General features: G+C 61.3%; 53 protein-coding genes and 2 tRNA genes (2 of these 55 only partly in view). 30 read left to right on the forward strand and 25 right to left on the reverse strand.

Annotation, left to right across the window (positions count from 1 at the left end; all coding sequences use genetic code 11):
* Positions 1-209, reverse strand: partial view of a SelT/SelW/SelH family protein gene (locus MHM88_RS10470; RefSeq protein WP_239364126.1) — the 5' portion only. Its footprint begins 106 nt before the window's first position; only the first 209 of its 315 coding nucleotides appear in the window; the start codon lies at positions 207-209; its stop codon lies beyond the left edge, outside the window.
* A 2-nt stretch (positions 210-211) separates the two neighbouring features.
* Positions 212-1,375 (reverse strand): acyl-CoA dehydrogenase family protein, encoded by a 1,164-nt coding sequence (locus MHM88_RS10475; protein WP_239364129.1) that lies wholly within the window; start codon positions 1,373-1,375, stop codon positions 212-214.
* 84 nt (positions 1,376-1,459) lie between these two features.
* Between MHM88_RS10475 and MHM88_RS10480 the strand changes: the two genes are divergently transcribed.
* The 7 genes from MHM88_RS10480 to msrA all read left to right on the forward strand — a co-directional run bounded on the left by MHM88_RS10480 (position 1,460) and on the right by msrA (position 8,426).
* Positions 1,460-2,419, forward strand: coding sequence for a GlxA family transcriptional regulator (locus tag MHM88_RS10480; RefSeq protein ID WP_239364132.1), 960 nt, complete (start codon positions 1,460-1,462; stop codon positions 2,417-2,419).
* Between the two features lie 142 nt (positions 2,420-2,561).
* On the forward strand, positions 2,562-4,367 hold the full coding sequence (ade, locus tag MHM88_RS10485; RefSeq protein ID WP_239364135.1) for an adenine deaminase: 1,806 nt from the start codon (positions 2,562-2,564) through the stop codon (positions 4,365-4,367).
* A complete protein-coding gene (locus MHM88_RS10490) occupies positions 4,360-5,826 on the forward strand; it encodes an AMP nucleosidase (RefSeq protein WP_239322227.1) in 1,467 nt (488 codons plus the stop codon). Before ade ends, MHM88_RS10490 begins: the two co-directional genes overlap by 8 nt.
* Positions 5,827-5,969: 143 nt before the next feature.
* Complete coding sequence (locus MHM88_RS10495; RefSeq protein WP_005618395.1) at positions 5,970-6,263, forward strand: HU family DNA-binding protein; 294 nt, start codon at positions 5,970-5,972, stop codon at positions 6,261-6,263.
* 142 nt (positions 6,264-6,405) lie between these two features.
* On the forward strand, positions 6,406-7,317 hold the full coding sequence (locus tag MHM88_RS10500) for a DMT family transporter (protein WP_239364138.1): 912 nt from the start codon (positions 6,406-6,408) through the stop codon (positions 7,315-7,317).
* A 147-nt stretch (positions 7,318-7,464) separates the two neighbouring features.
* Entirely contained in the window at positions 7,465-7,914 is a 450-nt protein-coding gene (msrB, locus tag MHM88_RS10505; protein ID WP_239322229.1) for a peptide-methionine (R)-S-oxide reductase MsrB, read from the forward strand.
* Positions 7,911-8,426 carry a peptide-methionine (S)-S-oxide reductase MsrA gene (msrA, locus tag MHM88_RS10510; RefSeq protein ID WP_239364141.1) on the forward strand — a complete coding sequence of 172 codons (516 nt, stop codon included), beginning with the start codon at positions 7,911-7,913 and terminating at the stop codon, positions 8,424-8,426. Before msrB ends, msrA begins: the two co-directional genes overlap by 4 nt.
* A 78-nt stretch (positions 8,427-8,504) precedes the next feature.
* Here the strand turns inward: msrA and MHM88_RS10515 are convergent, their stop codons facing one another.
* From MHM88_RS10515 to MHM88_RS10540, 6 genes are all read right to left on the reverse strand, one after another.
* Positions 8,505-10,511, reverse strand: coding sequence for a hydantoinase/oxoprolinase family protein (locus MHM88_RS10515; protein ID WP_239364144.1), 2,007 nt, complete (start codon positions 10,509-10,511; stop codon positions 8,505-8,507).
* Between the two features lie 70 nt (positions 10,512-10,581).
* Complete coding sequence (gene queG / locus MHM88_RS10520; RefSeq protein WP_239364146.1) at positions 10,582-11,628, reverse strand: tRNA epoxyqueuosine(34) reductase QueG; 1,047 nt, start codon at positions 11,626-11,628, stop codon at positions 10,582-10,584.
* A gap of 71 nt (positions 11,629-11,699) precedes the next feature.
* Positions 11,700-12,365 (reverse strand): glutathione S-transferase family protein, encoded by a 666-nt coding sequence (locus MHM88_RS10525; RefSeq protein ID WP_239322232.1) that lies wholly within the window; start codon positions 12,363-12,365, stop codon positions 11,700-11,702.
* Between the two features lie 69 nt (positions 12,366-12,434).
* A complete protein-coding gene (mtgA, locus tag MHM88_RS10530; protein ID WP_239364148.1) occupies positions 12,435-13,175 on the reverse strand; it encodes a monofunctional biosynthetic peptidoglycan transglycosylase in 741 nt (246 codons plus the stop codon).
* A 165-nt stretch (positions 13,176-13,340) separates the two neighbouring features.
* Positions 13,341-17,873, reverse strand: a complete 4,533-nt coding sequence (gene gltB, locus MHM88_RS10535; RefSeq protein WP_239364161.1) for a glutamate synthase large subunit — start codon at positions 17,871-17,873, stop codon at positions 13,341-13,343.
* 75 nt (positions 17,874-17,948) lie between these two features.
* Positions 17,949-19,391 (reverse strand): NAD(P)-dependent oxidoreductase, encoded by a 1,443-nt coding sequence (locus tag MHM88_RS10540; protein WP_239364164.1) that lies wholly within the window; start codon positions 19,389-19,391, stop codon positions 17,949-17,951.
* Between the two features lie 238 nt (positions 19,392-19,629).
* Here MHM88_RS10540 and MHM88_RS10545 point away from each other — a divergent pair, with 238 nt between their 5' ends.
* Positions 19,630-20,433 (forward strand): undecaprenyl-diphosphate phosphatase, encoded by an 804-nt coding sequence (locus MHM88_RS10545; protein ID WP_239364167.1) that lies wholly within the window; start codon positions 19,630-19,632, stop codon positions 20,431-20,433.
* A 51-nt stretch (positions 20,434-20,484) separates the two neighbouring features.
* On the opposite strand, the gene MHM88_RS10550 is transcribed toward MHM88_RS10545, so the two are convergent.
* Entirely contained in the window at positions 20,485-21,474 is a 990-nt protein-coding gene (locus MHM88_RS10550; protein ID WP_239364169.1) for a complex I NDUFA9 subunit family protein, read from the reverse strand.
* Positions 21,475-21,664: 190 nt separating this feature from the next.
* Between MHM88_RS10550 and MHM88_RS10555 the strand changes: the two genes are divergently transcribed.
* Both MHM88_RS10555 and MHM88_RS10560 read left to right on the forward strand, forming a co-directional pair.
* Positions 21,665-21,751: transfer RNA gene (locus MHM88_RS10555), tRNA-Leu, on the forward strand.
* 144 nt (positions 21,752-21,895) lie between these two features.
* Positions 21,896-21,982 (forward strand) — tRNA-Leu (locus MHM88_RS10560).
* Positions 21,983-22,220: 238 nt separating this feature from the next.
* Here the strand turns inward: MHM88_RS10560 and MHM88_RS10565 are convergent.
* Genes MHM88_RS10565 through MHM88_RS10575 form a run of 3 tightly spaced genes read right to left on the reverse strand, consistent with a single transcriptional unit; the run spans position 22,221 to position 25,778 of the window.
* Entirely contained in the window at positions 22,221-23,741 is a 1,521-nt protein-coding gene (locus MHM88_RS10565; protein ID WP_239364181.1) for a heme biosynthesis protein HemY, read from the reverse strand.
* Between the two features lie 10 nt (positions 23,742-23,751).
* Complete coding sequence (locus MHM88_RS10570) at positions 23,752-25,050, reverse strand: COG4223 family protein (protein ID WP_239364184.1); 1,299 nt, start codon at positions 25,048-25,050, stop codon at positions 23,752-23,754.
* 50 nt (positions 25,051-25,100) lie between these two features.
* Positions 25,101-25,778 carry a uroporphyrinogen-III synthase gene (locus MHM88_RS10575; protein ID WP_370687477.1) on the reverse strand — a complete coding sequence of 226 codons (678 nt, stop codon included), beginning with the start codon at positions 25,776-25,778 and terminating at the stop codon, positions 25,101-25,103.
* A gap of 134 nt (positions 25,779-25,912) precedes the next feature.
* Between MHM88_RS10575 and tsaD the strand changes: the two genes are divergently transcribed.
* Genes tsaD through MHM88_RS10600 form a run of 5 tightly spaced genes read left to right on the forward strand, consistent with a single transcriptional unit; the run spans position 25,913 to position 29,118 of the window.
* Positions 25,913-27,010, forward strand: a complete 1,098-nt coding sequence (gene tsaD, locus MHM88_RS10580) for a tRNA (adenosine(37)-N6)-threonylcarbamoyltransferase complex transferase subunit TsaD (protein WP_239364192.1) — start codon at positions 25,913-25,915, stop codon at positions 27,008-27,010.
* Positions 27,007-27,969, forward strand: coding sequence for an NAD(P)H-dependent glycerol-3-phosphate dehydrogenase (locus tag MHM88_RS10585; protein ID WP_239364194.1), 963 nt, complete (start codon positions 27,007-27,009; stop codon positions 27,967-27,969). The genes tsaD and MHM88_RS10585 overlap by 4 nt, the downstream gene beginning before the upstream one ends.
* 1 nt (position 27,970) lies before the next feature.
* Entirely contained in the window at positions 27,971-28,243 is a 273-nt protein-coding gene (locus tag MHM88_RS10590; protein ID WP_239364197.1) for a YciI family protein, read from the forward strand.
* Positions 28,243-28,665 (forward strand): EVE domain-containing protein, encoded by a 423-nt coding sequence (locus tag MHM88_RS10595; RefSeq protein WP_239364200.1) that lies wholly within the window; start codon positions 28,243-28,245, stop codon positions 28,663-28,665. Before MHM88_RS10590 ends, MHM88_RS10595 begins: the two co-directional genes overlap by 1 nt.
* A gap of 57 nt (positions 28,666-28,722) precedes the next feature.
* On the forward strand, positions 28,723-29,118 hold the full coding sequence (locus tag MHM88_RS10600) for a DUF1761 domain-containing protein (protein WP_239364203.1): 396 nt from the start codon (positions 28,723-28,725) through the stop codon (positions 29,116-29,118).
* A gap of 232 nt (positions 29,119-29,350) precedes the next feature.
* Here MHM88_RS10600 and MHM88_RS10605 read toward each other — a convergent pair whose 3' ends face one another.
* The 3 genes from MHM88_RS10605 to MHM88_RS10615 all read right to left on the reverse strand — a co-directional run bounded on the left by MHM88_RS10605 (position 29,351) and on the right by MHM88_RS10615 (position 31,747).
* Positions 29,351-29,692 carry a DUF2853 family protein gene (locus MHM88_RS10605; RefSeq protein WP_239364212.1) on the reverse strand — a complete coding sequence of 114 codons (342 nt, stop codon included), beginning with the start codon at positions 29,690-29,692 and terminating at the stop codon, positions 29,351-29,353.
* 228 nt (positions 29,693-29,920) lie between these two features.
* Positions 29,921-31,306: an adenosylhomocysteinase gene (ahcY, locus tag MHM88_RS10610; protein WP_239322247.1), complete on the reverse strand. Its 1,386-nt coding sequence runs from the start codon at positions 31,304-31,306 to the stop codon at positions 29,921-29,923.
* Between the two features lie 126 nt (positions 31,307-31,432).
* Positions 31,433-31,747, reverse strand: a complete 315-nt coding sequence (locus tag MHM88_RS10615) for a hypothetical protein (protein WP_239364215.1) — start codon at positions 31,745-31,747, stop codon at positions 31,433-31,435.
* Between the two features lie 240 nt (positions 31,748-31,987).
* Between MHM88_RS10615 and MHM88_RS10620 the strand changes: the two genes are divergently transcribed.
* The gene (locus tag MHM88_RS10620; protein ID WP_239322249.1) at positions 31,988-32,584 is read left to right on the forward strand and encodes an HD family hydrolase; all 597 of its coding nucleotides are present in this window, start codon (positions 31,988-31,990) and stop codon (positions 32,582-32,584) included.
* A gap of 3 nt (positions 32,585-32,587) precedes the next feature.
* Here the strand turns inward: MHM88_RS10620 and MHM88_RS10625 are convergent, their stop codons facing one another.
* The 3 genes from MHM88_RS10625 to MHM88_RS10635 all read right to left on the reverse strand — a co-directional run bounded on the left by MHM88_RS10625 (position 32,588) and on the right by MHM88_RS10635 (position 35,070).
* Positions 32,588-33,805: a glycosyltransferase 61 family protein gene (locus MHM88_RS10625; protein ID WP_239364217.1), complete on the reverse strand. Its 1,218-nt coding sequence runs from the start codon at positions 33,803-33,805 to the stop codon at positions 32,588-32,590.
* A gap of 9 nt (positions 33,806-33,814) precedes the next feature.
* Positions 33,815-34,369: an ActR/PrrA/RegA family redox response regulator transcription factor gene (locus MHM88_RS10630; RefSeq protein WP_239322251.1), complete on the reverse strand. Its 555-nt coding sequence runs from the start codon at positions 34,367-34,369 to the stop codon at positions 33,815-33,817.
* Between the two features lie 80 nt (positions 34,370-34,449).
* Positions 34,450-35,070 carry an SCO family protein gene (locus tag MHM88_RS10635; protein WP_239364219.1) on the reverse strand — a complete coding sequence of 207 codons (621 nt, stop codon included), beginning with the start codon at positions 35,068-35,070 and terminating at the stop codon, positions 34,450-34,452.
* A gap of 119 nt (positions 35,071-35,189) precedes the next feature.
* Between MHM88_RS10635 and regB the strand changes: the two genes are divergently transcribed.
* The 8 genes from regB to trxA all read left to right on the forward strand — a co-directional run bounded on the left by regB (position 35,190) and on the right by trxA (position 47,093).
* Positions 35,190-36,587, forward strand: a complete 1,398-nt coding sequence (regB, locus tag MHM88_RS10640) for a sensor histidine kinase RegB (protein ID WP_239364236.1) — start codon at positions 35,190-35,192, stop codon at positions 36,585-36,587.
* Between the two features lie 85 nt (positions 36,588-36,672).
* The gene (locus tag MHM88_RS10645; RefSeq protein ID WP_239364243.1) at positions 36,673-38,223 is read left to right on the forward strand and encodes a PAS-domain containing protein; all 1,551 of its coding nucleotides are present in this window, start codon (positions 36,673-36,675) and stop codon (positions 38,221-38,223) included.
* 41 nt (positions 38,224-38,264) lie between these two features.
* The gene (gene tsaE / locus MHM88_RS10650) at positions 38,265-38,741 is read left to right on the forward strand and encodes a tRNA (adenosine(37)-N6)-threonylcarbamoyltransferase complex ATPase subunit type 1 TsaE (protein WP_239364251.1); all 477 of its coding nucleotides are present in this window, start codon (positions 38,265-38,267) and stop codon (positions 38,739-38,741) included.
* A complete protein-coding gene (locus tag MHM88_RS10655; protein ID WP_239364254.1) occupies positions 38,738-39,736 on the forward strand; it encodes an aminoglycoside phosphotransferase family protein in 999 nt (332 codons plus the stop codon). The genes tsaE and MHM88_RS10655 overlap by 4 nt, the downstream gene beginning before the upstream one ends.
* A complete protein-coding gene (locus tag MHM88_RS10660; protein ID WP_239364257.1) occupies positions 39,733-40,422 on the forward strand; it encodes a nucleotidyltransferase family protein in 690 nt (229 codons plus the stop codon). Before MHM88_RS10655 ends, MHM88_RS10660 begins: the two co-directional genes overlap by 4 nt.
* The gene (gene addB, locus MHM88_RS10665; protein WP_239364274.1) at positions 40,415-43,348 is read left to right on the forward strand and encodes a double-strand break repair protein AddB; all 2,934 of its coding nucleotides are present in this window, start codon (positions 40,415-40,417) and stop codon (positions 43,346-43,348) included. Before MHM88_RS10660 ends, addB begins: the two co-directional genes overlap by 8 nt.
* Positions 43,345-46,710: a double-strand break repair helicase AddA gene (addA, locus tag MHM88_RS10670; protein WP_239364281.1), complete on the forward strand. Its 3,366-nt coding sequence runs from the start codon at positions 43,345-43,347 to the stop codon at positions 46,708-46,710. Before addB ends, addA begins: the two co-directional genes overlap by 4 nt.
* Before the next feature lie 35 nt (positions 46,711-46,745).
* Positions 46,746-47,093, forward strand: coding sequence for a thioredoxin (gene trxA, locus MHM88_RS10675; RefSeq protein ID WP_227512115.1), 348 nt, complete (start codon positions 46,746-46,748; stop codon positions 47,091-47,093).
* A 142-nt stretch (positions 47,094-47,235) separates the two neighbouring features.
* On the opposite strand, the gene MHM88_RS10680 is transcribed toward trxA, so the two are convergent.
* Positions 47,236-47,430 (reverse strand): DUF1127 domain-containing protein, encoded by a 195-nt coding sequence (locus tag MHM88_RS10680; RefSeq protein WP_239322260.1) that lies wholly within the window; start codon positions 47,428-47,430, stop codon positions 47,236-47,238.
* Positions 47,431-47,666: 236 nt separating this feature from the next.
* Between MHM88_RS10680 and hslV the strand changes: the two genes are divergently transcribed.
* From hslV to MHM88_RS10700, 4 genes are all read left to right on the forward strand, one after another.
* Complete coding sequence (gene hslV, locus MHM88_RS10685) at positions 47,667-48,224, forward strand: ATP-dependent protease subunit HslV (RefSeq protein WP_239322261.1); 558 nt, start codon at positions 47,667-47,669, stop codon at positions 48,222-48,224.
* Positions 48,221-49,276, forward strand: a complete 1,056-nt coding sequence (locus MHM88_RS10690) for a hypothetical protein (RefSeq protein WP_239364282.1) — start codon at positions 48,221-48,223, stop codon at positions 49,274-49,276. The genes hslV and MHM88_RS10690 overlap by 4 nt, the downstream gene beginning before the upstream one ends.
* A gap of 15 nt (positions 49,277-49,291) precedes the next feature.
* Positions 49,292-50,602 carry an ATP-dependent protease ATPase subunit HslU gene (gene hslU / locus MHM88_RS10695; RefSeq protein WP_239322263.1) on the forward strand — a complete coding sequence of 437 codons (1,311 nt, stop codon included), beginning with the start codon at positions 49,292-49,294 and terminating at the stop codon, positions 50,600-50,602.
* A 169-nt stretch (positions 50,603-50,771) separates the two neighbouring features.
* Entirely contained in the window at positions 50,772-51,893 is a 1,122-nt protein-coding gene (locus MHM88_RS10700) for an alpha/beta hydrolase (RefSeq protein WP_239364284.1), read from the forward strand.
* Between the two features lie 7 nt (positions 51,894-51,900).
* Here the strand turns inward: MHM88_RS10700 and MHM88_RS10705 are convergent, their stop codons facing one another.
* Genes MHM88_RS10705 through MHM88_RS10715 form a run of 3 tightly spaced genes read right to left on the reverse strand, consistent with a single transcriptional unit; the run spans position 51,901 to position 54,214 of the window.
* The gene (locus MHM88_RS10705; RefSeq protein ID WP_239322265.1) at positions 51,901-52,503 is read right to left on the reverse strand and encodes a Smr/MutS family protein; all 603 of its coding nucleotides are present in this window, start codon (positions 52,501-52,503) and stop codon (positions 51,901-51,903) included.
* Entirely contained in the window at positions 52,503-53,561 is a 1,059-nt protein-coding gene (locus tag MHM88_RS10710) for a murein transglycosylase A (RefSeq protein WP_239364286.1), read from the reverse strand. The genes MHM88_RS10705 and MHM88_RS10710 overlap by 1 nt, the downstream gene beginning before the upstream one ends.
* On the reverse strand, positions 53,558-54,214 hold the full coding sequence (locus tag MHM88_RS10715; protein ID WP_239322267.1) for a Tim44/TimA family putative adaptor protein: 657 nt from the start codon (positions 54,212-54,214) through the stop codon (positions 53,558-53,560). Before MHM88_RS10715 ends, MHM88_RS10710 begins: the two co-directional genes overlap by 4 nt.
* 114 nt (positions 54,215-54,328) lie before the next feature.
* Here MHM88_RS10715 and MHM88_RS10720 point away from each other — a divergent pair, with 114 nt between their 5' ends.
* Positions 54,329-54,829 carry an FxsA family protein gene (locus MHM88_RS10720; RefSeq protein WP_239322268.1) on the forward strand — a complete coding sequence of 167 codons (501 nt, stop codon included), beginning with the start codon at positions 54,329-54,331 and terminating at the stop codon, positions 54,827-54,829.
* 64 nt (positions 54,830-54,893) lie between these two features.
* Entirely contained in the window at positions 54,894-55,391 is a 498-nt protein-coding gene (gene secB / locus MHM88_RS10725; RefSeq protein WP_239322269.1) for a protein-export chaperone SecB, read from the forward strand.
* A gap of 60 nt (positions 55,392-55,451) precedes the next feature.
* Here secB and dnaQ read toward each other — a convergent pair whose 3' ends face one another.
* The 3 genes in view from dnaQ to MHM88_RS10740 are tightly spaced (each overlapping or abutting the next) and all read right to left on the reverse strand, a layout consistent with a single transcriptional unit that may run on beyond the window.
* Entirely contained in the window at positions 55,452-56,186 is a 735-nt protein-coding gene (gene dnaQ, locus MHM88_RS10730) for a DNA polymerase III subunit epsilon (RefSeq protein WP_239322270.1), read from the reverse strand.
* Positions 56,179-56,772, reverse strand: a complete 594-nt coding sequence (coaE, locus tag MHM88_RS10735) for a dephospho-CoA kinase (RefSeq protein WP_239364288.1) — start codon at positions 56,770-56,772, stop codon at positions 56,179-56,181. Before coaE ends, dnaQ begins: the two co-directional genes overlap by 8 nt.
* Positions 56,769-56,973, reverse strand: the 3' portion of a protein-coding gene (locus MHM88_RS10740) for a shikimate dehydrogenase (protein ID WP_239364291.1). It continues 629 nt past the right edge of the window; only the last 205 of its 834 coding nucleotides appear in the window; its start codon lies beyond the right edge, outside the window; it ends in the stop codon at positions 56,769-56,771. Before MHM88_RS10740 ends, coaE begins: the two co-directional genes overlap by 4 nt.

Below are 56,973 nucleotides of genomic sequence, written 5' to 3' on the forward strand. Positions count from 1 at the left end.
CGTTTGCGCTCCCAGATCACCTCTCCGTCGAGAGTGATCTCAAAAGTTCCGCCGATCTCGCCCGGCACCAGAGTGACACCACCCAGCTGTTCCTGAAAGGTCGACAGCAGTTCCTGGCTCATCCAGGCGGCGCGCAACAGCCAGTTGCAGCCAATGCAATAAGTAATGGTCACAACAGGTTTCCGAGCGGTTTCAGTGGGATCGGACAAGGTCAGCCTCCAAGCGGTCTCAGCACCTCGCGGCTGATGATGTGCCGCTGGATTTCACTGGTGCCCTCCCAGATACGCTCCACACGCGCGTCGCGCCAGATGCGTTCGAGGGGAAGTTCGTCCATCAGTCCCATGCCGCCGTGGATCTGGATCGCTTCATCCGCAACCATGGCGAGCATCTCGGTCGCCTTCAGCTTGGCCATCGACATGTCGCTCTCGGTGACGGTGCCCTGATCAAACTTCCAGCCGGCTTCCCAGGTCAGCAGATTCGCGGCCTTCAACTCGGTGGCCATATCGGCGAGCTTGAACGAAACCCCCTGAAACTTGCCGATTTGCTGGCCGAACTGCTTGCGCTCAGCGCTGTATTCGACGGCGTGTTGCAGCGCCCGTTCGGCGCGGCCCAGACAGGTTGCGGCCACTTGCAGGCGGGTGGCGCCCAGCCAAGTGTTGGCGACCTCGAAGCCCTTGTCGACCTCGCCCAGAACGGCGGAGGACGGCAGGCGGCAATCGTCGAATTCCAGCACCGCGTTGGTGTAGCCCCGGTGCGAGACATTGCGATACCCGTCACGGACCGAGAATCCGGGTGTGCCCTTGTCGACGAAGAATGCCGTGATCTTTTTCTTCTTGCCGCGTGGGGTGTCCTCTTCCCCCGTGGCCATGAAGACGATTGCGAAATCGGCCACATCCGCGTGGGAGATGAAATGCTTGGTGCCGTTCAGGATCCAGTCGTCGCCATCCTTGCGGGCCGAAGCGGCCATGCCGCGCAAGTCGGACCCCGCGCCCGGTTCCGTCATCGCCAGGCAGTCCCATTTCTCACCGCGGATACAGGGAAAGAGATATTTCTCCTTCTGCTCCTCCGTGCCCGCCAACAGGATGTTGGAGGGACGCGCGACGCTGGTCCAATGCAGCGCGTAATTGGCGCGACCGAGTTCCTTTTCATAGAGCAGCCAGGACAGCGTATCGAGACCAGCACCGCCCACCTCTTCGGGCATATTGGCAGCATAAAGCCCGGCTTCCATCGCCTTCTTCTGGATGTCCCTTACCAGATCCATGTCGAGATGGCCGTTGCGCTCGATCTCCAGCTCATGCGGATAGAGCTCTTTTTCCACAAAGGCGCGCGTGGTTTCGACGATCATCGCCTGTTCTTCTGTCATGCCGAATTGCACCGGGCGTCTCCTTGTTGATGTGGTTGCTTGCACTTGAGGCTAGAGGTCGCCTAGCGTGTGTATCGTGCAGAGGTGACCAAAATCATGCAGAAATGGACAAATGAATTCGCGGCAGCGCAGCAAGTGGATGTCCTCTTGTTCGACGATTTCTCTGCCCATTGCCTTGCCAACACGGTGGAACCGATGCGGGCGGCCAACACGCTCGCGCGGAGGGAGCTCTATCGCTGGCGGTTCCTGTCTCTGACAGGCGCGCAGGTGGTGTCCTCTTCCGGTATGCAAGTCACCGCGCACGGGCGGCTTGCGGAGTTTTCCGGCGATATGCTCGCCGTGATGCCGAGCTATAATTTCCTGCGCCAGGACGGGACCGCGACCCGGCGCGGGTTGCGCGCTGCGGCCAAACGCTATCGCGAGATTGCCGGGTTTGATACCGGACCGTGGCTGATGGCAGCCGCGGGGTTGCTGGACGGGCGTGTCGCGACCATCCACTGGGACGAGTTGGACCGGCTTGCAGAGGCATTCCCTGAGGTTGGGGTGCAGCGCAGGCGATATGTACAGGATGGCAACAGGACCACCTGTACCGGGGCGCTGGCCGCCTTTGACCTGATGCTGGAACGGATCGGCGCACGCCACGGACAAGCCCTGCGCCTGGAGGTCGCGGCCTTGTTCATGAGCACCGAAGGTGGCGGTGCGACATCTGAAATCACGCTCGCCCGCACACGCGTCGTGGCGCGCGCCGTGGCCCTCATGCAAGGCCACCTGGAAACTCCGCTAGCGATCCCGGAAATTGCCCGTCGCATCGGTCGCCCGCGCAAGGATCTGGAAGCGCGCATGAAGGCGGATCTGGGCGCGACACCCGCGGCCGTGTATCGGCGGTTGCGGTTGATTCAGGCCAGAAAGCTCTTGTTAGAGACTGATATGAGTGTCTCCGAAGTGGCGGCCCGCTGTGGATATGACAACCCAAGCGCGCTCACCAGAGCGTTCAGATCGGAATTCGCCACAACACCCAGAGCGTTGCGACAAGCACCTGGCCCGGAGCGGGAATGAGTGCGCACCCGCAGTAACGGGAGGCCGCATCAGGGACCTCTGTTCCGGTGCCAGCGGGATGCAAGTTGGTCTGGTTCATGACAGTGTTATGATCGCCCAATAGGGGTCTTGCACGCCGGAACGCAATCATCAACACTAGGCCATGACAAACAAGACCTTCCCAAGCTGGCCCGACGTCGCCCCCCAACTGATCGAAACCGCTGCCGGACGCAGCCCTGCCGATACGGTGATCCGCAACGGCAAATGGGTGAATGTGCACACGCGCGAGATTCTCGACGGGCATGACATCGCAATCACGGCCGGTCGCATTGCCTATGTGGGACCGGATGCGTCCTATTGTATGGGGCCGGACACGCAGGTGATCGAGGCTGAGGGCCGCTATATGGTGCCGGGCCTCTGTGACGGGCACATGCATATTGAATCGGGTATGCTGACGCCTGCGGAATTTGCCCGCGCGGTGATCCCCCATGGCACCACCACCATGTTCACCGACCCGCATGAGATCGCCAATGTTCTGGGCCTTGAAGGCGTGCGTCTGATGCATGACGAGGCGCTTTTACAGCCCGTCAATATCTATACCCAGATGCCCTCCTGCGCGCCGTCGGCACCGGGGTTGGAAACCACGGGGTATGAAATCTCTGCCGAAGACGTCGCAGAGGCGATGACCTGGCCCGGTATTATCGGCCTGGGCGAGATGATGAACTTTCCCGGCGTGGCCAATGGCGACGCCAAGATGCTCGCCGAGATCGCCGCCACCCAACGTGCGGGCAAAACCGTGGGTGGGCATTATGCTTCGCCCGACCTTGGCCCCGATTTTGCGGCCTATGTGGCCGCCGGCCCGGCGGATGACCACGAGGGCACCTGCGAGGCGGATGCCATCGCGCGGATGCGACAGGGGATGCGGGCCATGGTGCGGCTGGGGTCCGCCTGGTACGACGTCGAAGCGCAGATCACCGCGATCACGGAAAAGGGTCTCGACCCGCGCAACTTCATTCTGTGTACCGATGACTGCCATTCCGGCACGCTGGTCAATGATGGCCATATGAACCGAGTGGTGCGTCACGCAATAGACTGCGGCTGTGATCCGCTGGTGGCGATCCAGATGGCGACGATCAATACCGCCACGCATTTTGGTCTGGAGCGCGAGATCGGCTCCATCACCCCGGGTCGCCGTGCGGATGTGATCCTGACCTCTGATCTGAAGACCCTGCCCATCGAGGTGGTGATCGCTCGCGGTCAGATTGTTGCGGAATCAGGCTCTATCAAGGTGGATTGCCCACATCTGGACTGGCCCGACACCGCACGCGGCACCGTGCATCTGGGGCATGAGTTGACGGCGAAGGACTTTGAACTCGCCGCGCCTGAAGGCGCAAATGCCGTCACCGCCAATATCATCGGTGTGGTGGAAAACCAGGCCCCGACCAAGGCGTTGAAAGCTGAACTGCCGGTCGAGAACGGTCTCGTCGAAGGCAAGGAAGACGTCTGCCAGATTGCCCTCGTCGAACGTCACCGCGCCACGGGTGGCGTCACCAATGCCTTTGTCTCGGGTTTTGGCTACGAAGGCCGCATGGCGATGGCCTCGACCGTGGCGCATGACAGTCACCACATGATCGTGGTCGGCACGGATCGCGCACAAATGGCCCTGGCGGCCAACCGTCTGGCCGAGGTCGGCGGCGGCATCACGATCTATCGCGACGATGAGGAACTGGCGCTGGTGGAACTGCCGATTGCAGGGTTGATGTCCGACAGCCCGGCGTCCACGGTGGCCGCCAATGCGCAGAAACTGGTCGAGGCGATGGAGGCCTGCGGCTGCAAACTGAACAACGCCTATATGCAGCACTCGCTTTTGGCGCTGGTTGTGATCCCGGAACTGAGGATCAGCGACCTCGGCCTTGTCGATGTGCGCACATTCAAGAAAATTCCAGTGATCGAGCCGTTTAATGAATGATGTAAAAACACCCGCCCTCCCCGAAGCAGAGAGCTTCACCGATGCCAAGGCTGCGGTTGCGCGCCTGATCGCGCTTTATGACAGCGCGACTAATTTCCTGTGTGATGAGTTCATCGCCGCGATGAGCGCCGGCGCCGCGCCCGGCAGCCGTATGCGGGCCTTTTACCCGGAGGTGCGCTTTACCACCACGACCTACGCGCAGGTGGACAGCCGCCTCAGCTTTGGCCATGTGGCCGATCCCGGCACCTATGCCACCACGGTGACACGCCCGGATCTGTTCGAACACTATCTGGAGCAGCAGATCGGGCTTCTGATCAAGAACCATGGCCAGCCGGTGATTGTCGGCGTGTCCGATACCCCGATGCCGGTGCATTTTGCCGTTGCGTCCCGTCCCGGACTGACCGTGCCGCAGGAAGGCGCGGCACGCTTCACCCTGCGCGATGTGTTTGATGTCCCGGATCTGGCGACCACCAACGATGACATCGTCAATGGCACCTACGTGCCAGAGAATGGCGTGGGGCCGCTGTCGCTGTTTACCGCCCAGCGGGTGGATTATTCCCTGGCGCGTCTGGCGCATTACACGGCGACGGACCCGGATCATTTCCAGAACCACGTCCTGTTTACGAACTACCAGTTCTACGTCACTGAATTCGAAGCCTACGCCCGCGCGCAATTGGCCGATCCCGCCAGCGGCTACACCAGTTTCGTATCAACCGGCAACGCCGAGATCACCGAGGCCGACGGCGAGTTGCCCATCTCTCCCAAGATGCCGCAAATGCCGACCTACCACCTGAAGCGGCCGGACGGGAACGGCATCACGCTGGTCAATATCGGTGTGGGGCCGTCGAATGCCAAAACCGCCACCGACCACATCGCGGTTCTGCGTCCGCATGCATGGCTGATGGTCGGCCATTGCGCCGGGCTTAGAAACTCTCAGGCGCTTGGCGATTTTGTCCTGGCCCACGCCTACCTGCGCGAGGATCACGTGCTGGATGATGACCTGCCGGTCTGGGTGCCGATCCCGGCGCTGGCGGAAATTCAGGTGGCGCTGGAGGAGGCGGTGGCCCAGGAAACCGGCCTTGAAGGGTACGACCTCAAGCGGATCATGCGCACCGGCACCGTTGCCAGCCACGACAACCGCAACTGGGAGCTGCGGGATCAGTCCGGCCCGGTGCAACGCCTGAGCCAATCCCGCGCCATCGCGCTGGATATGGAGAGTGCCACCATCGCCGCAAACGGCTACCGGTTTCGGGTGCCCTACGGAACGCTCCTGTGCATCTCCGACAAGCCCCTGCACGGTGAATTGAAGCTGCCCGGCATGGCCTCGGACTTCTATCGCACGCAGGTTTCACGACACCTTCTGATCGGTATCAAGGCGATGGAACGGCTCAGAACCATGCCGCTGGAACGCCTGCACAGCCGGAAACTGCGCTCCTTTGACGAAACGGCCTTCCTGTAATGGCGAAAATATGCTGTTTTCCACGGAAATTTGCTTGTTTGGCGCTTGATCTTGCACGCTACGCGTTGTGTTGTCCCACAACATAACGCTAATGTTACGCGATGAGGCCCCAACACGTCGGGCAGTTTCAAGGAGAGCTAAGAATGTCCAAACCGATGACCAAAACTCAGCTTGTGGCAGCACTGGCTGAGGAAATGGACAGCGACAAGAAAACCGCTGGTGCCGCTCTGGATGCCGTTTGCAACCTGATCACCCGCGAAGTGTCCGGCGGCGGTGCCGTGACCCTGCCGGGTGTTGGCAAGATCTACTGCCGTGAGCGTCCCGAGCGCGAAGTGCGCAACCCGGCCACCGGCGAGAAGTTCATGAAAGAAGCAGACAAGGTCGTGAAAATGACCATCGCCAAAGCGCTGAAAGACAGCGTCAACGGCGACGCCTGATAGACCTTTTGGTCCGGCGACGGCTTCGGGGCTGCCCTATCGGGCGGCCCATTTTTTTTGATTGTACCAATTCCTCCGCTCTCCCTATTCAGCCCGATGATTACTGGGTAGCGTGCCGCCAACGACCAGGAGGGACTGACGGATGGATCTGCGCGCACTTGCCATGGGGCTCGCCTTTGCCCTGATGTGGTCCTCGGCTTTTACCTCGGCCCGGATCATTGTGGCGGACGCCTCACCGCTGTTCTCTCTGGCGCTGCGGTTTTTGATCTCCGGCCTGATCGGCGTCATGATCGCCCGTGCCATGGGGCAGACCTGGCGGCTGACGCCGGGCCAGTGGAAGGCCACGATCCTGTTCGGGATCTGCCAGAATGCGCTCTACCTCGGTCTGAACTTTGTCGCGATGCAATGGCTTGAGGCGTCCCTGGCGGCGATCATTGCCTCCACCATGCCGCTCTTGGTGGCGCTGGCGTCCCTAGCGTTCTTTCGCGAACCCATCCGCCCGCTTGGCCTGCTGGGGCTGGTCGCGGGGATTGCCGGCGTGGCGCTGATCATGGGCACCCGGATCGGGGCCGGTGTTGACCTGCTCGGCCTTGCCCTCTGCGGGATTGGAGTTCTGGCGCTGACCACCGCCACACTCGCGCTGCGGGGCGCGACATCCGGCGGCAATTTCATGATGGTTGTGGGATTGCAGATGCTGGTGGGCGCTGCGGCGCTTTTCCCGGCGGCCTTTGCGTTTGAAACCATCCGCGTCGAGCCCAGCTGGCCGCTGGCAATCGCCTTTGCCTATACCACCTTTGTGCCGGGGCTGGCGGCGACCCTGATCTGGGTGATGCTCCTGAACCGGATCGGGGCCGTGCGGGCAGCCACCTTCCACTTTCTCAACCCGGTGTTTGGTGTTGCGATCGCCAGCTTCCTGCTGGGAGAGCAGCTCGGCCCGCTGGATATCCTGGGCGTCGGTGTGGTGACGCTGGGCATCCTCGCGGTTCAACTCGCCCGCCACCCCGCACCGCCAAAGCAACCGCTGCCCACATCGCTGCATCCGCAAGCGGATTGACACGGGTCCACCGCAGGGTGCCCACACACGCACAATCACGTTTACGCATGATGCGCCGATTACAGGCCAGGGCACTTGCGCTTCAGGCATTGAAAGCGCAGTGTCGAACCCCACTTAATGCCGCATCAGATCAGGTGGGAGGGCCCCATGACCAAATATTTCAAGAACCCTGATGTCATCGCCGCGCTGTCCGAAGAAGAATTCTACGTGACCCAGAATTCCGGCACCGAACGTCCCGGCACGGGAAAGCTGCTTTCGAACAAGGAGCCCGGTATCTATGTGGACATCGTGTCCGGAGAGCCGCTGTTTGCCTCTTCCGACAAATACGAATCCGGGTGTGGCTGGCCGAGTTTCACCAAACCGATCGAACCCGCACATGTGCAGGAGTTGGAAGACCGCACCCTTGGCATGATCCGCACCGAGGTGCGCTCCACCCATGGTGACAGCCATCTCGGCCACGTCTTCCCCGACGGTCCCGCGGATCGCGGCGGCCTGCGCTACTGCATCAACTCGGCGTCGCTGCGCTTTATCCATCTCGACGATATGGAGGCGGAGGGCTATGGCGCCTACATCAATCAAGTGGAGGACCACCGATGAGCAAGACCGAACGCGCCGTTCTCGCAGGCGGCTGCTTCTGGGGCATGCAAGAGCTGATCCGTCACCGCAAAGGTGTCCTCAGCACCCGCGTCGGCTACACGGGCGGCGATGTGCCGAATGCAACGTATCAGAACCACGGCACCCACGCCGAAGGCATCGAGATCACCTTTGACCCCGAACAGACCTCTTACCGCGAGATGCTGGAGTTCTTCTTTCAGATCCACGACCCCACGACGACCAACCGTCAGGGCAACGACATCGGCATGAGCTACCGCTCTGCGATCTACTATGTCGATGCGCGTCAGAAACAGATCGCCGAGGACACCATCGCCGATGTGGAGGCCTCTGGCATCTGGCCCGGCAAGGTCGTGACCGAAGTGGAACCTGTCGGCGATTTCTGGGAGGCGGAGCCGGAGCATCAGGATTATCTGCAGCGGCTGCCAAATGGGTATACCTGCCACTTTCCACGCCCCGATTGGGTGCTGCCAAAGCGCGATCAGGCCGCTGAATAATCCTTCTTAGAGCCCGAGTATGGCTCAGATCAACCAGATACAGGCCGCTTCCGGACGGGAGCGGCCTGTATCATGTAATCAGCCGTGTGCCACCCGTGGCCGACCGCTGGCCTCGACGGTGAGGGTGGCCTCGACAAAGACCTGCTGCGCCTCGACCTCGGCCATGCGGAGATCGCGGGTGACATGCACGTGAATATCGCCAGCGCCCGCCTCCTCGGCCGCTGCCACAGCTTCGGCACGCAACACGGTTTCCAACATGTCCAGCGCCTCGGCACGGGCTGTGAAATCTTTTGGCCCGTCGGAAAGATGCACGCGAAACCTGCCTTCGGAGGGGGCGGTGACGGTACCGGAACGGCGCTGAATGATCCGCCCCACCACGGCCCCGATCGCATTGGCGACCCCGGCGTGTTCCGGCAGGATCATATTGCACCTCAGACGTTTTCCGACCGCGGGATAGTAGCTAGGTGCCGAGGCCCCCAAACCGATCACATCCACATTCACACGTGCGTCGATCGCCAACAAACTGCTATGTGCCGTCAGGCCCCGTTGCAGCAGCACGTGCCGTGCAAGATCTTCCGCAGGTCCACCAAAAGTAGCCTGCTCCTCGGAGAAAACAGACTCTAACAAGGTCAAAGCCGTTTGCTCGGTCAATTGATCCACGATCATTTGCGCCAGCGCTTTGGCATTTTTTGCCACCGCATCCCCGCTGCCGACACGACGTCTGGCAAAGACGGTAAGCGCCTTGTCTGCGGCGTCTCGATCCCATGCGGCCACACGGCCCAGGACGTGACTGGCATCGGACGGCGTGATCCCGGCGACCTGCACCAGGCCGCGATCCACCAGACGGCTGAGCGCGCCCTGTTCCATACGCGTGCGCAGAACGTCGCCCAGTGGCAGAACCGCGGTACCGATCCGGGCCAGCAGCGCCGCCTCCCGTTCCGACAGGCCAACCGCTGCTTGCCCAATCACGCCACGCACAAAACGCCCGTCATATTCTCCTACCACCGGGGCGTTGAGTTGCGCATCCAGCGCCGCATGCACAACCTTGGGGGCTTCGGTCGCGATCAGGGACACCGGCAACACCCGCCGCGGCCCAAGCGTGACCCCACCGCGCAAGCCATCGCCATTCAGGTGAACTTGACTGTCTCCCCCCAGGCCCGTTGTGCGCATGGCCACAGCCTCCACCATGGTCCGGAAGCCGCCGACCTGTGCGCCATCCGGATCGATTTTCGGCAAGCCCCTCTCGATCAAGGCGACGTCTGTGGTGGTTCCACCGATATCACTGACCAAGGCATGCTCTGCCCCGGTCATCCATCGCGCCCCCACGATCGAGGCCGCCGGCCCGCTCAGGATTGTCTCGATCGGGCGCGCACGCGCCTGCTCCGCCGACATCAACGCCCCATCGCCCCGAACCACCATCATCGGCGCCTCAATTCCAAGCGTCACAAGCGTTTCTGCCGCCCGGTTGATCAACCGGTCGATCATGCCGATCAGACGCGCATTCAGTACAGCCGTCAGCGCGCGCTTGGGTCCATTGAGCTTGGCCGAAAGCTGGTGAGAGCAGGTGACCGGAACGTCTGTGCGCTCCTGAATAATCCGCGCAACCTCCAGCTCATGCGCGGGATTGCGCGTGGCAAAAACCCCCGCAACAGCGAACCCGCTGACCCCGGCTGATTCAGTCTCTAGAAAGGCGATAAGCGCCTCTTTATCCAGCGGCGCGGCTTCTGAACCGGCATGTGTATGCCCACCAGCCAGGATCAGGGCCGGATCCCCTTTCAGTGCATCCCGCAGCCCGTGACGCTCCAGATCCTGCGCGCTGAACCCGATATAGATGAGCGCCACACGACCACCCTGCCCCTCGACCAGCGCATTGGTCGCAAGTGTCGTTGACAGCGCCGCCATCGAGATTTCGGCAGGTTCCACGCCGGTGTGCTCCAGCACGGCCCGCACCGCGCCGCCAACCCCGATTGCCAGGTCCTGCCGTGTGGTCAGCGACTTGGCCGAGGCGATCACCTCGCTCTCGTCACGGATCAACACCGCGTCGGTATATGTTCCCCCGGTATCGACCCCAAGCAGAAGCGCCATCTTATCCTCGCATTTCACTCACGCATGCTCGGGTGTAACGGCTGGCTGCGTCACGTCCACTCTGTTTGCGTCATTTTGACAACCGCGCCACAGCCCAGCGCGCCGCATCTGCGACAGTTGGATCAGGATCATCACACAGCTGCGTGGCATAGGGGCGCAACTTCGTCTCGCCGGAATTTCCGATCGCATAGAGCACATTGCGCACAAAGCGATCCCGGCCAATCCGCTTGATCGGAGATCCTGAAAACCGTTCGCGAAACGCCGCATCATTCAGTTGCGACAGTTCCGCAAGCGGCGGCGCAACCGTGCCCTCACGCGCGGCATAGCGCATGTCCGAGGCCTCCACGGCGAATTTGTTCCATGGGCAGGCTGCAAGACAATCATCACAGCCATAGATTCGATTGCCGAGTTTTGCGCGCAGCTCTTCCTCAATGGGCCCCTTGTGCTCGATCGTCAGGTAGGAAATGCACCGCCGTGCGTCCAGTTGATAGGGCGCAGGAAAGGCATCCGTGGGACACGCCGACAAACAGGCACGACAGGACCCGCAATGATCTGGCTCTACCGGATCTACCGGCAGATCCAAGGTGGTAAAAATAGATCCTAAAAAGGCCCAATTGCCCCAATCCCGGCTTACCAGATTGGTATGCTTACCCTGCCAGCCAAGCCCCGCCGCCTGCCCCAGCGCCTTTTCTGGTACTGGGGCGGTGTCGACAAAGACCTTTACCTCGGCCTCATCACCCGCCTCGGCGATCAACCAGCGCGCCAGCCGCTTCAGCCGCTTTTTGACCAGATCGTGATAATCCTTGCCGCGCGCATAGACCGATATCGCCGCACGATCCGGCAGTCCCACCACCGCCATCGGGTTCTCATCGGGCGTGTAGCTTTCTGCCAGCATGATGACCGAACGTGCCTCCGGCCAAAGCGCCGCCGGGTTTTCGCGCCAGTTCACTCGCTCCGCCATCCATGCCATCTGACCGTGATACCCGGCGTCCAGAAACGCACGCAGTCGTTCGGGCACTTCGGGGACATCCCACGGGCGGCAGATGCGCGTGGAGACAAAGCCCTCCGCCCGGGCCTGCGCGATCAGACGCGCCTTGATATCCCCTACCGCTTTCATCTTCTCAGAAATATCCTCGGGGGTGAACGGGCCGCAAGGCCCGGAGGGGGCAGACAGCCCCCTGCACCATCTCAGAAATCAAGATCCGCGTAGTGCGACGGAGGACGAAAGCCCGGAACCTGATCCGCCAGAATTGACCGGAAGGCCGGGCGGGATTTGATCTTGGCGTACCAATCCTTCACCACCGCCGAGCGGTTCCAGTCCACATCAGAGATATAATCGAGCGACGACAGATGTGCGGCGGCCGCAAAATCGGCAAGCGTCATGTTGTCTCCGGCCAGCCAGCGGCGATGGTCCAGCAACCACGACAGGTAATCGATGTGATACTTGATCGCTTTGGCACCGGATTTGACATTGCTGCTGTCCGGATAGCCTTCGCCGGTCATCTTCTTGTTCACCCGCTCATAAAGCAGCTTGGACGTGACTTCGTGATGAAACTTGTCGTCAAACCAGCTCACCAGCCGGCGCACTTCCAGCCGTTCGGCCGGTTTCTTTGGCATCAGGCTGGGGTCGGGGCGGGTTTCCTCGATATATTCGCAGATCGCGGCACTCTCGGCCATCAGCATGCCATCCAGACGCAGGACCGGCACCTTGGCCGCCGGGTTGCGGCGCAGGAAGTCGGCGTCCTGCTCCCAGTAGCGCTCCTCGACAAGCTCCACCTCGATCTTCTTTTCCGCCAGGGACAGGCGCACCTTGCGGCAGAAGGGGGACAGGGGGACATGATAGAGACGAGCCATGGGCGTCCTGAGCTCTCCGGTTGTTAAGGGATCTTGTTCCTCCAGCAATGCCTTGCCAGAACGGAAACTTCAATGCTCGAAACAGGCGGCGCGGCCATCGCGCTCGATCGTAGCAGCGCCATCCACGATCTGACGCGCCCGTTTGCGCATGAAATTGCCGGGATCGGCGGCAGAACGCTCTTTTGGATTTGGCAGCAGGGCTGCAATCAATGCCGCCTGCTGCGGGCTGAGCTGATCGGGACCGGTACCGAAATAGTGCCGTGCCGCAGCCTCCGCGCCAAAGATCCCCTCGCCCATCTCGGCCACGTTCAGGTAGACCTCGACGATGCGTTGCTTGCTCCAGGTGGCCTCGACCACCGGAGTCATAAAGGTCTCAAGCGCTTTTCTGACCCAACTGCGCCCCTGCCACAGGAAGACGTTCTTCACCACCTGCTGGGTAATGGTGGACGCGCCGCGCTTGCCACCGGATTCCAACGCATCACGGATCGCCGTGACATCGAACCCCCAATGTTCGCAAAACCGCGCATCTTCTGCCGCGACCACGGATCGCGCCAGCACGGGGGCCATCTGTTCTAAGGGCACCCATTCGCGATCCACATCGCCAAGCCGGCGTTTCTCGGCCCAGATCGTATGGGTTATCGGAGGGTTCACCACCGAATACAAAAGGATCAGCGCAAGCACAAACGCAAGGCTGCCCAACAGCCCCCGCAGGATCCAGCGCCGTACCCGCGCCACCACGGCCCGGAGACCAAGCCGCGCGGATTTGGAGGTGGTTTTTTTGGTTTTTGTCTTGCGCGCTGCTTTTGCCATGGCCTCTCTATAGGACAGAGCATCCAAACACTCCAACAGGGAAAATCGCCCCGCCGGCATCTGCCCGCGCACACGCGTGACGCAAAAAAAGGACCCCGCAGGCCGAAACACTGCGGGGTTCAGTTTCAGGAATAAGAGGGTCTCTTATTCTCGGGGATTATTCGATTACTCTGCCGGGATTGCCGATGCTTCCGTCGCGATGGGATGCGCCAGCTTGTCCAGCATCTCCTTCGGGCAAACCTGAAGGAAATGCCCCTTCTCGCTCTCCCAATGTTGCAGGATCTCTGCTGCCTTGCGACTTCCGGTTTCGGCAACGTGGCGTTCGATCAGGCCTTTCAGCTCTGCTTCCCAATGGTCCACGGTCACCGGACAGGTGACCAGGCTTTCCATGTTCATGAGCGTCTCAGCGGACTGATCCGGGTCATAGAGATAGGCCATGCCGCCCGTCATCCCGGCGCCGAAGTTCGCGCCGATGCTGCCAAGGATCACGGCCACACCGCCGGTCATGTATTCGCAACCGTTGGTACCACAGCCCTCGATCACCACCTTGGCGCCCGAGTTCCGCACCGCAAACCGTTCGCCGGCGCGACCGGCCGCAAAGAGATAGCCATCGGTGGCACCATAAAGAACGGTATTGCCCACAATGGTGTTCTCTGCCGCATTCAGCGGCGAGGCCATCGGCGGGCGCACGACGATCGTACCGCCCGACAGACCTTTGCCGACATAGTCGTTTGCGTCGCCGGAGACTTCGAGCTTCAGACCGGGGGCCGCGAAGGCGCCCAAGGACTGACCCGCCGAGCCTTGCAACTTCACCGTCAGGTGATCGGGTTGCAGGGTGTTGCGCATGCCGAAGTTCTGCACGATATGGCTGGAGGTACGCGTGCCCACGGTCCGATGCGTGTTCTGCACTGCGTAGGACAGCTGCATCTTCTCGCCATCCTTGAGGAACCGCGCCGCATCGCGCACGATTTCCGAATCGAGCGTATCCGGCACCGCGTTGCGGTCCTTGTCGCGGTTGTAGACGATGCTGGCAGACCCATCGACGGTGATCAGCAGCGGGTTCAGGTCGAGGTCATCAAGATGCGCCGAGCCACGCGAGACCTGCGCCAGCAGATCCGCACGCCCGATCACCTCATCAAGGCTCCGTGCCCCGATGGAAGCCAGAATCTCGCGGACTTCCTGTGCGTAGAAGGTGATGAGGTTCACCACCTTGTCGGCATTGCCGGTGAACTTGCCACGCAGGGCCTCGTCCTGGGTGCAGACGCCGACGGGGCAGGTGTTCGACTGACACTGACGCACCATGATGCAGCCCATCGCGATCAGCGCGGCGGTGCCGATGCCGTATTCCTCGGCGCCCATCATCGCAGCCATGACGATGTCACGCCCGGTGCGCAGACCGCCATCGGTGCGCAGAGTCACACGGCCGCGCAGGTTGTTCATCGCCAGCACCTGATGCGCCTCGGTCAGGCCCATCTCCCACGGCAGACCGCAGTATTTGATCGAGGTCGCAGGAGAGGCCCCGGTGCCGCCGTTGTGGCCCGAGATCAGGATGATGTCGGCTTTTGCCTTGGCCACACCAGCAGCAATGGTGCCAACACCGGAGGAGGCCACCAGCTTCACCGTCACCTTGCAGCGCGGGTTGATCTGCTTCAGGTCGTAGATCAGCTGCGCCAGATCTTCGATCGAGTAGATGTCGTGGTGCGGCGGCGGCGAAATCAGGGTCACCCCCTTGGTGGAGTGACGCAGGCGCGCGATCAGGTCGGTGACCTTCATGCCGGGCAGCTGGCCACCCTCGCCGGGCTTGGCACCCTGCGCGACCTTGATTTCCAGCTCTTCGCACTGGTTCAGATATTCGGCGGTCACACCAAAGCGGCCCGACGCAACCTGCTTGATCTTCGCCGACGGGTTGTCGCCATTGGGTTCTGGCACAAAATGCGCCGGATCTTCGCCGCCCTCACCGGAGTCGGACTTGGCGCCGATACGGTTCATCGCCACATTCAGCGTCTTGTGCGCCTCGGGCGAGAGCGCACCAAGCGACATGCCCGGGGTCACGAAACGCTTGCGGATCGACGTGATCGATTCCACTTCCTCGATCGGGATCGCCTTGCCCAGTGGTTTGATGTCCAGCAGATCCCGCAGATGGATCGGCGGGTTCGCCTGCATCTTGGCCGAATACTGTTTCCACAGCTCATAGGACGACCGGTTGCAGGCCATCTGCATCATATGCATCGAGGTGGCTTCCCAGGCGTGGGTTTCGCCGGATTTGCGGGCCTTGTAAAAGCCGCCGATCGGCATGATGCCCTCGGGCGCATTCCAGCCCTTGGCGTGGATTTCCTCGGCTTTCACCTGAATACCAGAGACACCGATGCCGGAAATCCGCGAGGTCATGCCGGGGAAATACTCCGCCACCATGGCGCGGGACAGGCCCACCGCCTCGAAGTTCAGACCACCCCGGTAGGAGGACACCACGGAGATGCCCATCTTCGCCATGATCTTCAGCAGACCCTGGTCGATCGCTTCGCGGTAGCGGGCGACGTTTTCGGTCAGCGTCCCTTCGAGAAGACCGCGTTCAATGCGATCGGCGAGGGAATCTTCGGCCAGATATGCGTTCACGACGGTTGCGCCGCAGCCGATCAGCACCGCGAAGTAATGCGGGTCGATACATTCCGCCGAGCGCACGTTGAGCGAACAGAAGGTGCGCAGACCCTGGCGGATCAGATGCGAGTGTACCGCCGAGGTGGCCAGGATCATCGGCATCGCGACCTTGCCATCACCGGAATACTGATCCGTCAGCACGATGTGCCCCGCACCGGAGCGCACGGCCTCTTCGGCCTCGGCCCGAATCCGCGCCAGCGCAGCGTGCAGCGATCCTTTGCCGGGGGCAAATGTACAGTCGATCTCGGCCAGTTTGGACCCGAGGTTGTCGACCAGCTTGTCCCACTGCGCATTGCCGACAAATGGGCTTTCCAGCACCACGATCTCGGTTTGCGAGCTGTCCTCGTCCAACACGTTCTTGAGGTTGCCGAACCGGGTCTTCAGGCTCATCACCCGGAATTCGCGCAGTGAGTCGATCGGCGGGTTGGTCACCTGGGAGAAGTTCTGGCGGAAAAAATGGCTGAGCGGGCGATACTGCTTGGACAGAACCGCAGAGGGCGTGTCATCGCCCATGGAGGCCAGGCTTTCCTTGCCGTCTTCGGCCATCGGCGCCAGGATCTGCTCCAGCTCCTCGATCGTGTAGCCGGCGGCAATTTGGCGGCGGCGCAGTTCCTCGCCCGAGAACAGGGGGGTTTCCGTCACCCCGCCGAGCACGGCATCCAGATCATTGACCTTTGCCACCCAGTCGCCAAACGGCAGTGCGCGGGCAAGTTTGTCCTTGATTTCAACATCGTGGTAGAGTTCGCCCTTTTTCATGTCGACGGCCAGCATCTGGCCGGGACCAAGCGCGCCCTTCTCCACGACAGATGCCTCGTCGATCGGCACCATGCCTGCCTCGGAGCCCGCAATGACCAAACCGTCGCCGGTGACCACATAGCGCATCGGGCGCAGACCGTTGCGGTCGAGACCGGCACAGACCCAGCGGCCATCGGTCATCGCCAGCGCGGCGGGACCGTCCCAAGGCTCCATCACGGCGTTGCAGTAGGAATACATGTCGCGCCAGGCTTGCGGCAGTTCCTCGGCCTGCTTGGACCAGCTTTCCGGCACCAGCATGGTTTTTGCCATCGGCGCGGACCGACCGGCACGCACCAGAACCTCAAACACCGAATCCAGTGCCGCAGAGTCGGAGGACCCAGACGCCACGATCGGTTTGATGTCCTCGGCGTGGTCCCCAAAGGTCGAGGAGGCCATGCGGATCTCATGGCTCTTCATCCAGTTGACGTTGCCCTTGAGCGTGTTGATCTCGCCGTTGTGGGCCAGCATGCGGAACGGCTGCGCCAGCCACCACTGCGGGAAGGTGTTGGTGGAATAGCGCTGGTGATAGATCGCAAATGCGCTCTCGAACCGCTCATCCATTAGGTCGGGGTAAAATACCGCAACCTGTTCGGCCAGCATCATGCCCTTGTAGATGATCGACCGGCAGGACAGCGACGCAATATAGAGCCCGCCAACCTGCGCGGCAGCGGCGGCCTTCTCGATGCGGCGACGGATCACGTAGAGTTCGCGCTCAAAGGTCTCCTCGTCCACGCCCTTGGAGTTGGAGATCAGGATCTGCTCAATCTCCGGACGGGTCGCGTTGGCCTTGTCACCGAGGCAGGTCACATCCACCGGCACGTGGCGCCAGCCGTAGATGTAGTAGCCCATGCGCAGGACTTCGGTTTCCACGATGGTCCGGCAGGTTTCCTGCGCGCCGAAATCCGTGCGGGGCAGGAACACCTGCCCAACAGCGAGCAACTCGTCGACCCGCGGCTCGTGACCGGTGCGTTTCACCTGATCCCAGAAAAACGGCACCGGGATCTGCACGTGGATGCCGGCGCCATCGCCGGTCTTGCCATCGGCGTCCACAGCGCCGCGGTGCCAGATCGCCTTGAGCGCGTCGATACCGGCCTCGACCACCTTGCGGCTCTTGGAGCCGTCGACGGAAACCACGAGGCCCACACCACAGGAGGAATGCTCTTCTTCCTCGGAATAGAGACCGTTTTCAGCCATCCACTGGCGCTTTGCTTCCTCGGCACGCACCCAGTTTTCATCGTATTTCGTCATGTTCATTCTCCTCTGCCTGGCGGTGGCGCCGCGCCTCTTGTCAGGGGCGCCGGACCGCTCGGGGAAACCTGTTGATTACTCGGCGGCGACGGCGGCCTTGGTGTTGAAACGCTCGATGATCGCTTCGGCACAGTCGCGGCCGTCCTTGATCGCCCAGACCACCAGCGACGCGCCGCGCACGATGTCGCCCACTGCATAAACACCATCGAGATTGGTCGCGCCGGTTTTGAACTCCGCCTTGATGGTTCCCCAGCGGGTCACGGGCAGATTTGGTTGGTTCCAGAGCGTCGGCAGCTCCTCGGGTTCAAAGCCAAGCGCCTTGATGACCAGATCGGCGTCTTCGACATAGTCAGCGCCTTCGATCACCTCGGGGGATTGGCGACCCGACGCATCGGGCTGTCCCAGACGCATCTTTTGCACCATGACGCCCGAAACCTTGCCGCCCTCATCGATGAAGCCTTTGGGGGCGGAGAGCCATTCGAAGATCACGCCTTCTTCCTCGGCATTTTGCGTTTCACGCTGCGAGCCCGGCATGTTGGCGCGGTCACGACGATAGAGACATTTCACCGACTCGGCGCCCTGACGGACCGATGTCCGCACACAGTCCATCGCGGTGTCACCGCCGCCGATGACCACGACTTTCTTACCCTTGGCATTGAAGGTGCCGTCCTCATACTCGGGCACGGTGTCACCAAAGTTCGCCACCCGGTTGGATGCGGTCAGGAAGTCAATCGCCTTGACGATGCCCGTCGCACCAGAGCCCGGCATGTTCAGATCACGGGATTTATAAACGCCGGTGGCAATGATGACCGCATCATGCTTGGCGCGGATCTCCTCAAAGGAAATGTCCTCGCCGATGTTGCAGTTCATCACGAAGGTCACGCCACCCTCCGCCAGCAACTCGTTGCGGCGCATGACGATTTCTTTTTCCAGCTTGAAACCGGGGATACCATAAGTCAGCAGACCGCCCGCGCGATCATAGCGATCATAGACGGTGACCTGCACGCCAGCCTTGCGCAGCATGTCGGCGGCCGCCAGACCACCGGGACCTGCGCCAATGATACCGACGGATTCCTCGCGCTCGGCCCGTGGCGCATTCGGTTTGACCCAGCCTTTGTCCCAGGCGGTGTCAGTGATGTACTTTTCGACCGCACCGATGGTCACGGTGCCGTGGCCGGATTGTTCGATCACACAGTTGCCCTCGCAGAGGCGATCCTGCGGGCAGATGCGACCGCAGATTTCGGGAAACGTGTTTGTCGCCTGCGAGGTTGCATAGGCTTCCTCAAGCCGCCCGGTTGCGGTCAGACGCAGCCAGTCGGGGATGTTGTTGTGCAAGGGGCAGTGCGACTGGCAGTAGGGCACGCCACACTGGCTGCACCGGCTCGCCTGTTCCTCTGCCTTCACCGCCGCGAATTCCGCGTAGATTTCGTCGAAATCCTCCCTGCGAGTCTCGGCAGTTCGTTTCTCGGGCATATCGCGATCAATGTTCACGAATTTCAGCATCGGTTGCTTGGCCACGGCGAAACTCTCCTTTTGGCTGGCGGCGATAGTATGAATACCTTGAAGCTCCAATTAAAGTCAGCGTTACTGACCTATTTATGGGCTAGCTGTCTGTGAATACTGCTTTTGGCAGGCTTGTACAGGGTATTTCAGGACCGATTCGGACCTAAATTGCGACTTTCTTATAAAAATAAAGGGGTTATACAAGAGGTGAAATCACGTGCCTTTTGCCGAAACCGCAGCGGACGACTTATCCATGCCTCTGTTTCAGTTGATCCTCATCGCTTTGATTCAAGGCATTACAGAGTTTCTGCCGATCTCATCCTCCGGCCACCTGATTCTCCTGCCCGCGTTGACCGGCCTGCAAGATCAAGGTCAGGCCATCGACGTCGCAGTCCATGTCGGGACCTTACTGGCGGTCATTCTCTACTTCTGGCGGGATGTGAAAACCGGGCTTGCCGGCCTGCCAAGGGCCCTCTGCGGCCATATGGACACGCCCGGAACACGGCTGGCGATGGGGCTGATCGTGGCCACCGTACCGACGGTGGTGTTCGGCATTTTCCTGCACCTCACCGGCCTGAGCGACATGTTGCGCTCGATCACGGTGATCGGCTGGGCAATGCTGGTGTTTGGTCTTGTTCTCTACGTTGCGGACCAACGCGGCCGCACAGAGAAAACACTGGAGAACTGGGGGCTGCGTGACGCCCTGATCATGGGCCTGTGGCAGATGATTGCCCTGATCCCGGGCACATCCCGCTCCGGTATTACAATCACCGGTGCCCGCCAGCTTGGCTATAGCAGGGAAGAGGGGGCACGGATTGCCATGTTGATGTCGATCCCGACGATCACGGCATCCGGTCTGTTCCTGGGCACGGAGGTGGCTCTGGATGCCAATACGGCGCTGATGCGGGACATGGGCATCGCCGCTGCCCTCGCCATGTTGTCTGCACTCGCCGCGCTGACCCTGATGATGCGGCTGCTAAGATCGGTCAGCTTCACGCCCTATGTGATCTATCGGGTCATCCTGGGTCTGGTGCTTCTGAGCATCGCCTACAGCTGACACGCCAACCAGCGCCCGCGGTTCTGCGACGGTTGCGACAGAGCGAAAGCCTCAAACGTCGCCGCGAATGTTCCGGGCGGATCGCATCAGTTCGTCATACTGGCCCGAGGGGCGGAACTTCCACAGGTAGTCCGGTAGCACAGATCCCAAGGCCACTGGCTCGATGCCAAGCTCGGCAAAGCCCTTGGCCCCTTCAGCCACCACATTGTCGTTCTTGAGATTCTTGAGCTGATCGCGAGTCAGCAGCGTATTCTCGAACAGCCCGAAAGAGATCGACTGCGCCAGGTCAAAGCTCCATGCCATCACGCGGGCCACGACATGCGGCAGGGACACGACCAGACGACGGCGGTGAATGACCGCCAACATATCCTGCATCAATGCAGAGAACGACTTTACCTCGGGACCGCCAAGTTCGTAGACGCCGGGCGTGATCTCCCCGGTCAGCCCCGCAACCGCTGCCTGCGCCACGTCATCGACATACACGGGCTGAAACCGGCTTTCCCCACCGGCGATCGGCAGGATGGGGCCAAAACGGGTCATGGCGGCGAACCTGTTGAAGAACTGGTCTTCCGCACCAAAAATGACCGACGGTCGCAGGATCATCGCCTCGGGGAAGGCTTCGAGGACCAGATCCTCGCCACGGGCCTTGCTTTGCGCATAGACGCTCTCGGCCTGCGAATCCGCGCCGATCGCAGAAACATGGACCAGTTTTCCAACACCGTTTTGCGCTGCAATGCGGGCGATGCGCCCCGCACCCTCCGCCTGCACTGCCGAAAAGGTATTCTTGCCCACCTCGTTGAGCACGCCAACGCAGTTTACCACCGCGTCGGCACCAGCCATGACAGCCGCAACGGACTCGTCGTTGCGGATATTGCAAAACACCGGCTCGACTTGGCCAGGGACGCCATAGGGTTTGACATGCATCGCCTCATTGGGGCGCCGGACCGCCACGCGGACGCGCCAGCCTGCCTTTGCCATGCGGCGTACGATGTAACGACCGACAAAGCCCGATCCGCCATAGATGGTGACCAGTTTGGACATGACTTGGCTCCTCTCACGTAGCTGTTGTTCCGATTTACCGCTCCAAGCCCTTTGAAACAAGGCGCAAAACGTCGCTGATTGTTCCTGAGCCGCGACCGGGGCCCGGCTCCGTCAGCGTATTTTGGAAAAATGTCAAAAATCCATTTGACGCCCCGCCCGACTCTCCTTATACGGCCCTTCACCAACCCGTGCCCAGATGGCGGAATTGGTAGACGCGCTAGCTTCAGGTGCTAGTGTCCGTATGGACGTGGAGGTTCGAGTCCTCTTCTGGGCACCATTATTCCTTGACATGATGATCTGACCAAGTCTTTGAGACCAAAGCATCTATTCGCCTGCGCGCCGAGGCTTTGGACGCAGGTCTGATGCGTTTTCCGCTTGCCGAGGATGCAAATCCCGCTTATACGGCCCGACACCAACCCGTGCCCAGATGGCGGAATTGGTAGACGCGCTAGCTTCAGGTGCTAGTGTCCGTATGGACGTGGAGGTTCGAGTCCTCTTCTGGGCACCAATTTGGACCTTCCCCAATCCATTTTTCGCCACCGCCTCATGGATTATGAGCGTATCACTTCGGTCGCCCAGCTTGAGCGATACACGAATGACGCCCATGCCCCGGGTGCAACGATCACCGCAGAAACACAACACCGCCGCCGCTGCCCACACGACGCGGTGCAACGGCTCAGGTCAAGGGACCCTGGCCCAACTGCTGCCCCCGGCCAGCCAAGGACGTGGCCAGGGGGCGTTGGGTTCTATTTGGTGCCGTCAGACGCAATCGGGCGCTGATCTTCCGCGTCGCTCTCCGATGCGCCCTCGGACGAAGGGGCCTCCGTCACGTCCTTGAGATCAGGACCCGGGTCAGGATCGACAATGGTCAATGCACCGGTGCTGTTTTCTGCGCGCCCAGCCAGCAACGGCAGCATGGCGGCCCCGGTGGCAGTGCTGAACTCCGGCGCATCAGGGCGCTTCCAGGTCAGCGTATCAAAGCTGGCGCAGTTTTCACACGTCGGCGTCCACGCCGCCTGAATATGATTGCAGCTCTCGCAGACCCACTGCGGACCGCGCGGTGCCGACAGCGCCTTGGTCAGCCAGCCCTGCACCATGGCGTCCGGGCCGCCTTCGCCTTTTTCGATCGCGGCCATCAGCGTCAGCGCCCGTGCATCCGGCGCCCGATCAACCAGATCGCCCAGCGCCCGGCGCGCTTCGGGGAAATCCTCTGCCACAATCAAAAGCTCTGCCCTGACCAGACGGGTTTCATCATGGTCGGGTTTCACGCGCAGCAGGGTCTCGAACCGCTTTACCCGGTCCTGCGCGGTCTCATCCGGCTCGATCTCGGCAAAGGCATGGGCGAGATCGGGATGCGGCTGCGCCTCCCAGGCTTTTTTCAGGATCCGCACGGCGTTGCGCGGCTTGCCTTTGGCAATATAGCTGCGAGCCGCCAGCGCCGCGGCGGGAACCAGATCCGGCGAGAGGCGGTTGGCTTCGATGGCCTGTTCCTGCTGCTCCGGTGAGGCCTCCTCGGACAGAAGCGCCTTGGACGACGACAGCGCCAACACCGCATCCCGACGTTTGAACACCTCCCGCGGGAGTGTCCCGGTCTTGAGCTTTGTCGCCAGCGTCTGTCGCGCACCGGCCCAGTCTTCGGCCTGCGCCTGCAGTTTCAGCAGGGTATCCTGCACTTCCTCGTGCTTGGGTCGCAGAGCAAGCGCCTTTTCGGCCAGGTGCCGCGCAGTCTCGGTATCCCCCTCCGACAATTTTTGCTTCATGATTCCGCGCACGCCCACAAAACGGGTGGACTGATCCGACAACAGGCGTTTGTAGGCTTCCGATGCCTTGCGACTGTCACCTGCCATTTCCGCCGCCTGCGCCACAACCAGATCGGTCAGAGCCGGATCCTGAAGGTAGCGTTCGGCGCGTGCCGCTTTGGTCAGTGCGGTGCGTCCCTCGCCAACTGCCAGCGCCATCAGACTGTCGGCAAGCGCCTGATAGCCACGGCGCTCACGTCCCTTGTCGAAATAGCGCGACAGCGCCGTTTCATCGCCGTTCAGAAACCGCAACGTTGCGATCAACAGCGACAACAGCTTGAAAAACAGCCACGTCAGCACCATCAACGCCAAGAGGGCGATCACCGATTGCAATGCACCAAGCGTGTACTCCGTGCCCGCAAGGGTGATCTGCACGCCTCCGGCGGTTTCCATCAGGACGCCCGCGCCAAAGGCCAGAAGCGCGACGATCGCGACGAATACGAGAATCTTCAACAATGACCAGAGCATGGCGACGTCCTTAGTTGGCGTTCAGGCTTTGCGAGAGCGCGTCGGTGGCGGCTTCGGCATCAAGACGCGTGCGCGCCGAGTTCTGCCACGGGGCAAGCTCCTGCTTGGCGCTGTCGGGCAGGGCGGTGAGTTCATCAAGCGCGGCGGAAATGTCTCCGCTCTCCACGGCGGCACCGGCCCGCGACAGGATCGCATCCGGATCATCCCCTTCGCGCGGCGCAACGGAACGGGCCCCCAGGTGACGGTTCACATAGGCCATGAGGCCCCCGCTGCCCTTGGTTTCCTCGCGTGCGGCCGCAAGTGCCGCGCGCGCGGCCGGGGCGAACCCGTCGCGCAGCCCCGCCAGGGTCGCAACACCTGTATCCGCCGCGGATCGAATATCGTCGGGAACCTCGACTTGCAGCCGGCCAAGCTCGTCCACCAGGTCGGCATAGGGCGCACCGGCATCCAGCGCCGACCGCAGCCGCGACACCACGGATTGCGCCGCTGCGATACGGGCGGCCTCCGCGCTTGCGCGTTCCATCTCCTGCGCCTCGGTCACCATGCGCTCCACCTCGGCCTGCTGTTCGCTCAGGCTGTCGCGCACACGCTGGAGTTCCGCTTCAAACGCCGCAACCGCATCCGCGGAAGCCCCCTCGGTGATGGGACGCGCCTCCAGCGCAGCCACGCGGTCGGTGAGGTCCCGAAGCGTTTGCGCCAGTTCCTCGTCGATGCCTGATGCAGGCTGCTCCTGCGTCTCTTGTGCGGCCTCCAGATCGGACAACCGTGCACGGAGCGGGTCCAGGTCAGGCACCTCGATCGCCGCCACGCTGCTGCGCAGATCTGCCACGTCCGATTTCAGATCGGACTGGGCGGTCTGCAAGGGTTCAAGATCGACGCTGGATCCACGCAGGGACGGGGGCAGGATGCCATCAAGAGCCCCTCCCTGACCCGCGACAAACCCGATGAGCGCGGCCACAACACCACCAAGGATCGCAGCCCCGAAACCGCCGCGTTTCTCGACGATGCGCTCCTGAACCACAGGCACCGGCGCCGGGTCCTCTGCCGGCGAGTCCTGCGCAGCGGTCTCGGTCTCGGTCTCGGTCTCGGTCTCGGTCTCGGTCTCGGTCTCGGTCTCGGTCTCGGTCTCGGTCTCGGAAACAGGCACCTCGGTTTCCGCAAAGTCGTCAAGCTCTTCTGTCGCGAGCCGCTCCTCAACTTCCTCTGCGCTGACCGTGTCGGAGGCCGCCTCGTGATCCTTTTTCAGATCGTCCGCGGAGTCCCCCGGGGCCGGTGTTGCCGCGTCTCCTGATTTCTTGCCTTCAGCCACTCTGGCCTCCCCCGATTCCCCAAACGTGTTCAACACAATACAGGATGACCCTAGTCTCCGGGTCGCTCCGCCTCAACCCGAAGCCAATCCTGTGCGACATCACGCACCAAATCCGCCATCGCCTCGGCTGATGGAAACTTACTTACGTGTCGTGCCCCACTTTGCAAGCGCGGCATGACCTCTGCCACCGCGTCACTCATCGCAATCAGCGACAAATGCGCGGTTTCCGGACATAAGCTGGCAAAATGCGCCGCAGTGCGCGGTGAAAAAAGCGGCACGATCAATGGGACCTGCGTCGCCAGCGCATCCGACGCTTCTGTCGTCAAGGGACAGAGATCCTGACGGTAAATCGCCTGCCCCCTGCACGAAACCCCACCATCGGACAGACGTTTGGCCACGGCGCCGCGGGTGTATTCTCCGTGCAGATGCAGCAAAGCGCCTGCGGGCTGATCCGCGAGCAGGGTCGCAACCAGCGCATCAGCGGTGTCCCCCAGACAATCCGCCTGCCACCCCGCATCGCGCGCCGCCTGGGTTGTGCGTTCCCCAACGCAATAGGCTCTCATACGATGCGGTTGTGCCTCGGATGTGACCCGCACGCCCTCGCCCGAGGTGAAGATCACCGCCTCGATACCGCCGAGATCGATTTTGACCGGCAAGGCAGAGATACGCATCAACGGGGAATGGATCACCGGCAACTGCGCGCGCAACGCCACTGGAAGAAGCTCCAAAAAACGCTCTCCCGCCTCGCGCGGGCGCGTCATCAGAAGGGCTGGCCCGTTCCTGTGCACCTGCGCGCTCCCGGGATTGTTTGCATCACTTCATGGTGGTAGCCCCGCAGCACAAAGGATGCAACGGTAGGCCCATGACCCAAACGCTCACTCTTCTCGGACTGGAAAGCAGCTGCGACGATACCGCGGCAGCCGTTGTGCGCCAAACAGCGGGCGAGCGGGCAGAGATCCTGTCGTCGGTGGTCTTTGGCCAGACCGCGTTGCACAGCGCCTTTGGCGGGGTCGTGCCGGAGATCGCCGCCCGCGCCCACGCGGAAAAGCTCGATACGTGCGTGCGGGATGCCTTGTCTGAGGCAAATCTGACGCTGGATGATCTTGACGCCATTGCCGTGACCGCAGGTCCGGGCCTGATCGGCGGCGTGATGTCGGGCGTGATGTGTGCAAAGGGGATCGCGGCGGCAAAAGGGCTGCCTTTGGTGGGCGTCAATCACCTTGCAGGGCATGCGCTGACGCCCCGGCTGACGGATGATGTCGCTTACCCCTATCTGATGCTGTTGGTGTCAGGTGGCCATTGCCAATATCTGATCGCGCGCGGGCCAGAGTCCTTCTCGCGTCTCGGTGGAACGATTGACGATGCGCCGGGTGAGGCGTTTGACAAAACCGCACGTCTGCTCGGCCTGCCACAACCCGGTGGCCCATCCGTGCAAAAAGAAGCCGAGCACGGCGACCCGGTTCGGTTCCGTTTTCCACGCCCCCTGCTGGACCGCCCCGATTGCAACCTGTCCTTTTCCGGACTGAAGACCGCCTTGATGCGGATGCGGGATCAGATCGTGACGGAGAAAGGCGGTCTGACCCGACAAGACCGCGCCGATCTCTGCGCAGGTTTTCAGACTGCCATCGTCGATACATTGGTTGAAAAAACACGCCGCGCACTCAGGCTCTACCTGGATGAGAACCCCACACACCCCACGCTGGCGGTGGCAGGAGGCGTTGCCGCCAATACGGAAATTCGCGCTGGCCTATTGGCGCTATGCAGCGAATTAGAGACTGATTTCCTCGCACCACCCTTAAATCTATGCACGGACAATGCGGCCATGATCGCCTACGCCGGGCTTGAGCGATTTCGCACCGGAGCACGCGACGGCATGGATCTGGTGGCCCGCCCGCGCTGGCCGCTGGACCAGACCAGCCCCGCGCTTATTGGCAGCGGGAAAAAAGGAGCAAAAGCATGAGCGTCGCGATCCTCGGCGCAGGTGCTTTTGGCACCGCCCTGGCGATTTCACTGGCGCGCAAAGCACCTGCAACGCTCTGGTGTCGTGATGAGACCCATGCGGTCGAAATGCAGGCCTCTCGGGAAAACACCCGCCGCCTGCCCGACGCGCCCCTGCCCGCGTCCCTGACCGTCACGTCGGACACCGCCTGTTTCGAGGCGCATGATGTGATCCTCCTTGCGGTGCCGATGCAGAAAATGCGCAGCTTTCTGGCGCAGCATCGCACGGCACTTGCGACCAAGACACTGGTGGCCTGTTGCAAAGGGATCGAACTCGACACTGGGTTGGGTCCCGTCTCCGTACTGCGCGAAGCGGCTCCCGAGGCGACAGCGGCCTTGCTGACCGGCCCCAGTTTTGCCGCAGATATCGCAAAGGGTTTGCCCACCGCGCTGACGCTGGCCTGCGACCCGGACGAGACCGGCAAAAGCCTGCAAACGGATCTATCCACGGACAATCTGCGGCTCTACCGCACCACGGATCTGGCCGGTGCCGAGATTGGTGGCGCGCTGAAGAACGTCATCGCAATCGCGTGCGGTGCCGTCATCGGCGCACAGCTTGGCGACAGCGCCCGCGCCGCGCTGATGACACGCGGCTATGCAGAGATGCAGCGACTGGCCCTTGCGCGCGGTGCGCGGCCGGAAACCCTCGCCGGACTTTCCGGATTTGGCGATCTGACGCTGACTTGTGGCTCGGAGCAGTCGCGCAACTTCCGCCTTGGCCTCAGTTTGGGGCGTGGCGAGGCCTTTGACCCGTCGATCACCGTTGAAGGCGCCGCCACCGCCCGCGCAACGGCAAAAGCCGCCCAGGTGATGGAGCTGGAGATGCCGATCACGCAAACGGTAACCAATTTGCTGGATCAAAGGTTGACGATCTCCGACGCTGCGGATCAATTGCTTAAAAGACCACTCAAAGAGGAATAAAATGCTCATTGCATTGATTGCCCGCGACAAACCCGACCATCAGCAAACCCGTCTCGACAATCGTGCGGCGCATCTGGCCTATATCGAGGAGACCGGAGTTGTCGCCCAAGCGGGTCCTCTGTTGGATCAAGACGGCGAGATGGTTGGCTCACTGGTTATTCTGGATGTCGAAGACATGGCGACTGGTGAAGCCTGGGCCGCAAATGATCCCTACAACAAGGCCGGTCTTTTTGAAGCGGTCGAGTTGATCACCTGGAAGAAGGTCATCGGCTGATGGCGTATTGGCTGTTCAAATCCGAACCCAACACCTGGGGCTGGGACGACCAGGTCGCCAAAGGGGATGCTGGCGAGGAATGGGACGGCGTGCGCAATTATCAGGCCCGCAATTTCATGCGGGAGATGAAACTGGGGGATCGCGGGTTCTTCTATCACTCCCTGAAGGAAAAATCCGTGGTCGGGATCGTCGAGGTCTGCGCCGAGGTGCACCCAGACAGCAAAACGGATGATCCACGCTGGGAATGCGTGGACATCAAGGCCATTCGCGCCTTCGTACAGCCGGTTTCTCTGGACCAGATCAAATCCAACCCCGCCCTGGAATACATGGTCCTGGTCAAGAACTCGCGGCTCTCGGTCCAGCCCGTGACAGAGGCCGAGTGGAACGAGATCTGCAAGATGGGACACACGCAAGCCGATTGACCGGATCACCCGATCTGGCATTCTTGTCCCGGCTCAGTGTCAGGGAGGGACAACGGCTTGGAACTTTTTGGTGTGCTTGTGGCGACACTCGCCGCTTTTGCAGCAGGGGCGGCCTATTACGGTGCATTGGCACGCCCCTGGATGACAGCCTCGGGCATCGAACGCGATGCAGCGAGAAAACCCAAAGGCGGCCAGACCCCGACCATGTTTGCCATCGGTTTCCTCTGCCAATTGGTGGTCTGCGGCATGATGCGCCATCTGTTCAGCCTGTCCGGTATTGAAACACTCGGCGCCGGTGTTGTGGCGGGGCTTGGCATAGGGTTGTTTTTCATCACGCCCTGGATTGCGCTCAACAACCTCTATGGCATGCGGCCGCGCCTGTTGACGGTGATCGATGGCGGCTACGCCACGCTTGCCTGTGCCATCATGGGCCTTGTCCTGACCGTATTCTGATCTGCCGGCAGAGGTGGCGAAACAAAAAGGCCGCAGACAACCGCCGCGGCCTTCTCGTCACTCAACACCCACTCCCACCGTGCGCGTTGGGTATTGCGCCGTCACTGCGCCGAGAGGCTTCTATCCGAGGCCGCCGACAGCCACAATTCCCGGTGCACGGCAATCTGGTTAAAACCTGACCGACTGGTCAAAATGTCCACCCCAAACGCAGCTGTCGGCCACAGGGGCTGGATCAGCCGTAGATCGCCTCTTTGCCGAAATGCTTGGTCAGGAGGTAATAGACCACGGCGCGGTACTTGTTGCGCTCGGACTTGCCATAGGTCTCGATGACCTCGTTGATCCCCGCCATCAACTCCGGTCCGTCCGTCAGGCCAAGCTTCTTGATCAGAAAGTTGTTTTTTACCGTTTCCAGCTCCTCGGGCTGGCTGGAGGCAACCGTAGACGCATCCGCATTGTAAATGGCCGGGCCGCAGCCGATCGTCACCTTGGTGAGCAGATCCATGTCCGGCGTCACACCGCATTTGGCCTTCAGATCATCCGCATATTGCGCAATCAGCTCTTCACGTTTGCCCATGGTCACATTCTCCTGTCCTGGATCTGCTGCCTCTCTGGCAGCGTTGCGATGGCGTGACGGTAGGAAGATTCCAAAATCCAACAAAGGGGTTTTTCTTCGCAGTCCACATCAGAAATGCGGTTTGGGATGGTGGGCGGGGCGATGTTCCCCCGGAACGAGCGCCGGACAGCATCACGAAAAAACCCGGCGCAATGGCCGGGTTTTCCAATTCTTCAAATATCAAGTCGCTCAGTAGCGGTAGTGTTCCGGCTTGAACGGGCCTTCGGGCTTGACGCCAATATAGGCGGCCTGCTCAGGCGTCAGCTTGGTCAGTTTTGCACCGACACGCTCCAGATGCAGCGCCGCAACTTTTTCATCAAGGTGCTTGGGCAGGATATAGACCTTGTTGTCGTACTCATCTCCCCGGGTCCACAATTCGATCTGCGCCAGAACCTGGTTGGTAAAGGAGGCAGACATCACGAACGACGGATGCCCGGTGGCATTGCCGAGGTTCAGCAGACGCCCCTCAGAGAGCAGGATGATCCGGTTGCCCGAAGGCATCTCGACCATATCCACCTGTTCCTTGATGTTGGTCCACTTGTGGTTCTTCAGGTTCGCCACCTGAATTTCATTGTCGAAGTGGCCGATATTGCCAACGATGGCCATATCCTTCATCTCGCGCATGTGTTCGATGCGCAGAATGTCCTTGTTGCCGGTGGTGGTGATGAAGATATCCGCGTCCAGCGCCTCTTCCAGCAGAACCACCTCATAGCCGTCCATGGCGGCCTGCAACGCGCAGATCGGGTCTGCTTCGGTCACTTTGACCCGTGCACCAGCACCGCTCAGCGACGCGGCAGAGCCTTTGCCCACGTCACCGTAGCCACAGACAACGGCAACCTTGCCCGCCATCATGGTGTCGGTGGCGCGGCGAATACCGTCCACGAGGCTCTCTTTGCAGCCGTATTTGTTGTCGAACTTCGACTTGGTGACAGAATCGTTCACGTTGATCGCTGGGAAGGGCAGCTGACCCTGTTTCACCAGCTCATAGAGACGGTGCACGCCGGTGGTGGTTTCCTCGGAAACACCCTTGATCTGATCGCGCATTTTGGTGAACCAGCCGGGGGACTGTTCCATCCGCTTCTTGATCTGCGCCTTGATGACCTCTTCTTCCTCGGAGGTCGGAACCGCGATCACGTCTTCACCCGCCTCGGCACGTGCGCCCAGCAGAATATAGAGCGTCGCATCGCCGCCATCATCAAGGATCAGGTTCGGGCCTTCGGGGAACTGGAAGGACCGGTCGAGATAGTCCCAATGCTCCTCAAGGCTCTGACCCTTGATCGCAAAAACCGGAACACCCGCTTCGGCGATGACCGCAGCAGCATGATCCTGGGTCGAGAAGATATTGCACGACGCCCAGCGCACATCGGCGCCCAGCGCCACCAGCGTTTCGATCAGCACAGCAGTCTGGATCGTCATATGCAGCGAGCCGACAATACGGGAGCCCTTCAGCGGCTTTTCCTCACCGTATTCCTTGCGCAGCGCCATCAGGCCCGGCATTTCGGTTTCTGCAATATCCAGCTCTTTGCGGCCAAAGCCCGCCAGCGCGATGTCCTTGACGATATAATCTCCGGCCATGTTCTGCTCCGTTTGAGATTTCAACAGGTTTCTTGGCTTTGGGAGGTAACACCGCAAAGGTTGATAAGCAACGAAGATGGCGTCGGACATCTGCCATACCGATCTCCGGAATCGCACCGGACCGCGTCAGCTGGCCGGATCGTTGCGTCGGTCATGCTCCGGGACGATGAAGTAGTGCTGACCCGAGGCCACTAGACAGCTCAGTCCCGTAGGGTGGGACAGCAATACGGTAAAGGTACCGCTTCCCTGCGAGGACCAGATCTCGACGATCACGTCCACGGATCGCCCTTTCTGCAACCCCGCCGAACTCAGACTTTCATCGAACTGGTGTTTCAACCGCTCAACGATCACTTCTCGCGGGGCGCAGGTCTGTGCCTGTGCCGGCGGCGCGATCGCTGCCATGCCAAATACCAATGCCGCGGATATGAGACGTTTGAACATTGTGCTTCTCCTTTCCTGTGTGAGCACCGGAAAAGGGCAAGCCATGTCGGGGACGCGCCCCTTTCAATCTATATATGGTGTCTGAACTGGTCTGTATCAACCAGCACCCACAACAACTCATCGTTTCCGGATGTGAAGATTTATGGAGATTTCACGCCCGTTTTGCCCGGGCATTGTGGGTTTGCAACCGGCTGACGACGGGGGTAGCTAGTGCCCAGCGCGACAACGACGGATGACCTCATGCCCCCTAAATCCCCCCGTGCCTGGCAACGTATGCTGTCCGGGCGCCGCCTTGATCTGCTGGACCCGACGCCGGTCGACATCGAGATCGAGGATATAGCGCACGGACTGGCCTTTGTGGCGCGCTGGAACGGGCAGACTCGCGGAGATTTCGCCTATTCCGTCGCCGAACACTCGCTGCTGGTGGAGGATATTCACGGCCGTATGTATCCCAAGGCACCGGTCAAATGGAAACTTGCGGCGCTTTTGCACGATGCGCCGGAATATGTGATCGGCGACATGATTTCGCCGGTCAAGGCAGCGGTCGGCTCCGGCTATGGAGAGCTGGATGCGCGGCTGACCTCAGCGATCCACATCCGGTTCGGCCTGCCGGCCGCGCTTCCCAAGACGGTCAAGGCGCAGATCAAACGCGCGGACAAGGTCTCCGCCTGGATGGAAGCGGTCCAAATTGCCGGGTTTTCAGAGGCCGAGGCAACGAAATTCTTCGGCAGACCCAATGCCGAGTTGATCGAGGGGCTGGAGATTCACCTGCGCCCGCCCGTCGAGGTACGTCGGGATTTTGTCAGCCGTCACGAGGCGCTGTTGCAGCAGCTCTGACAGTCATCCGTCATTCTGCGCGGCCTGCCGGGCTTCGCGCCGCGCGCGCCGTGCCGCGCGGCGGGCACGACGTTCCGCGCGCTCCTGCTCCTCGCGGGCCTTGCGAAACTCGGGCGACTCGACGAAACGGTGGCTCTTGATGCCCTTGTCCCTGAGCAGCTGTTGGCGTGCGGCGTCATCCAGCACTGGCCAGTTTTTACCGCCCTTGATGAACCCGCCGGCCTTCAGCGCCCGTCCGATCACGGAATGGTCCAGCTCTCCGAAACTCAGGCGACTGGAGCGCTGCTTGCCCTTGGGCACCCATTCCGTGCGCAGGGCCCCGATCACCAGGGGATCACATTTGCAGAAGTGCCGCACATTGTCGGTCAGCAAGGTATGCGCGGTCGACTTGCGCCGCAGCACCATTGCCACCTTCTGGTCCGGCCGTCCCACCATCGCATAGAGGTGCAGCGCGGAGCCATCAGCCGCGATGATCTTCCGTGCCGCCTTGTAGCGCGCCAGTTGTGCGGACAGGCTGTGCTCCTGAGGGTGGAAAATCTCGTAGCCTTCGGCCGCGAGGTAGGCTTCCATCTGCTCTTCCCCGAGGAGCCCGCCTTTGCCAAGCCCAAGTTTCGAGCGCGAAATATAGAGTTTCTCCGGCCCCTCGGGAGTAATATCGCGGGCGAACTGCGCGTGAATGGCGTTGCGATAGCTGCGTGTCGCCTGGGTGATTTCGCCCAGTCCAAAGCCCTGCCCTGGCACCACCAGTTCCTGAACCCGGGACGGCTCCGCCGCCACGCGCACCGGCAGGCCCGGCTGCATCAAATGGACGAACTCGGACTGAAATCCGCGCACCTGGTCCCCCACGGCGGGCCGTTTGGGGATGAACAACACACCATCCACCGGCGCATCCAGATTGGCCAGCGCCCAGAGACGGGCAGTGCTCTCCACGAGGAAATGCCCGAAATGCGCCCAGAGCACCCCACCCCAGAGCCAGCGCCCGGAGATTTCCTGTGAAATCTCCTTCGGCATATCCGGTTCGGTGGTTATGGGGCGGTGGCGCCGCCACAGGGCGCCCTCGGGGCAATAGCTGCCGTCCGCGTGCAACAGCCCCGCAGCTTGCACCATTCCGCTTTCGACCGGCGGCACGACGGTGACATTGCGCAACACCGTCGTCTCCTCGGACCAGCCGCCCTTTGGCGAAGGACGGTTCAATGGATCGGGCTCGCCGGCTGTGCGCATGCGCTGACCTTACTTGGGGCTGCGTTTGGCAAGAATGCGCTGCAAGGTCCTGCGATGCATGTTCAGACGGCGCGCGGTTTCCGAGACATTGCGATCACAGAGCTCATACACCCGCTGAATATGCTCCCAGCGCACACGATCCGCGCTCATCGGGTTCTCCGGCGGTGGCGGCAGGGCGTCATCTCCGGCCAGCAGCGCATTGGTGATGTCGGTCGCATCCGCCGGTTTGGACAGGTAATCCGTCGCCCCGATCTTGACCGCCGCAACGGCCGTGGCGATCGCACCATAGCCGGTCAACACGACGATGCGGCTGTCGGGCCGCTTTTCCCGCAGCACCTCGACCACATCAAGACCATTGCCGTCTTCGAGGCGCAGATCCACCACCGCATAGGCGGGGGGCCGCGCGGTCACGATCGCTTGTCCCGAGGCAACGGAATCCGCTGTCTCCACGGCAAAGCCGCGTTTCTCCATCGCCTTGGCCAGACGGCGCAGAAACGGTTCGTCATCATCGACCAAGAGGAGCGAGGGGTCAGGTCCAACCTCGGACTGAACTGCTTCGGCCATTCACTTTCCTTCCAGCGTCAAACGCATTTGTTTCCAGAGATATTACGTCCCGCAAGCAAAACGTCAAATCTCCACCGGCATCAGCTGTTGTCGATGAAACAGGCCACGCGGTCGGCCATCTGCTCCGGCGTCACATCACGGCGGAAGAAATCCACAAACCCGTGCTCGGGCAGCACCAGATAGGACATGGTGGTGTGATCCACGAGATAATAATCCTCATCGCCCTCCTGCGCCTTGTAGTAGGTCTTGTAGGCCTGGCTTGCAGCCTTGACCTGTTCCGGCGATCCGGTCAGCCCGATCATCTTTTCATGCAGGTTATAGGCAAAATCGCCAACCACTTCGGGTGTGTCGCGCTTGGGATCGATCGAGATGAAGACCGGCGTGGTGGAGTAGCCACGCTCGTTCAGCACATCCACCGCCTCTGCATTGCGGGCCGTATCCAGCGGGCAGACATCAGGACAGAAAGTATAGCCAAAATAGAGGATCGAGGGTTCCGTGATCACATCTGCGTCAGTGACCGTCTCTCCCTTTGCATTCACCAGCTCGAAGGGCCCGCCGATCGCATCGGTGCCACCCGCGACGCTGCTGGCACGGCATTGGGCAAAGCTATCGCCGGATCCTCCGCGCAAGGTCATGTACCAGATCCCCCCCAACAGGGCGACGACGCCGGCAAACGCCAGAATTGCAATGTTTCGAACCATGTCTCGTTTCCTCATTGAGCCCAGCGGGACAAGCACGCAGGGAAAACGTGCCGCAGTTGATCCCGATCCGCGCCAGACCTATCAACAATTACCGGCGATGCAACGGGAGCAAACGTCACATGAGTGAGACCACCTTTGGACTGATGTCCGGCCAGGAACGCAGCCACTGGATCCGGCTGCGCACATTGATCTTGCTGCGCTGGGTGGCGATCGTCGGACAGGCCACTGCCATTGGCGTGGCTCAGATGCAGTACGACCTCCAGCTGTCGGTCTTGCCGTGTTATCTGGCGATCGGGATTTCCGCGCTGGCCAATCTGGTCGCGCTGATCGTGTTCCCGGAAAACAAGCGCCTGACGGAGTTCCAGAACTTCCTGATGGTGCTGTTCGACCTGCTGCAACTGTGCTTCCTGCTTTATATGACCGGCGGGCTGAACAACCCCTTTGCCTTGCTCGTACTTGGCCCGGTGACGATCTCCGCGTCGGTGATGGGGCTGCGCTCGACGCTCATCATCGGCACCAGTGCGATCATCCTGGTTTCGCTGCTGGTGCCGTTCCACATGCCGCTTGAAACCGCGCAGGGAGAGATCCTGCACATGCCGACCTTGTTCGTGTTCGGACACTGGGCGGCGCTGATCATCGCGATTCTGTTCATTGGCGCCTATTCCTATCGGATCAGCGCCGAAATCCGGTCGATGTCGGACGCATTGGCCGCCACCCAGTTTGCCCTGTCCCGCGAACAGAAGCTCACCGATCTGGGCGGCGTCATCGCGGCGGCAGCGCATGAGTTGGGCACCCCGCTGGCCACCATCAAGCTCACCAGCTCTGAACTGATCGAAGAGCTGGACGATCATCCGGATCTGCAGGAGGACGCGCGATTGATCCGCGAGCAGGCTGACCGCTGCCGTGACATCCTGCGCAGCATGGGACGGGCGGGAAAGGATGATCTGCACTTGCGCCAGACCCCTCTGTCCGCCCTGGTGCACGAGGCTGCGGAGCCGCATTTTGATCGCGGCAAGGACATTCATTTCAGCGAACACCCCGCGGCGGGGGACGACCTGCATCAGCCCAGCATCCTGCGCAAACCGGAGATCATTCACGGGCTGCGCAACCTGGTTCAGAACGCTGTGGATTTTGCACAGGCCAAGGTCTGGATCGAACTGCATTGGAGCGAGGACAGCGTGTCGGTGCGGATCTGCGATGATGGCAACGGGTTTCCGGGGCACCTGCTCGGGCGGCTCGGCGATCCGTTCATGCGCCGTCGCGCACCGCATGCGGATCGCGGCAAACGCCCGGAATACGAAGGCATGGGGCTTGGTCTGTTCATCGCAAAAACACTGCTGGAGCGCACCGGCGCCAGGCTGGAGTTCGCCAATGGACGGGATGTACGGATCTCGCAAAACCTGACACCGACGCAGCAGGGCGCGCTGATCACCGTCACCTGGCCGCGCCGCAAGATCGATGCGATCCACGGCGATACCCCGGTTCCCTCCGGAGAAAATATTCCCATACAGTTTTAAGTATTCACTTTTGGGAAACCAATTAAACTTCGTTTAACCATTGTGGGGGAACATACGCTCAAGGAGAACAAGCGAGGCAGTGTCCATGCAGAATTTGATGTCCGTAGAGTGGTTCGTTCTGGTGACCCTATGTATCGCCAGCGCCGCGGTCGCCGTCTGGTTCCTCAGCCCCCGCACCGAGCGCAAGGGAATGGAACATGATCTGCTGATTGCAGACGGTCGCACAGACGCCGTGTTTCTGTTTGACGATCAGACCCTGATCGCCTGGTCGTCTGGCGCGCGAAAATTCCTGGGCGACGATGCCGAGAGCTTCAGCTGGACAAAACTGCGCGACAAGCTTTCGCGCAGTTACCCGGGCCTGCCGCAATCTCCGGGGTTTCTACGCGATGTTGGCTCCCTGACGCTTTCGGGCACCGCAGAGGCGGATAGCCGCGAAGCACATTGCGAATGGATCGACGGTGTCACCCGGGTGCAGCTGCGCCGCAGCGCCTCGGAGCTTGGCCAATCCGGCGACGACCAGGAGCTGACCACCCTGCGGGCAGCCGTGCATCAGGCACCCTACCCGGTCTGGCTGCAATCGGACGATGCCCGTGTCACCTGGACCAACCTCGCCTATGACCGGCTGAACCAGAAAATCCGGGGGCGCGGCAATGATACCTCTGCACCGCTGTTTCCCAATCTTGATGCCCCGATGAACAGTGGCCGTGCGGAGCGGATCTCTGTCGAATTGCCCGAGACCGACAAGAAGCTCTGGTACAATGTGTCTACCACCGAGACCGAAGCGGGCTGGTTGTGCCACGCCATGGATGTGAACGCCGTGGTGGACGCCGAAGTCGCCCAGCGCAATTTCGTGCAGACCTTGGCCAAGACCTTTGCCCAGCTGTCGATCGGGCTTGCGATCTTTGACCGCAATCGCCAACTGGTGCTGTTCAACCCGGTATTGATTGATCTGACCGCGCTGCCCGCCAGTTTTCTCAGCTCGCGGCCCAACATGATGTCCTTCTTCGACCGCCTGCGCGACCAGCGCATGATGCCGGAACCAAAGAATTATTCCAGCTGGCGGCACCAGATGGCGGATTTGCTCGAAGCGGCGGCAGAGGGACGCTATCAGGAAACCTGGTCCCTGCCGTCCGGCTCGGTCTACTCGGTGTCCGGCCGTCCGCATCCCGATGGGGCCATTGCCTTCCTGTTCGAAGATATCACCGCAGAGATCACGCTGACCCGTCAATTCCGCTCTGAACTGGAGCTTGGCCAGTCGATCCTGGATCACATGGACGACGCCTTTGCGGTTTTTGGCACCGACGGCAACATGGTCTACTCCAACACGGCCTACCACAAGATGTGGAAAACCGATCCCGAGGCAAGTTTTGCCAAGATCACCGTGACCGATGCCTGCCGCACTTGGCAGGAACTGTCGGGACCAACCCCGACCTGGGGCGAAATCCGCGACTTCATCGCCGGCGGAACGGAGGATCGGTCGGACTGGTGGTCACGGGTGAACATGCGAAACGGCGATCAATTGCTCTGCCGGGTGCAATCGCTTCAGAACGGATCCACCATGGTGCGTTTCCAGCAGGTTGGATTGCCCCTCGCCCCGCCGGAAGATGAGCGTTTCGCGGCCTCCAGAGAAGGCTGAACCCGCTTGCGGAGCCCTGCGCGCAACGTCATTGTGGCGCCATGACAAAACGCTCCGCAACCTGCCGGCTGCCCAGCAGCGAGGCAACTTCAGAATTGGCCCAGACCATCGCCCGGATCCTCGTTCCGGGCGATGTTGTCTTGCTTGACGGGCCGATCGGCGCTGGAAAAACCCATTTCGCCCGCAGCCTGATCCAATCCCTCATGGAGGTGCCCGAGGATGTGCCCTCCCCCACCTTTACGCTGGTGCAAACCTATGAGGTACCCACGGGTGAGCTGTGGCATGCGGACCTCTACCGGCTGTCCCATGTGGACGAGGTCGAGGAACTCGGGTTGATCGCCGCCTTTGACGACGCAATCTGCCTGATCGAATGGCCGGAGAAACTCGAAGATCTGCGCCCCGAAAACGCCCTCACGCTGCGCTTTTCACTGGACGAGGATAGCGAGGACGCGCGGCAGATGGAGCTTGTCTGGAGCGCGGACAAATGGGATTCGCGGCTGAAAGGGATCATGCCATGACCACGCGCAAGAGCGAAATCGACAGCTTTCTGGCGGCGCATGGCTACGCGGGCTGGAACGCCACCCCGCTTGCCGGAGATGCCTCCAGCCGCCGCTATCAGCGGCTGACCTCCACCGGTGGCACACTTGCGGTCCTGATGGATTGGCCCCCCGCAGATGGCGGCGATACCCGGCCATTTGCAGAGCTAGCGGAGGACCTGCGCGCGCGTGGCGTATCCGCACCGGAGATCCTGGCAGAGGATCACGCAAAGGGCCTGCTGCTGATCGAGGATCTGGGCGATGCGCTGTTCACGGAGGTGATCGCCGCTGATGCGACCGCCGAACTGCCGCTTTACCGCGCGGCTGTGGATCTGCTGGTGCATCTTCATGACACCCCAGCGCCTGCCCTTCCCCCGCTCGGCCCCCGGATCATGGCGGAAATGACCGGGCTTGCCTTTAGTGAGTACCGCAGCGCCATCCTCGGCGATCCCGCAGAGGCGGCCCGTATTCGGTTCGAGAACAGGTTCGAGGATATCCTGCGCAACCACCTGCAAGGCGACATGGTGTTTGTGCATCGCGATTTTCACGCCCAGAACCTGCTCTGGCTGCCAGAACGGGACGGAATTGCCAAAGTCGGGGTCATCGACTTTCAGGACGCCAAAGCCGGTCATCGCGCCTATGATCTGGTGTCGCTGTTGCAGGACGCCCGCCGCGACGTCCCGGCCGGTATCGAGATGCAGATGATCGACCATTACATCCGCGCAACCGGCGTCGAGGAGGCAAGCTTTCGCAGCGCCTATACGGTCACGGGCGTACAGCGCAATATGCGTATCCTCGGCATCTTTGCGCGCCTGTCGCAGCAGTTTGGCAAACACCACTATATCGATCTTGTACCGCGCGTCTGGGACCATTTCGAACGCGGGCTGAACCACCCCGCCCTCGCCAGCGTGGCGGAGGAGTTGCTCTCCGCCCTGCCCGCCCCGACACCCGAGGCCATGGAGAGGCTGCGCGCATGACTGCCCCGACCGCTGTTATGATCTTTGCTGCCGGATTTGGCACCCGCATGGGCGCGCTCACCGCCGACAGACCAAAGCCGATGATCCCCGTGGCTGGGCGGCCGCTGATTGATCATGCGCTGGATCTGGTCTCTGACATCACGCCCCAGCGCGTTGTTATCAATACGCATTACAAGGCCGAAGTTCTGACAACCCATCTGCAGGGGCGTGATGTCCTCATCAGTCATGAGGGGGACGAAATCCTTGATACCGGTGGTGGGCTGAAACAGGCGCGTCCCCTGCTCGATGCGACTTGCAGCTATACGCTGAACCCCGATGTTGCATGGCGCGGGCCCAATCCTCTCATGGTGTTGCGGGACGCTTGGCGACCGGAACACATGGATGCGCTGTTGCTCTGTGTGCCGACCGCGCGCGCCGTGGGGCGATTGGGGGCCGGAGATTTCACCGCAAGTAACGCGGGTCACATCACCCGTGGGGGCGATCTCGTCTATACGGGTGCGCAGATCATCAAACTCGACCAGCTAGATCGCGTGATTGAAAAGGTGTTCTCCCTCAACTCCTTGTGGGACCTTCTCATTCCCGACGCGCGCGTCTCGGCGGTTGAATACCCCGGCCAGTGGTGCGACGTGGGCCGCCCCGAGGGGATTACCTTGGCCGAAGACATGATGGCACGCGCAGATGTTTGACCCCAGCCAGACCACACCGCGTCTGTTCGCCGTTCCCTGTGGTGTGGATTTCCCGCGCGCGCTTGTGGATGGGCTGAGCCAGCGATTTGCAGATCAACCGCCAGAGGCGCTGGCCCGGGTTGAGCTGATCCTGAACACCGAACGCATGCAGCGCCGGGTGCGTCAACTGTTCGACAGCGGCCCGGCGCGGCTTTTGCCACGTATTTCGCTGCTGTCAGGCCTCAGCAAACAGGCCAATCTACGCGGTCTGCCCACGGCATTGCCGCCGCTGCGCCGCCGGTTGGAGCTGTCACAACTGATTGCAAAACTCCTTGATGCGCAGCCCGATCTGGCGGCGCGCGCGTCGCTCTATGATCTCTCGGACAGTCTGGCCGAGTTGATCGACGAGATGCAAAGCGAAGGCGTGACCACAGACCAGATCCGCGCGCTGGATGTGTCGGATATGTCCGGGCACTGGAAACGCGCGCAGGATTTCATCGGCATCGCCGATCAGTTCGTCGAAATGCACGACGGCGCGCTCGACGTGAATGCGCGGCAACGGCAGGTGGTTCTGGATCTGATTGCGGAGTGGGAACACACGCCCCCGCAACACCCGATCATCCTGGCAGGTTCCACCGGGTCGCGCGGCACCACGCTCTTGCTGATGGAAGCCATCGCGCGCCTGCCGCAGGGTGCCGTGGTCCTGCCGGGGTTCGACTTTGACCAACCGGACCCTGTCTGGGACAGTCTGGCCGACGGGTTGGTTGCAGAGGATCATCCGCAATACCGGTTTTTCAAGTTGATGCGCGATCTTGATCTGCGCCCGCGCGACATTCGCGCTTGGGTCGATACGAAACCCGTATCCCCACCGCGCAACAAGTTGATTTCGCTGGCTCTTCGCCCAGCGCCCGTGACCGACGCATGGATGACCGAAGGCCCGCATCTGACCGATCTGGATCAAGCCACAGGCGCGTTGACGCTCATCGAGGCCGCAAGCCCCCGCAGCGAGGCCTTGGCAATTGCACTGCGTCTGCGTCAGGCCGCCGAGGACGGGCAGACTGCGGCATTGATCACACCGGATCGGATGCTTACCCGTCAGGTCTCTGCCGCGCTGGATCGCTGGAACATCCTGCCGGACGATTCCGCGGGTCTGCCGCTACAGCTGTCGCCACCGGGTCGGTTCTTGCGCCATGTCGCGGATCTGTTTTGTCGGCCCTTGCAGGCCGATATGCTGCTGACACTGCTGAAACACCCGCTGACCCACTCCGGCGAGGAGCGTGGTCACCATTTGAAGCAGACACGCGAGCTAGAGCTCAGCCTCCGAAAATACGGCCCCCCATTTCCTGACGAAAATTCACTTCGCAAATTCGGGCTGACCCGAGGGGCAATTCCCGAATGGGCGGAATGGGTCGCGACAACGTTTACAGGACGTGAAATCTCCGGACCACTTAAACTAACCGACTGGGTTGCAACATTACGAGCGACCGCTGAGAAGATCGCGCGCGGTTATCAACATTCCGATGCTGGCGAACTTTGGGACAAGAAGGCTGGGCGCAAGGCACTTGAGATTTTTGAAGAGCTTGAAGCCGAGGCACCCCATGGCGGCGAAATGACCGCCCGTGATTTTGCAGACCTTTTGGGCGCGCTGCTGTCACAAGGCGAAGTGCGTGATCGCGATGCGCCCTATGGGTCTATCATGATCTGGGGCACCCTGGAGGCACGGGTGCAGGGCGCTGATCTGGTCATCCTTGGCGGGCTGAATGAAGGCAGCTGGCCCGAAGCCGCAAGCCCCGATCCATGGCTCAACCGCAAACTGCGCCACGAGGCTGGTTTGCTCTTGCCAGAGCGGCGCATTGGTCTGTCGGCGCATGATTTTCAGCAGGCGGTCGCGGCACCCGAAGTCTGGCTCACCCGTGCGGTGCGGTCCGAAGAGGCCGACACAGTGCCCTCGCGTTGGCTCAATCGAATGACCAACCTCCTGGGTGGGTTGCCGGATCAGGGCGGTCAGGCCGCGCTGTCCGCGATGCGCATGCGGGGGCAGGTCTGGCTGGATTGGGCCAGCGTTCTGGATGCGCCGCAGCCCGCGCCGCTCAGCCCCCGGCCCTCGCCGCGCCCGCCGGTTGCGGCAAGGCCCCGTCGTCTGACTGTGACAGAGATCCCCAAACTGATCCGCGACCCTTATGCGATCTACGCCAAACACGTATTGCGGCTGAAACCAGTGGACCCTTTGTTGCAGGAACCAGACGCCCTGCTGCGTGGCACCATCATCCATAAGGTGCTGGAAGATTTTATAAAATCCGCTCAGGAACAGCCAGAAACTCTCACCGCCCGTGCGTTTATCGAGCAATCACAGCGCATCCTAGAGGCGGAGGTGCCATGGCCGGTTGCCCGCACGCTCTGGCTGACGCGCTTGAAAAAAGTAGCGGAGGATTTTGTCTCTGGTGAGCGGGAGCGCCAATTGCGTGCCCGCCCGTCGGGGTTTGAGAAATCCGGTCAGGTCCGCCTTGATCCCCTCGATTTCGAGATCGCCGCCAAGGCCGACAGGATTGATGTGGATGAGCGCGGCATGCTGCATCTTTATGACTATAAAACCGGGGACCCGCCCTCGGAAAAACAACAGAAATCCTTTGAAAAGCAGCTCTTGATCGAGACCGCCATGGCAGAGCAAGGCGCATTCGAAGACTATGGTGCAGCACGGGTGGAACGGTCCCTCTACATCGGGCTGAAGCCTCCGGTGAAAGAAGTTGCGGCCCCTATTCTGGATGAACCACCCGCCAAGGTCTGGGAAGAGTTGCGCTGCCTGATTGAGGCTTATTTTGACGCCGAACAGGGCTACAGCAGCCGCCGCATGGTGCACCGGGATGACTTCGCCGGGGATTACGACCACCTCGCCCGCTACGGCGAATGGGATCGCAGCTCGGACCCTGTGCCGGAGGATTTGACATGAGCCGCAACGCCGCGTCCGAGGCGCAGTTTCGCGCCGCCCGCCCCGATGCCTCCACATGGCTCGCAGCCAATGCCGGGTCGGGCAAGACCAAGGTTCTGACCGACCGGGTTGCACGGCTGCTGCTGCGCGGGGTGGAACCGCAACATATTCTCTGCCTGACCTACACCAAGGCCGCCGCCAGCGAGATGCAGAACCGGCTGTTTCAGCGTTTGGGGGAGTGGGCGATGCTGCCCGATGCCAAACTGCGCGCGGCACTGGTGGACCTTGGTGCCGAAGATGCCTCTGTCGGGGACGGGCTGGCGCAGGCACGCACCCTCTTTGCGCGCGCGATCGAGACGCCGGGTGGTCTCAAGATCCAGACCATTCACTCGTTCTGTTCATCGCTTCTGCGCCGTTTCCCGCTGGAGACCGGTGTCAGCCCGCAGTTTTCCGAAATGGAAGATCGCGCCGCCGCCATACTGCGTGCGGAAATAACCGAGGATATGGCGCAAGGCCCCGACGCGCATGTGGTCGAGGCCGCTTCCTTTCATATCGGTGGTCTGGATTTCGAGAGCCTGACAGCCGAGATTTGTCGCCGGCAAGCTGGATTTGACCCCGACCTCAACCGCAATGCGCTGGGTGAAGTGTTCGAGCTGCCCGCTGGCTATGATCTGGAGGCGCTGAGATCCGAGGTGTTTCTCGGCAATGAGGCCGACATCCTGTCCCGCACCATCGAGATGCTGAAAACCGGCGGGGCGACGGATGCCAAGAACGCCGAGAAACTCGCGCGGATTTCCTCCGTCACACCAGAGATCCTGCCCATTCTGGAGGATGTGTTCCTCACCGGGAAAAGCGCAAAAGAGCCCTTCAGCGCCAAGATCGGCAGCTTTCCCACCAAGAAACTGCGCGAAAGCCATGGCACGCTGATGGATCAGCTAGAGCCCTTCATGGCGCGGGTCGAAACAGCCCGCCCCCGTCGTCTTGCGCTGGATGCGATGGAGAAATCGCTCGTCCTGCACGATTTTGCCCGGGTGTTCCTACCGGAATATGAGCGGCGCAAACAGCTGCGGGGCTGGCTTGATTTCGACGACCTTATCGTCAAGGCCCGCAACCTTCTGAATGATCCAGCGGTCGCGGCTTGGGTGCTCTATCGTCTGGACGGCGGCATCGACCATATCCTTGTGGATGAGGCCCAGGACACCAGCCCGGTGCAATGGGATGTGGTGGAGAAACTGGCGCAGGAGTTCACCGCTGGCGAAGGTGCCCGCGCTGATGTTGAGCGCACTATTTTTGTGGTCGGCGACAAGAAACAGTCGATCTATTCCTTTCAAGGGGCCGACCCTGATGCCTTTGATCGCATGCAGGCGGAGTTCGGGCGCAGGCTCGAGGAGACCGGCGAGGGCTTGCAGAACGCAAGTCTTGCGTTTTCGTTCCGCTCCTCTGCGGCGATCCTTGGTCTGGTTGACGTGGTGTTTGATGGGCAGGACCGGGCCGGTTTTGCGCGCGACGCCAAACACCAGGCGTTTAAATCCGACCTGCCGGGACGGGTGGACCTGTGGCCGTTGGTGGAAAAGACAGAGGATGAGGAAGACCGCGACTGGACGGACCCGGTCGACCGCCCAAGCCCGCGCCACCATTCCGTAATCCTCGCCGAACGGATCGCCGGGCAGATCAAGGAGATGATCGACAGCGGCGTCACCATCCCCGAAGATGGCCCCGAGCGTGGCACGTTCCAGCGCCGCCCCGTGCATGCAGGCGATTTCCTGATCCTTGTGCAGCGCCGGTCGGACCTGTTTTCCGAGATCATTCGCGCCTGCAAGGCCGCCGGGCTGCCAATCGCGGGCGCTGACCGCCTCAAGGTTGGGGCCGAGTTGGCGGTGAAGGATATTGCAGCCTTGCTGCGGTTCCTTGCATTGCCAGAGGACTCACTGTCACTTGCCGAAGCCCTGAAATCACCGATCTTTGGCTGGAGCGAGCAACGGCTCTTTGACCTCGCGCATCGACGCACAGAGATGCACCTCTGGCCTGCCTTGCGTGCGCGATCAGAGGCATTCCCGGAAACCATGGCGATCCTCGATGATCTTCGGGGTCAGGCGGATTTCCTGCGCCCCTATGATCTGATCGAACGTATCCTGACCCGCCATCTGGGCCGTGCAAAATTGCTGGGGCGTCTTGGCACCGAGGCTGAGGATGGCATCAACGCGCTGTTGTCGCAGGCATTGGCCTATGAACGCACGGAGGTGCCAAGCCTGACCGGGTTCCTTGTCTGGATGCAGACCGATGATCTGGAGATCAAGCGCCAGATGGGCGCTGCCAGTTCGATGATCCGGGTGATGTCGGTGCATGGCTCCAAGGGGCTGGAGGCCCCGATCGTGATCCTGCCCGACACCACCAAGCGCCGCCCCTCGCCTGCGCCAGAGGTAATGGAGGTCGAAGGCACGCCCCTATGGCGCATGAGCAGTGACCAGATGCCACCCGCCATGGATGCCGCCCGCGCGTTTGCGCAGGAAAAACAGGCCAACGAACGGTTGCGACTGCTCTATGTGGCGCTGACGCGGGCGGAAAAATGGCTAATCGTGGCCGGGGCCGGTGATATCGATAAGGGCGGAGACAGCTGGTATCAGCGGGTAGAAGCGGCCCTGAAAACCATGGGTGCCCTGCCCTTTGACGCCCCCGGCGGAGACGGCTTGCGGTGGGCGCATGGAGACTGGAATGCCCCGCCTTTTGTACCGTCCGATCTGACCGAAGAAGAAGAAATCACGCTACCAGACGTCTTTCGCCGCGCAGCGCCCGCCTATGTGGCGCCCACAGCGACCCTGCGCCCGTCCGAAGATCTGGGCGGGGCCAAGGCCTTGCCCGGTGACAGTGGCCTCAGCGAAGAAGAAGCCAAGGCCCGTGGCACGGCACTGCACCTCCTGCTCGAACATCTGCCGAATGTGCCGCAGGCAGATTGGGACAGTCGCGCCGAACATATCGCGCAGCATGTCGACTGGCAGGGCCTCCTAATTGAGGCGCGTCAGGTGCTCTCTTCGCCCAAGTGCAAAGAGATATTCGCACCCACGACACTTGCAGAGGTGCCCATCACCGCAAATCTGGGCGATACTCGCATGCATGGCATTATCGACCGACTGGTGGTGACGCCAGACCGGGTGCTTGCGGTCGATTTCAAGTCCAACGCGGTTGTCCCCCAAAGCCCCGAAACCTGCCCCGAAGGTCTGTTGCGGCAGATGGGGGCCTATGATGCCGCACTGCGCCAGATCTATCCGGATCGCCAGATTGAGACCGCGATCCTCTGGACGCGCACTGCCACTCTGATGCCGCTTCCGGTCACCTTGATCACACAGGCGCGTGAACGCGCTGCTTTCCAGCGGCTGGAACCTTGACGCCGCCTGCTGGCGTCCATAGGTTCCGGGTCCAGTTGCCAAACTTCTCAGGAGACATACCCATGTCCACCGTAGCCGTTACCGACGCGACCTTCGACGCCGAAGTCAAGAATTCCGATGTCCCCGTTGTGGTGGACTTCTGGGCCGAATGGTGCGGCCCCTGTAAACAGATCGGCCCCGCTCTCGAAGAGCTGGCCGCCGAATACGGCGACAAGGTGAAAATCGCCAAAGTCGACGTTGACAGCAACCCGAACGCCGCCGCCGCAATGGGCGTGCGTGGCATTCCTGCGCTCTTCGTTTTCAAGGACGGTCAGGTGGTATCCAACCGCGCTGGCGCCGCCCCCAAAGCTGCGCTGAAAAGCTGGATCGACGAGGCGATCTGATCCTCCAGATCACCGAAATAGAGAAAGGCGCGTCCCGCGGGAGGCGCCTTTTTTCATGGCGGATCAGCTCGCCAGGCCCGGACAAAGGAAAAGCCGCCCTGGGTCAGGACGGCTTTTACGCTACCGGATATGTCATCTGGATTTAGAGCGCTTGGATTTCGGCGCGGGTCAGGCCGATGTCTTCGAGTTGTGCATCGGTCAGCGAGGACAGCGCCTTGCGAGTGATGCGGGCTTCGTTCCAGTCAGCAAAGTTGCTGCGCAGGTTGAAGAAGAAATCGACTGCGCGCAGAACTGCGACGGAGCCGGCCGGTGCAATGATGGTGCTTGCGTTTGCCATGATCGTGTTCCTTGATAGATCCAGCCGACCCCTTGTCGGTTGTTGATGACCATGTAGGCGCGTCTGCTGAGTCTCACAATTGCCCATTCTTCAGCCCCGAATTGCACCGGATGCATAGCAAATGAGCAGTTTGTTAACGCGCGCACGTGCTTGCGAAGATCCGGCGGAGTTTGGCCCTGCCCTTGTGCCGGGCCAGCGATACTTCCATATAGGTCGGCAAAGAAACGGAGGCTTTTATGGCAGAGGATCAATTCCCCGGCTGGCACGGCACCACCATCATCGGCGTCCGCAAGGGCGGTGAGGTCGTGGTGGCCGGTGACGGGCAGGTATCACTGGGACAGACCGTGATCAAAGGCAGCGCCCGGAAGGTCCGCAGGCTGTCGCCGGGCGGATATGATGTCGTCGCGGGATTCGCCGGATCGACCGCCGATGCCTTTACCCTGCTGGAACGGCTCGAAGCCAAGCTGGAAGCGACGCCCGGGCAGCTTCAGCGTGCCAGTGTCGAGCTGGCCAAGGACTGGCGCACCGACAAATACCTGCAAAAGCTCGAGGCCATGCTGATCGTCACCGATGGCAAGGATCTCTACGTCATCACCGGCGCAGGCGACGTGCTGGAGCCGGAACATGACGTCGCGGCGATCGGCTCTGGCGGCAATTTCGCACTGGCGGCCGCGCGCGGCATGATGGACAGCGACCGTGACGCAGAAACAGTGGCCCGTGACGCAATGGCGATCGCCTCCGACATCTGTGTCTACACCAACGGCAACCTCACCGTGGAGCGCATCGCCAAATGATCTCGCGTGACGATCTCCGGGCGGCGGTTGGCTCCGGGCTGCTGTCCGAAGCGCAGGCGGCGTCGCTGTCGGCGCTGGCGGACAGTCGGCGCGGGGCGCGCGAGAATCTCGCACCAGGCGATGAGCCCTTTGAGCTGTTCAAGGGCTTCAACGAGATCTTCATCGTTGTCGGGCTGGGGATCCTCGCCATGGGGTGGATCGCTGTGAACACCGCCTCGATGCTGACCGAGATCGTCAACTATCGCACCCAGGCCACCACCGCCGCGCTGATAGGCGCCGCCGTGCTCTGGGGGCTTTCTGAGTATTTCATCCGCCGCCGCCGGATGGTGGCACCTGCCATTGCCCTGTCGGTGATGTTTGCAGGCAATGCCGCAACCGGTTTTATTGCACAATACGCCCAGCCTTTCATGATCGCGCAGCAGGATTATTCCTCGTTGCCGATGGCATTGACCCTGTCGACGCTGGCGCTTTTTGCGTTCTGGGGACGGTTCCGCGTGCCCTTTGCCATGGCGCTGATCGCGCTTGGCCTGTTTGCAGTGGCGCTGATTGTCGCGGCGGATCAATCAGGTGTCCCCACCGAACTGGGTGATCTGTTCCGCCTCAGCGCCAATGGGCCGTTTGCGTGGATCACCCTGGCGGTGGGTCTGCTGGTCTTTGCGGTCGCCATGGCCTTTGACCTCAGCGACCCGCATCGCGTGACCCGCCGCTCCGCCCAAGGGTTCTGGCTCCATGTGGTGGCGGCACCGGCGCTGGTGAACACCATCGCGCTATCGCTCCTCGAAGGCGATCAGGGGCTGCTGCTGGCGATTGTGCTGGCGTTCTTTGCGCTCGTTGCCATCGTAATCGATCGCCGATCGTTCCTGATCACCGCCATCGGCTATATCGTGGCGCTGAGCACAACCGTCTTCGACAGCGAGGGCACCGGGATCAGCATCCTGGCGCTTGGCGTGGTGCTGGTGATCCTTGGTGCCTTCTGGGCCCGGATTCGCGCCGCGCTGCTCTCGCTTCTTTCCGGCGTGCTGCCGCTGCATCGGCTGCCGCCTTCTCACTGACCTCAAGGGATAGACATGACTGATCTGACCCCCCGCGAAATCGTTTCCGAACTCGACCGGTTCATCATCGGCCAAAAAGACGCCAAGCGCGCTGTCGCCGTGGCCCTGCGCAACCGCTGGCGGCGCAAGCAGCTGCCGGATGATCTGCGTGACGAGGTGCATCCCAAGAACATCCTGATGATCGGCCCCACCGGTGTCGGCAAGACCGAGATCTCTCGCCGCCTGGCCAAACTTGCCCGCGCGCCCTTCATCAAGGTCGAGGCCACCAAGTTCACCGAGGTTGGCTATGTCGGCCGCGATGTCGAACAGATCGTGCGTGATCTGGTCGATGCGGCGATCGTTCAGACCCGTGAGCACATGCGCAATGATGTAAAAAGCAAGGCGCACAAGGCGGCAGAGGACCGCGTCCTGCACGCGATCGCAGGCGAAGATGCCCGCGACAGCACGCTGGACATGTTCCGCAAGAAGCTCAAAGCGGGGGAACTGGATGACACCGTGATCGAGCTGGACATCGCCGACACCTCAAACCCGATGGGGGGCATGTTCGAGATCCCCGGACAGCCGGGCGGCAACATGGGGATGATGAACCTTGGCGACCTCTTTGGCAAAGCCATGGGTGGCCGCACGACGCGCAAGAAGATGACAGTGGCCGAAAGCTATGACGTGCTGATCGGCGAAGAGGCGGACAAGCTGCTGGATGATGAAACCGTCACCAAGGCGGCCCTGACCTCTGTGGAGCAGAACGGCATCGTGTTCCTTGATGAGATCGACAAGGTCTGTGCGCGCACGGACGCGCGGGGGGGTGATGTCAGCCGTGAAGGCGTCCAACGGGACCTGTTGCCCTTGATCGAGGGCACCACCGTCAGCACCAAACATGGCCCGGTCAAGACCGACCACATCCTGTTTATCGCCTCTGGTGCCTTTCACATCGCCAAACCCTCGGATCTGCTGCCAGAACTCCAGGGGCGCTTGCCGATCCGCGTCAACCTGCGTGCGCTCAGCGAAGAGGATTTTGTCCGTATTCTGACCGAAACCGACAATGCGCTGACCCGTCAGTACGAAGCCCTCCTCGGCACCGAAAAGGTCAAGGTCACCTTTACCAAGGACGGCATTCACGCGCTTGCGCAGATTGCGGCAGAGGTCAACCACAGCGTTGAGAACATCGGCGCGCGGCGTCTTTATACGGTGATGGAACGTGTCTTTGAGGAACTTTCCTTTGCTGCACCGGACCGGTCCGGCGAAGAGATCACCGTCGATGAGGCCTTTGTGAACAAGAACCTTGGCGAACTGACAAAATCCGCCGATCTCAGCCGCTATGTTCTCTAGGCGTAAGGGGCGGCGTCTGCTCGATCCCTCCCGGATGTGGTTTGATCCCCTGATGACGTAGGATCAGGGGCTTTCCCCGCACTCGTGGGCTAGATCTTTGCGTCTCATTCGCTACCTTTCGCACGCAGATCGCGACGTGGTCGGCGATCAAGGTGTAAAGGGTCATGAGATGATAAAACACGTGCTGGCGATCTGCATGGCCGTCCTGATGACAGGCTGTGCGGATCGGGATCTGATGCCGATCTTGCCTGACGCCGTTCAGGTCGGCACGCCTCTTACCGTGTTTGCAACCACCACGCGCGAGATGGAACCGGATGGCACCTTCGGGTTCGGCAGATCCGATCAGTTGCAGATGATGGAGCTGACCGTCACCATCCCGCCGACCCACAGCCCCGGAGAGCTGTCCTACCGGCACAAGAATCCTGATCCGCACAAGAACTTCGCGATCGCGGCAGAGCACCCCGTAGCCTCTGTTGCGGAGTTGCGCAGCCGGTTCATTCGGGAGCAGCAGGAAAACGACTGGCCGCTGCGTGAAGTGACGATTTTTGTGCATGGCTACAACAGCACCCATCCCGAGACCGCCTATCGCGCCGCACAAATGGCGCATGATGTGGATCTGCCGGGATCGCTGGTGATGTATTCCTGGCCCAGCCGGGGCCGGGCCTTCGGATATGCCTATGACATCGACAGCATGCTCTTTGCCCGCGACGGGTTGGAAGAAACCATCAGACGGGTCAAACGGGCAGGGGCGCAGCGTATCATTCTGGTGGCGCATTCCATGGGCTCTGCGCTGACGATGGAAATGTTGCGACAGGCGGATCTGCATGATCCCGGCTGGGCGGCACGCACGCTCAATGGCGGTGTGATGCTGATTTCGCCTGACCTCGACGTGGATCTGTTCGAGAGCCAGATGGCGGATCTGCGGACAGTCCCGCAACCTTTTGCGGTGATGGTGTCGGAGAAGGATCGCATCCTCAATATCTCCGGTCGCTTGCGCGGCACCAATCAGGGCGAACGCCTCGGCAATATCAAATCCGCGGATCGGCTGGAGAGATGGCCGATCGAGGTGATCGACCTGACTGCGTTCAATGCCGATGCGGCATCCGGGCATTTTGTGGCCGCGACGTCACCAAGCCTGCTCGCCGTGCTGCGGTCTGCGGGCAACGTGAGCCGTGTCTTTGGCCCCGTTGATCCCAGCCTGCTCCAGCAGATTCTGCCCCAATCCCAAAAGGTCGTGAACACGCAGGGCAAACTGATGATCGAACGTCAGCAACGCCGCGAAAACCGCTAGGCTGAGCTTAGCGGTTTCGGCGCAAGTAGACGTAATAGGCACCCTCTCCGCCATGACTGAGATGCGCAGGGGTGACTTGCAGCACCGCCTGGGCCAATGGCGGGATTGTCAGCCATTGCGGAACCTGATGGCGCAGGACGCCACGCGGCACCGGCATCGGCCCCTCGACGTCGCGATCCTTGCCCTTGCCGGTAATCACCAGGACCAGCCGTTTGTCGGCCGCCTGCGCCGTCAGGATAAAGCGCGTCAGCGCCCCATGTGCCGCATCTATCCGCATGCCATGCAGATCCAGCTTGCCTTCCGGCTTCAGTTTGCCCCGCTTCATCCGGCGATAGGCCTTTTCATCCATGCGCAAGGGGGCCGTTGCCAGTTTACGACCGGGAGAGGGCTTCAGGTCATGACCCATCGCCTTGTCCCGCGCCTGGCTGCCCACTTCGAAATGGGGCAGGGCGGCGTTCGGGGCGCGTTGCGGCTTTGGCTTTGGTTTCGGGGCAGGGGGGACCGCATGATCCCCCGCCTTCTTGTCGCGATCCGCATGCAGGCGTTCGGCGTGTTTCACAACCTTTTGCCAGAGGTCGATCTCGTCATCTGTCAGTTTGCGCCGGGTCATCACAGATCATCCGGCAACAGGGCATAGGCGCGCTGTATCGGCATCAGGACCAGCATCCTGCCGGGATCACGCAGCTGGCCGGCCTTCCGTCCGGCCTCATCGCCAGCCCCAAAGAAGATATCGGCACGTTGCGCCCCCTTGATGGCAGAGCCTGTGTCCTGCGCGATCATCAATCGATGCATCCTCGACTGACCGTTTTTCTCGATCCAGACCGGGGCACCAAGCGGCGTAAAGGCAGGATCGACCGCGATCGACCGCATGGGTGTAATCGACCTGTTCATCGCGCCCAGAGGTCCTCTGTGTGCCGCGACACGTTTGATTTCCCGAAAGAAAACATAAGACGGATTGTGCATCAGCAGCTCTGCGCCCGGGCCGGGGTTGCGCCGCACCCAGTTCTGGATCACCTGGGCGCTGACCTGATGCAGATTGTAGATGCCACGCCGGACCAGCTCTTGCCCGATCGAACGGTAGGGGTGCCCGTTTGCCCCGCCATAGCCCAGCCGGATGGTTGATCCATCCTCAAGCCGAATCCGGCCAGAGCCCTGAATCTGCAGAAAGAACAGCTCGACCGGGTCATCGACCCAGGCGATCTCCAGCCCACGACCTTTCATCACACCCGAGGTCAGAATATCGCGACGAGACAACCACAAAGAGGTCTGCCGAGCCTCCGGCGGCATCCGATAGACCGGGTAACGATACCGGGCATCTGGTGTGCGTGCCCCGTTCAACTCCGGTTCGAAATAGCCGGTAAACAGGCCCGCCTTGCCATCCTCGATCAGCACCGGGCGGAAGAACAGTTCAAAGAAGGCCCGCGCGCCACCATCATCCGCGTTATGCGCCATGGCGCAGAGCGATTGCCAATCCGCCCCGTCCATGTCCATGCAGGTTTCCCTGAAGACGCGAAGGGCCTCGACATGGTTGTCGAGGTCCCAGTCCGGAAGATCCGAAAACTCCAGTATCTGATGCGACGGACCGGTCGCGGGTTGCGCTCCGGCGCCGGAACAGAGGGCTGCGAGCAGAACGCCCGCGCCCAGTCCCCGCCGGAGCGCCCCGATCATGCGTCCGTCGCCACCAGTTGCCAGTTCGGATCGTCGCCGCCCATCTGGCGAGAGAACGTCCAGGTGTCCTTCTGACGCTTCACCGCCTTCGGATCACCCTCGACAATTTCGCCCGACCGATCCCGCACGGCAGAGGTCAGCTCGCCGACAAACCGAACCGTGATGTCAGCCGTCGAGGTGGCCGCATCAAAGGTCGCATCCTCGATAACGGTTTCCCGGACGCCAATAAATTCGGCTTCGATCGTCAGCCCCTGATCTTCGCGCGCGGCAACGGCGTCAACAAAGCTCTGGAAGATTTCATCGGAGATAAACGGCTGAATTCCGTCAAGTTCCCCGGTTTCGAACCCCATCAGGATCATCTCGTAGGCGCCGCGGGCACCCTGCACGAATTCAGCCACGTGGAAAGAGGGCTCTGCCCGCTTCATTTCCGCAAGCGCCTGCGCCTGGGGGCTGCCCTCATCGACATAGGCGACGATGTCATCATCGGGACTCCCCTCGATCACCTCAAACTTGCGTTGCGGCGTACGGGGCTCGCTCCCCGCCAACGGGGGTTTCTCGAACCCTTCGCGTGTACCCAGAACGCTTTTCAGGCGCAGGATCAGGAAGACCGCGATGCCAGCCAGGACCAAAAGCTCTATCAAGGGCGACTCCATTTATACCTCTTCGTCCATCAGGACCTGTCGGTTTGAAACCGACGCACTCTGCTCTTATGTAGGTGACAGGCGGGACCAAGTCCACCGTTCTGCCCTATCGAGAGGACGCCTATCATGCCCCTTTTTCTGGCTTTTATGCTGGTACCCATCATCGAGATCGCCCTGTTCATTCAGGTTGGCAGCTTGATTGGCCTGTGGCCCACTCTCGGGATCGTGATCCTGACGGCGGTGCTGGGCACGTGGCTGGTCCGGACGCAGGGTCAACTGGCACTGGGGCAGCTGCGCGGATCATTCGAACGGCTGTCTGATCCCACCGAACCTTTGGCCCATGGTGCGATGATCCTGTTGGCCGGCGCGTTGTTGTTGACCCCCGGCTTCTTTACCGACGCCTTCGGGTTCCTGTTGCTTATGCCGGGATTTCGCACCCGCGCCTTCGCCTATCTACGCTCCAAGGTGCATGTGACCTCGTTTCAGATGGGCTCGCAGCACAGCCATCCGCGGTCAACCATGCATCCGTCCGGCCCAGAAGGTGACGTGATCGACGGCGATTTCGAAGAGGTCACCCCACGTCGCCGTCCCGAAGACCGGTCCGGCTGGGTTGAGGGCCCGAAATAAGACTTTGAGGATGTTTCCCCAAGCTGGTAAGCACGCTGCGACACGTTAAATTCAGGAGATTTCCATGGCCGAAAATGGCGCAGCCGAAGGCACAGGTCAGCAGCAAGTCCAGATGAATATTCTCGGACAGTTCATTCGCGATCTGTCCTTTGAAAATGTGATGGCGCAAAAGGGCGTCGGTGGTGAAGTTCAGCCGGACGTCAACGTTCAGGTTGCACTTGATGCCAAGAAGCGAAGCACCGAGAACCAGTATGAAGTCATCACCAAGCTGACCATCGAATCCAAGAACAAGTCCGGCGGCGAAGTTCTGTTCGTGCTGGAGCTGGAATATGTCGGCATCTTCAACATCGCCGGCGTCCCCGAAGACCAGCTGCATCCGTTCCTGCTGATCGAATGCCCGCGGATGCTGTTCCCGTTCCTGCGTCGTATCGTTTCCGACATCAGCCGCGACGGTGGTTTCCCGCCGCTGAACCTCGACAATATCGACTTTGTCGCGATCTATCGCAATGAGCTGGCCCGCCGCCAGTCGGAAGGCGCCGCCGCGAGCGAGACGCCCAACTGATCCCGTTTGGGTTTTGTTGAACTGAACACAAAGCGCTGCGACCTCAGGTCGCGGCGCTTTTTACGTGTCGGGCGCCGCGTTCCAGAGCGCGTCTTCCCCGAGCTTTGCCACAAACTTCTCATGCTCCGCCTTTTCATCGGCGGTGAGCCGGGAGGGCAGGGCGGTGGCGCGGGGTTGCGGGCGCCAGTCGAGGTCCCCGGCGCTGGGTCCGCTATCTGACTGGGACGACAGACCAAAATCCGGCTGCCGGCCACCGATCAGTTCCAGATAGACATCGGCAAGAATTTCAGAGTCCAGAAGCGCGCCGTGCAGCGTTCGGTTGGAATTGTCGATGCTGAAACGCCGGCACAGCGCATCCAGCGTCGCAGGTGAGCCGGGAAACCGTTTGCGCGCCATCGCCAGGGTGTCGATCGCCTGGTCCATGGGCAGCTGCGGCAGGTTCATCCAGCCCAATTCGGCGTTCAGGAACTTCATATCGAAGCTGGCATTGTGGATGACCATCTTGGAATCACGCACAAAATCCAGAAACGCCTGCCCGACTTCGGCAAACAGCGGCTTGTCCTTCAGGGTCACCTGTCCGGGGCCCGGCGGCTGCGGCGGCTCCAGCAGGTCCGGCCCGATTCCATGGACGCCAAACGCCTCCTGCGGCATCGAGCGCTGCGGGTTGATATAGACGTGAAATGTCTCTCCGGTGGGCATGTGGTTGAGCAGCTCAACCGCCCCGATTTCGACGATGCGGTCGCCGGAAAACGGGTCAAAACCGGTGGTTTCCGTATCAAGTACGATTTCACGCATGCTCTGTCCTCCGTCTTATGTCCGCCAATATCTCTGCGACCTGGCTTCGGGCATGGTCGAGCGTATCGGTTTCGATCCTGTAGTCACTGCGGGCCAGCTTCTCGGAGATCGGCATCTGTTTTGCAAGGATCTGGCGGAATTGTTCGTCGCTCATGGTCCCGCGAGCCATCACCCGGTCTCGCTGCACCGCCGGTGCGACGTGGACGCAGGCCACAGCATCCATTTCGGCGTCCCCCCCGGTTTCAAACAGAAGCGGGATGTCGAAGACAAGCACATCGGACTGCGTGGTTTCGCGAAACCTTTGCCGGTCTGCCTGAACCAGCGGATGCACGATCGCCTCGATCTTCGAAAGGGCTGAGGGGTCTTCTGCGATAAGTGCTTTGAGGACCGACCGGTCAACCGTCCCGCCGACCGTTGCCTGCGGGAACAGCGCCGTGATCGGGCGGACCGCCGCGCCCCCCTCATCATACAGCCGATGCACCGCAGCGTCCGCATCCCAAACGGCACACCCGGCCTGCGCAAAGAGATCGGCCGTGGTCGATTTGCCCATGCCGATCGAGCCGGTCAGCCCCAGTGCAAATGTCATTTCAATGCTGCTTCGCGGGCGGCGTCATCAACGTCCGGACGTTGGCCGAACCAGCGTTCAAATCCCGGAACCGCCTGGTGCAACAGCATGCCAAGACCGTCGACCACCGTGCAGCCCGCATCCTCAGCGGTTTGCAACAACCCGGTCTTGAGCGGAGCGTATACCAGATCCGTGACCACGGTCCCCGGCTGCAACCCATCG

The sequence above is a fragment of the Epibacterium sp. MM17-32 genome (assembly GCF_022348205.1).
In the GTDB taxonomy this organism is placed as follows: Bacteria; Pseudomonadota; Alphaproteobacteria; order Rhodobacterales; family Rhodobacteraceae; genus Epibacterium.

Bases quoted from the DNA above. Each gene is read 5' to 3' on its own strand.
- MHM88_RS10480 (WP_239364132.1), top strand. From the start codon at position 1,460: ATGCAGAAATGGACAAATGAATTCGCGGCAGCGCAGCAAGTGGATGTC.
- ade (WP_239364135.1), top strand. From the start codon at position 2,562: ATGACAAACAAGACCTTCCCAAGCTGGCCCGACGTCGCCCCCCAACTG.
- MHM88_RS10490 (WP_239322227.1), top strand. From the start codon at position 4,360: ATGAATGATGTAAAAACACCCGCCCTCCCCGAAGCAGAGAGCTTCACC.
- MHM88_RS10495 (WP_005618395.1), top strand. From the start codon at position 5,970: ATGTCCAAACCGATGACCAAAACTCAGCTTGTGGCAGCACTGGCTGAG.
- MHM88_RS10500 (WP_239364138.1), top strand. From the start codon at position 6,406: ATGGATCTGCGCGCACTTGCCATGGGGCTCGCCTTTGCCCTGATGTGG.
- msrB (WP_239322229.1), top strand. From the start codon at position 7,465: ATGACCAAATATTTCAAGAACCCTGATGTCATCGCCGCGCTGTCCGAA.
- msrA (WP_239364141.1), top strand. From the start codon at position 7,911: ATGAGCAAGACCGAACGCGCCGTTCTCGCAGGCGGCTGCTTCTGGGGC.
- MHM88_RS10515 (WP_239364144.1), bottom strand. From the start codon at position 10,511: ATGGCGCTTCTGCTTGGGGTCGATACCGGGGGAACATATACCGACGCG.
- queG (WP_239364146.1), bottom strand. From the start codon at position 11,628: ATGAAAGCGGTAGGGGATATCAAGGCGCGTCTGATCGCGCAGGCCCGG.
- MHM88_RS10525 (WP_239322232.1), bottom strand. From the start codon at position 12,365: ATGGCTCGTCTCTATCATGTCCCCCTGTCCCCCTTCTGCCGCAAGGTG.
- mtgA (WP_239364148.1), bottom strand. From the start codon at position 13,175: ATGGCAAAAGCAGCGCGCAAGACAAAAACCAAAAAAACCACCTCCAAA.
- gltB (WP_239364161.1), bottom strand. From the start codon at position 17,873: ATGACGAAATACGATGAAAACTGGGTGCGTGCCGAGGAAGCAAAGCGC.
- MHM88_RS10545 (WP_239364167.1), top strand. From the start codon at position 19,630: ATGCCTCTGTTTCAGTTGATCCTCATCGCTTTGATTCAAGGCATTACA.
- MHM88_RS10550 (WP_239364169.1), bottom strand. From the start codon at position 21,474: ATGTCCAAACTGGTCACCATCTATGGCGGATCGGGCTTTGTCGGTCGT.
- MHM88_RS10565 (WP_239364181.1), bottom strand. From the start codon at position 23,741: ATGCTCTGGTCATTGTTGAAGATTCTCGTATTCGTCGCGATCGTCGCG.
- tsaD (WP_239364192.1), top strand. From the start codon at position 25,913: ATGACCCAAACGCTCACTCTTCTCGGACTGGAAAGCAGCTGCGACGAT.
- MHM88_RS10585 (WP_239364194.1), top strand. From the start codon at position 27,007: ATGAGCGTCGCGATCCTCGGCGCAGGTGCTTTTGGCACCGCCCTGGCG.
- MHM88_RS10590 (WP_239364197.1), top strand. From the start codon at position 27,971: ATGCTCATTGCATTGATTGCCCGCGACAAACCCGACCATCAGCAAACC.
- MHM88_RS10595 (WP_239364200.1), top strand. From the start codon at position 28,243: ATGGCGTATTGGCTGTTCAAATCCGAACCCAACACCTGGGGCTGGGAC.
- MHM88_RS10605 (WP_239364212.1), bottom strand. From the start codon at position 29,692: ATGGGCAAACGTGAAGAGCTGATTGCGCAATATGCGGATGATCTGAAG.
- ahcY (WP_239322247.1), bottom strand. From the start codon at position 31,306: ATGGCCGGAGATTATATCGTCAAGGACATCGCGCTGGCGGGCTTTGGC.
- MHM88_RS10615 (WP_239364215.1), bottom strand. From the start codon at position 31,747: ATGTTCAAACGTCTCATATCCGCGGCATTGGTATTTGGCATGGCAGCG.
- MHM88_RS10620 (WP_239322249.1), top strand. From the start codon at position 31,988: ATGCCCCCTAAATCCCCCCGTGCCTGGCAACGTATGCTGTCCGGGCGC.
- MHM88_RS10625 (WP_239364217.1), bottom strand. From the start codon at position 33,805: ATGCGCACAGCCGGCGAGCCCGATCCATTGAACCGTCCTTCGCCAAAG.
- MHM88_RS10630 (WP_239322251.1), bottom strand. From the start codon at position 34,369: ATGGCCGAAGCAGTTCAGTCCGAGGTTGGACCTGACCCCTCGCTCCTC.
- MHM88_RS10635 (WP_239364219.1), bottom strand. From the start codon at position 35,070: ATGGTTCGAAACATTGCAATTCTGGCGTTTGCCGGCGTCGTCGCCCTG.
- regB (WP_239364236.1), top strand. From the start codon at position 35,190: ATGAGTGAGACCACCTTTGGACTGATGTCCGGCCAGGAACGCAGCCAC.
- MHM88_RS10645 (WP_239364243.1), top strand. From the start codon at position 36,673: ATGCAGAATTTGATGTCCGTAGAGTGGTTCGTTCTGGTGACCCTATGT.
- tsaE (WP_239364251.1), top strand. From the start codon at position 38,265: ATGACAAAACGCTCCGCAACCTGCCGGCTGCCCAGCAGCGAGGCAACT.
- MHM88_RS10655 (WP_239364254.1), top strand. From the start codon at position 38,738: ATGACCACGCGCAAGAGCGAAATCGACAGCTTTCTGGCGGCGCATGGC.
- MHM88_RS10660 (WP_239364257.1), top strand. From the start codon at position 39,733: ATGACTGCCCCGACCGCTGTTATGATCTTTGCTGCCGGATTTGGCACC.
- addB (WP_239364274.1), top strand. From the start codon at position 40,415: ATGTTTGACCCCAGCCAGACCACACCGCGTCTGTTCGCCGTTCCCTGT.
- addA (WP_239364281.1), top strand. From the start codon at position 43,345: ATGAGCCGCAACGCCGCGTCCGAGGCGCAGTTTCGCGCCGCCCGCCCC.
- MHM88_RS10680 (WP_239322260.1), bottom strand. From the start codon at position 47,430: ATGGCAAACGCAAGCACCATCATTGCACCGGCCGGCTCCGTCGCAGTT.
- hslV (WP_239322261.1), top strand. From the start codon at position 47,667: ATGGCAGAGGATCAATTCCCCGGCTGGCACGGCACCACCATCATCGGC.
- MHM88_RS10690 (WP_239364282.1), top strand. From the start codon at position 48,221: ATGATCTCGCGTGACGATCTCCGGGCGGCGGTTGGCTCCGGGCTGCTG.
- hslU (WP_239322263.1), top strand. From the start codon at position 49,292: ATGACTGATCTGACCCCCCGCGAAATCGTTTCCGAACTCGACCGGTTC.
- MHM88_RS10700 (WP_239364284.1), top strand. From the start codon at position 50,772: ATGATAAAACACGTGCTGGCGATCTGCATGGCCGTCCTGATGACAGGC.
- MHM88_RS10705 (WP_239322265.1), bottom strand. From the start codon at position 52,503: ATGACCCGGCGCAAACTGACAGATGACGAGATCGACCTCTGGCAAAAG.
- MHM88_RS10710 (WP_239364286.1), bottom strand. From the start codon at position 53,561: ATGATCGGGGCGCTCCGGCGGGGACTGGGCGCGGGCGTTCTGCTCGCA.
- MHM88_RS10715 (WP_239322267.1), bottom strand. From the start codon at position 54,214: ATGGAGTCGCCCTTGATAGAGCTTTTGGTCCTGGCTGGCATCGCGGTC.
- MHM88_RS10720 (WP_239322268.1), top strand. From the start codon at position 54,329: ATGCCCCTTTTTCTGGCTTTTATGCTGGTACCCATCATCGAGATCGCC.
- secB (WP_239322269.1), top strand. From the start codon at position 54,894: ATGGCCGAAAATGGCGCAGCCGAAGGCACAGGTCAGCAGCAAGTCCAG.
- dnaQ (WP_239322270.1), bottom strand. From the start codon at position 56,186: ATGCGTGAAATCGTACTTGATACGGAAACCACCGGTTTTGACCCGTTT.
- coaE (WP_239364288.1), bottom strand. From the start codon at position 56,772: ATGACATTTGCACTGGGGCTGACCGGCTCGATCGGCATGGGCAAATCG.